The 42,907-nt window shown below is 68.8% G+C and carries 41 protein-coding genes and 1 pseudogene; 25 read left to right on the forward strand and 17 right to left on the reverse strand.

All coding sequences use genetic code 11. The features are described 5' to 3' along the window. Positions 1 to 308: 308 nt before the first annotated feature. The 4 genes from dnaK to AB0F44_RS27235 all read left to right on the forward strand — a co-directional run bounded on the left by dnaK (position 309) and on the right by AB0F44_RS27235 (position 4,566). Complete coding sequence (gene dnaK / locus AB0F44_RS27220; protein WP_357360059.1) at positions 309 to 2,168, forward strand: molecular chaperone DnaK; 1,860 nt, start codon at positions 309 to 311, stop codon at positions 2,166 to 2,168. Next, complete coding sequence (grpE, locus tag AB0F44_RS27225) at positions 2,165 to 2,854, forward strand: nucleotide exchange factor GrpE (protein WP_357360060.1); 690 nt, start codon at positions 2,165 to 2,167, stop codon at positions 2,852 to 2,854. Before dnaK ends, grpE begins: the two co-directional genes overlap by 4 nt. An 81-nt stretch (positions 2,855 to 2,935) precedes the next feature. Further along, complete coding sequence (locus AB0F44_RS27230) at positions 2,936 to 4,129, forward strand: DnaJ C-terminal domain-containing protein (RefSeq protein WP_357360062.1); 1,194 nt, start codon at positions 2,936 to 2,938, stop codon at positions 4,127 to 4,129. After that, positions 4,129 to 4,566: a MerR family transcriptional regulator gene (locus AB0F44_RS27235; RefSeq protein ID WP_357360063.1), complete on the forward strand. Its 438-nt coding sequence runs from the start codon at positions 4,129 to 4,131 to the stop codon at positions 4,564 to 4,566. Before AB0F44_RS27230 ends, AB0F44_RS27235 begins: the two co-directional genes overlap by 1 nt. A 215-nt stretch (positions 4,567 to 4,781) precedes the next feature. Here the strand turns inward: AB0F44_RS27235 and AB0F44_RS27240 are convergent, their stop codons facing one another. The 6 genes from AB0F44_RS27240 to AB0F44_RS27265 all read right to left on the reverse strand — a co-directional run bounded on the left by AB0F44_RS27240 (position 4,782) and on the right by AB0F44_RS27265 (position 9,113). Next, positions 4,782 to 5,540: a DUF6230 family protein gene (locus tag AB0F44_RS27240; protein ID WP_357360065.1), complete on the reverse strand. Its 759-nt coding sequence runs from the start codon at positions 5,538 to 5,540 to the stop codon at positions 4,782 to 4,784. After that, on the reverse strand, positions 5,537 to 6,529 hold the full coding sequence (locus AB0F44_RS27245; RefSeq protein WP_357360067.1) for a hypothetical protein: 993 nt from the start codon (positions 6,527 to 6,529) through the stop codon (positions 5,537 to 5,539). The genes AB0F44_RS27240 and AB0F44_RS27245 overlap by 4 nt, the downstream gene beginning before the upstream one ends. A gap of 5 nt (positions 6,530 to 6,534) precedes the next feature. After that, positions 6,535 to 7,014, reverse strand: coding sequence for a DUF6114 domain-containing protein (locus tag AB0F44_RS27250; RefSeq protein ID WP_357360069.1), 480 nt, complete (start codon positions 7,012 to 7,014; stop codon positions 6,535 to 6,537). Then, a complete protein-coding gene (locus AB0F44_RS27255) occupies positions 7,011 to 7,922 on the reverse strand; it encodes a DUF6230 family protein (protein WP_357360070.1) in 912 nt (303 codons plus the stop codon). The genes AB0F44_RS27250 and AB0F44_RS27255 overlap by 4 nt, the downstream gene beginning before the upstream one ends. Continuing rightward, on the reverse strand, positions 7,919 to 8,422 hold the full coding sequence (locus tag AB0F44_RS27260) for a DUF6114 domain-containing protein (protein ID WP_357360072.1): 504 nt from the start codon (positions 8,420 to 8,422) through the stop codon (positions 7,919 to 7,921). The genes AB0F44_RS27255 and AB0F44_RS27260 overlap by 4 nt, the downstream gene beginning before the upstream one ends. An 85-nt stretch (positions 8,423 to 8,507) precedes the next feature. After that, a complete protein-coding gene (locus AB0F44_RS27265) occupies positions 8,508 to 9,113 on the reverse strand; it encodes a DUF6230 family protein (protein WP_331913797.1) in 606 nt (201 codons plus the stop codon). A gap of 299 nt (positions 9,114 to 9,412) precedes the next feature. Between AB0F44_RS27265 and lepB (AB0F44_RS27270) the strand changes: the two genes are divergently transcribed. From lepB (AB0F44_RS27270) to AB0F44_RS27295, 6 genes are all read left to right on the forward strand, one after another. After that, complete coding sequence (gene lepB / locus AB0F44_RS27270) at positions 9,413 to 10,027, forward strand: signal peptidase I (protein WP_357360074.1); 615 nt, start codon at positions 9,413 to 9,415, stop codon at positions 10,025 to 10,027. After that, the gene (gene lepB, locus AB0F44_RS27275; protein WP_357360076.1) at positions 10,024 to 10,614 is read left to right on the forward strand and encodes a signal peptidase I; all 591 of its coding nucleotides are present in this window, start codon (positions 10,024 to 10,026) and stop codon (positions 10,612 to 10,614) included. The genes lepB (AB0F44_RS27270) and lepB (AB0F44_RS27275) overlap by 4 nt, the downstream gene beginning before the upstream one ends. Positions 10,615 to 10,731: 117 nt before the next feature. Continuing rightward, positions 10,732 to 12,051: a hypothetical protein gene (locus AB0F44_RS27280; RefSeq protein ID WP_357360078.1), complete on the forward strand. Its 1,320-nt coding sequence runs from the start codon at positions 10,732 to 10,734 to the stop codon at positions 12,049 to 12,051. Then, on the forward strand, positions 12,048 to 13,049 hold the full coding sequence (locus AB0F44_RS27285; protein ID WP_357360079.1) for an Abi-alpha family protein: 1,002 nt from the start codon (positions 12,048 to 12,050) through the stop codon (positions 13,047 to 13,049). Before AB0F44_RS27280 ends, AB0F44_RS27285 begins: the two co-directional genes overlap by 4 nt. 81 nt (positions 13,050 to 13,130) lie before the next feature. Beyond that, positions 13,131 to 14,453: a hypothetical protein gene (locus tag AB0F44_RS27290; RefSeq protein WP_357360081.1), complete on the forward strand. Its 1,323-nt coding sequence runs from the start codon at positions 13,131 to 13,133 to the stop codon at positions 14,451 to 14,453. Further along, positions 14,450 to 15,343, forward strand: a complete 894-nt coding sequence (locus tag AB0F44_RS27295; RefSeq protein ID WP_357360083.1) for an Abi-alpha family protein — start codon at positions 14,450 to 14,452, stop codon at positions 15,341 to 15,343. Before AB0F44_RS27290 ends, AB0F44_RS27295 begins: the two co-directional genes overlap by 4 nt. A 14-nt stretch (positions 15,344 to 15,357) precedes the next feature. Here AB0F44_RS27295 and AB0F44_RS27300 read toward each other — a convergent pair whose 3' ends face one another. Together AB0F44_RS27300 and AB0F44_RS27305 are read right to left on the reverse strand one after the other, a co-directional pair. Then, the gene (locus AB0F44_RS27300; RefSeq protein ID WP_357360085.1) at positions 15,358 to 15,657 is read right to left on the reverse strand and encodes a hypothetical protein; all 300 of its coding nucleotides are present in this window, start codon (positions 15,655 to 15,657) and stop codon (positions 15,358 to 15,360) included. A gap of 1 nt (position 15,658) precedes the next feature. Continuing rightward, complete coding sequence (locus AB0F44_RS27305) at positions 15,659 to 16,513, reverse strand: DUF692 domain-containing protein (protein WP_357360087.1); 855 nt, start codon at positions 16,511 to 16,513, stop codon at positions 15,659 to 15,661. Between the two features lie 134 nt (positions 16,514 to 16,647). Between AB0F44_RS27305 and AB0F44_RS27310 the strand changes: the two genes are divergently transcribed. Continuing rightward, positions 16,648 to 18,921 carry a transglycosylase domain-containing protein gene (locus AB0F44_RS27310; RefSeq protein ID WP_357360089.1) on the forward strand — a complete coding sequence of 758 codons (2,274 nt, stop codon included), beginning with the start codon at positions 16,648 to 16,650 and terminating at the stop codon, positions 18,919 to 18,921. Between the two features lie 97 nt (positions 18,922 to 19,018). On the opposite strand, the gene AB0F44_RS27315 is transcribed toward AB0F44_RS27310, so the two are convergent. The 6 genes from AB0F44_RS27315 to AB0F44_RS27340 all read right to left on the reverse strand — a co-directional run bounded on the left by AB0F44_RS27315 (position 19,019) and on the right by AB0F44_RS27340 (position 25,206). Continuing rightward, the gene (locus AB0F44_RS27315; RefSeq protein WP_357360090.1) at positions 19,019 to 19,870 is read right to left on the reverse strand and encodes a GTP-binding protein LepA; all 852 of its coding nucleotides are present in this window, start codon (positions 19,868 to 19,870) and stop codon (positions 19,019 to 19,021) included. A 200-nt stretch (positions 19,871 to 20,070) separates the two neighbouring features. Next, positions 20,071 to 21,306, reverse strand: coding sequence for a lytic transglycosylase domain-containing protein (locus AB0F44_RS27320; protein ID WP_357360092.1), 1,236 nt, complete (start codon positions 21,304 to 21,306; stop codon positions 20,071 to 20,073). Between the two features lie 114 nt (positions 21,307 to 21,420). Beyond that, positions 21,421 to 22,425 (reverse strand): HAD family hydrolase, encoded by a 1,005-nt coding sequence (locus tag AB0F44_RS27325; RefSeq protein ID WP_357360094.1) that lies wholly within the window; start codon positions 22,423 to 22,425, stop codon positions 21,421 to 21,423. Between the two features lie 25 nt (positions 22,426 to 22,450). Further along, positions 22,451 to 23,668 carry a helix-turn-helix domain-containing protein gene (locus AB0F44_RS27330; RefSeq protein WP_357360096.1) on the reverse strand — a complete coding sequence of 406 codons (1,218 nt, stop codon included), beginning with the start codon at positions 23,666 to 23,668 and terminating at the stop codon, positions 22,451 to 22,453. A gap of 180 nt (positions 23,669 to 23,848) precedes the next feature. Beyond that, entirely contained in the window at positions 23,849 to 24,490 is a 642-nt protein-coding gene (locus tag AB0F44_RS27335; protein ID WP_357360098.1) for a hypothetical protein, read from the reverse strand. A gap of 80 nt (positions 24,491 to 24,570) precedes the next feature. Next, complete coding sequence (locus AB0F44_RS27340; RefSeq protein WP_357360099.1) at positions 24,571 to 25,206, reverse strand: hypothetical protein; 636 nt, start codon at positions 25,204 to 25,206, stop codon at positions 24,571 to 24,573. A 285-nt stretch (positions 25,207 to 25,491) separates the two neighbouring features. Here AB0F44_RS27340 and AB0F44_RS27345 point away from each other — a divergent pair, with 285 nt between their 5' ends. Next, positions 25,492 to 26,454, forward strand: a complete 963-nt coding sequence (locus AB0F44_RS27345; RefSeq protein ID WP_160026630.1) for a hypothetical protein — start codon at positions 25,492 to 25,494, stop codon at positions 26,452 to 26,454. 42 nt (positions 26,455 to 26,496) lie between these two features. On the opposite strand, the gene AB0F44_RS27350 is transcribed toward AB0F44_RS27345, so the two are convergent. Next, the gene (locus tag AB0F44_RS27350; protein WP_357360101.1) at positions 26,497 to 27,162 is read right to left on the reverse strand and encodes a hypothetical protein; all 666 of its coding nucleotides are present in this window, start codon (positions 27,160 to 27,162) and stop codon (positions 26,497 to 26,499) included. A gap of 297 nt (positions 27,163 to 27,459) precedes the next feature. Between AB0F44_RS27350 and AB0F44_RS27355 the strand changes: the two genes are divergently transcribed. The 12 genes and pseudogenes from AB0F44_RS27355 to AB0F44_RS27410 all read left to right on the forward strand — a co-directional run bounded on the left by AB0F44_RS27355 (position 27,460) and on the right by AB0F44_RS27410 (position 39,442). Beyond that, positions 27,460 to 28,761, forward strand: a complete 1,302-nt coding sequence (locus tag AB0F44_RS27355; RefSeq protein ID WP_357360103.1) for a helix-turn-helix domain-containing protein — start codon at positions 27,460 to 27,462, stop codon at positions 28,759 to 28,761. A 146-nt stretch (positions 28,762 to 28,907) separates the two neighbouring features. Further along, positions 28,908 to 29,396, forward strand: a pseudogene (locus AB0F44_RS27360) (ATP-binding cassette domain-containing protein); the annotation flags it as partial. Positions 29,397 to 29,954: 558 nt separating this feature from the next. Continuing rightward, on the forward strand, positions 29,955 to 30,677 hold the full coding sequence (locus tag AB0F44_RS27365) for an ABC transporter permease (RefSeq protein WP_222118863.1): 723 nt from the start codon (positions 29,955 to 29,957) through the stop codon (positions 30,675 to 30,677). Position 30,678: 1 nt separating this feature from the next. Next, positions 30,679 to 31,521 carry an ABC transporter permease gene (locus tag AB0F44_RS27370; RefSeq protein WP_141801446.1) on the forward strand — a complete coding sequence of 281 codons (843 nt, stop codon included), beginning with the start codon at positions 30,679 to 30,681 and terminating at the stop codon, positions 31,519 to 31,521. After that, positions 31,518 to 32,798 carry an MCE family protein gene (locus tag AB0F44_RS27375; RefSeq protein ID WP_357360105.1) on the forward strand — a complete coding sequence of 427 codons (1,281 nt, stop codon included), beginning with the start codon at positions 31,518 to 31,520 and terminating at the stop codon, positions 32,796 to 32,798. The genes AB0F44_RS27370 and AB0F44_RS27375 overlap by 4 nt, the downstream gene beginning before the upstream one ends. Next, positions 32,795 to 33,826 carry an MlaD family protein gene (locus AB0F44_RS27380; protein ID WP_357360107.1) on the forward strand — a complete coding sequence of 344 codons (1,032 nt, stop codon included), beginning with the start codon at positions 32,795 to 32,797 and terminating at the stop codon, positions 33,824 to 33,826. Before AB0F44_RS27375 ends, AB0F44_RS27380 begins: the two co-directional genes overlap by 4 nt. Further along, on the forward strand, positions 33,826 to 34,839 hold the full coding sequence (locus AB0F44_RS27385; RefSeq protein ID WP_357360109.1) for an MCE family protein: 1,014 nt from the start codon (positions 33,826 to 33,828) through the stop codon (positions 34,837 to 34,839). Before AB0F44_RS27380 ends, AB0F44_RS27385 begins: the two co-directional genes overlap by 1 nt. Continuing rightward, complete coding sequence (locus tag AB0F44_RS27390; RefSeq protein ID WP_357360110.1) at positions 34,836 to 35,864, forward strand: MCE family protein; 1,029 nt, start codon at positions 34,836 to 34,838, stop codon at positions 35,862 to 35,864. The genes AB0F44_RS27385 and AB0F44_RS27390 overlap by 4 nt, the downstream gene beginning before the upstream one ends. Next, positions 35,864 to 37,219, forward strand: coding sequence for an MCE family protein (locus AB0F44_RS27395; protein WP_357360112.1), 1,356 nt, complete (start codon positions 35,864 to 35,866; stop codon positions 37,217 to 37,219). Before AB0F44_RS27390 ends, AB0F44_RS27395 begins: the two co-directional genes overlap by 1 nt. Then, positions 37,219 to 38,364 carry an MlaD family protein gene (locus tag AB0F44_RS27400; protein WP_357360114.1) on the forward strand — a complete coding sequence of 382 codons (1,146 nt, stop codon included), beginning with the start codon at positions 37,219 to 37,221 and terminating at the stop codon, positions 38,362 to 38,364. Before AB0F44_RS27395 ends, AB0F44_RS27400 begins: the two co-directional genes overlap by 1 nt. Next, positions 38,361 to 38,942, forward strand: coding sequence for a hypothetical protein (locus AB0F44_RS27405; protein WP_357360116.1), 582 nt, complete (start codon positions 38,361 to 38,363; stop codon positions 38,940 to 38,942). Before AB0F44_RS27400 ends, AB0F44_RS27405 begins: the two co-directional genes overlap by 4 nt. Then, the gene (locus AB0F44_RS27410) at positions 38,939 to 39,442 is read left to right on the forward strand and encodes a hypothetical protein (RefSeq protein WP_357360118.1); all 504 of its coding nucleotides are present in this window, start codon (positions 38,939 to 38,941) and stop codon (positions 39,440 to 39,442) included. Before AB0F44_RS27405 ends, AB0F44_RS27410 begins: the two co-directional genes overlap by 4 nt. An 18-nt stretch (positions 39,443 to 39,460) precedes the next feature. Here the strand turns inward: AB0F44_RS27410 and AB0F44_RS27415 are convergent, their stop codons facing one another. After that, positions 39,461 to 39,688, reverse strand: a complete 228-nt coding sequence (locus AB0F44_RS27415; protein WP_357360120.1) for a hypothetical protein — start codon at positions 39,686 to 39,688, stop codon at positions 39,461 to 39,463. Then, on the reverse strand, positions 39,676 to 40,110 hold the full coding sequence (locus AB0F44_RS27420; RefSeq protein WP_357360122.1) for a hypothetical protein: 435 nt from the start codon (positions 40,108 to 40,110) through the stop codon (positions 39,676 to 39,678). The genes AB0F44_RS27415 and AB0F44_RS27420 overlap by 13 nt, the downstream gene beginning before the upstream one ends. A 154-nt stretch (positions 40,111 to 40,264) precedes the next feature. Here AB0F44_RS27420 and clpB point away from each other — a divergent pair, with 154 nt between their 5' ends. Next, positions 40,265 to 42,862, forward strand: a complete 2,598-nt coding sequence (gene clpB / locus AB0F44_RS27425; RefSeq protein WP_357360123.1) for an ATP-dependent chaperone ClpB — start codon at positions 40,265 to 40,267, stop codon at positions 42,860 to 42,862. The last annotated feature ends 45 nt before the right edge of the window (positions 42,863 to 42,907 follow it).

Genomic DNA, 42,907 nt, shown 5'->3' on the forward strand with positions numbered 1-42,907 from the left:
GGCTGGACGATCTCGCCGTAGGAGTGCAGGCGGGACTTGGCGTAGAGCGAGAACATGTGGCCGCCGACGATGGTCGGACTCGGCGGAGTTTTCGGTCAGGATGAGCCGACTCGGCCTGCTTTTGGCTGGCGTTGGAATAGGGGGCGTAGGGTCTTCGTTGTGGACAGTGAACGAAGTTGAGTTGATTCGACTCAACTTGTTTGCAACACTCGGCGGCGGCAGCCGCTGGGGCGGCGCAGACCACCCAGTCTTCCGGGGCTCCCCGGATTTCCACATACACACAGCTTCAACAAGCGGAGGTAGCAAAGATGGCACGTGCCGTCGGTATCGACCTCGGGACCACCAACTCGGTCGTCTCGGTTCTGGAGGGTGGCGAGGCCACCGTCATCGCGAATGCCGAAGGCGCCCGTACGACGCCTTCCGTGGTCGCGTTCAGCAAGTCGGGTGAGGTGCTGGTCGGCGAGGTCGCCAAGCGCCAGGCCGTCACCAACGTCGACCGCACCATCCGGTCGGTCAAGCGTCACATGGGCACCGACTGGAAGGTGAACATCGACGACAAGGACTTCACGCCGCAGCAGATCAGCGCGTTCGTCCTGCAGAAGCTCAAGCGCGACGCCGAGGCCTACCTCGGTGAGCCGGTGACCGACGCGGTCATCACCGTCCCGGCCTACTTCTCCGACGCGCAGCGCCAGGCCACCAAGGAGGCCGGTGAGATCGCGGGCCTCAACGTCTCCCGCATCGTCAACGAGCCGACCGCCGCCGCGCTGGCCTACGGCCTCGACAAGGGCGACGACCAGACCATCCTCGTCTTCGACCTCGGTGGCGGCACGTTCGACGTGTCCCTGCTCGAGATCGGTGAGGGTGTCGTCGAGGTCAAGGCGACCTCCGGTGACAACCACCTCGGTGGTGACGACTGGGACAACGCGATCGTCAAGTGGATGGTCGAGAAGTTCAAGGCCGCCAACGGCGTCGACCTGGCCGCCGACAAGATCGCCGCGCAGCGCCTCCAGGAGGCCGCCGAGAAGGCGAAGATCGAGCTCTCCTCGTCGCAGAACACGAGCATCCACCTGCCCTACATCACCCACGGTGAGTCCGGCCCCCTCCACTTCGAGGAGACCCTGACCCGGGCGGAGTTCCAGAAGATCACCGCTGACCTGCTCGACCGCACCAAGAAGCCGTTCGAGTCCGTCCTCAAGGACGGCGGCGTCGCTCTCAAGGACATCGACCACGTCGTCCTGGTCGGCGGCTCGACCCGGATGCCGGCCGTGACCGACCTGGTCAAGAGCCTGCTCGGCGGCAAGGAGCCCAACAAGGGCGTCAACCCCGACGAGGTCGTCGCCGTCGGTGCCGCGCTGCAGGCCGGCGTGCTGAAGGGCGAGGTCAAGGACGTACTGCTCCTCGACGTCACCCCGCTGAGCCTCGGTATCGAGACCAAGGGCGGTGTCTTCACCACCCTGATCGAGCGCAACACCACCATCCCGACCAAGCGCTCCGAGATCTTCACCACGGCTGACGACAACCAGCCGAGCGTCGAGATCAAGGTCGCCCAGGGCGAGCGCCCGATGTGGTCGGAGAACCAGCCGCTGGGCAACTTCGAGCTCACCGGCCTCCCGCCGGCGCCGCGTGGCGTGCCGAAGATCGAGGTCACCTTCGACATCGACGCCAACGGCATCGTGCACGTCTCCGCCAAGGACCAGGCCTCGGGCCGCGAGCAGTCCATGACGATCTCCGGCGGCTCCGCGCTGTCGAAGGACGACATCGACCGCATGGTCAAGGAGGCTGAGCAGTACGCCGAGGAGGACGCCAAGCGTCGCGAGTCCATCGAGATCCGCAACCAGGGTGACAGCCTCGTCTACACCACCGAGAAGTTCATCACCGACTCCGGCGACAAGGTCCCGGACGACGTGAAGACCGAGGTGCAGGCCGACCTGGACGCCCTGAAGAAGGTCCTCGAGGACACCGAGGCCGACAAGGACGCCATCCAGGCCGCGATCACCAAGCTCGGTGAGTCGTCGCAGAAGATGGGTGCGGCCATGTACGCCGCGGCCGAGGCCGAGCAGTCCGCTGCCGGCGGTGCCACCGGTGCGACCGGTGAGGCCGACGACGACGTCGTCGACGCCGAGATCGTCGACGAGCCTGTCGAGGGCGAAGAGGGCGACAAGAAGTGACGAAGCGCCGCCCCGGCGGGGCGGACGAGGCCGTCGAGGAGACGACCTCCGAGGCCCCGCAGCCCGAGACCGACGACATCGAGGAGTCGACCGAGGACGCCGAGGTGGACGCTCCTGAGGGCGACGCCTCGGACTCGGACGACGCCGCCGAGGAGGAGGCCTCTGTCGAGGAGGCCGAGGACGAGGCGGACGAGGAGGCCGTCGAGGAGGACGTGGTGATCGAGGACGACAGCGAGCTGGACTTCATGGGCGATGCCGCCGATGAGGTCGACAAGCGGGTCGCCGAGCTGACCACCGACCTGCAGCGTCTCCAGGCCGAGTACGTCAACTACAAGAAGCGGGTCGACCGTGACCGCGAGCTGGTCTCGCAGAACGCGACCTACAAGGTGCTCACTCCGATCGTGGACGTGCTCGACACCATCGACCGTGCCCGCGAGCACGGCGAGGTCGAAGGCGGCTTCAAAGCCGTCGCCGACCAGCTCGAGAAGATCGTGACCAACCTGGGCCTGAAGAAGTTCGGTGAACCGGGCGACGTCTTCGATCCCAACCGTCACGAGGCGCTCAGCCACATGGGCACCGACCCGGAGGTCGAGGAGACCTCGGTCAAGCTGGTCGCCAAGGCCGGCTACATGATCGGCGACCGGGTGGTCAGGGCCGCTCAGGTCCTGGTCGTAGACCCGGAGTGACCCGGAGTGACAACGATGGGTGGTCGAGGCTGTCGAGACATCGACAGCCTCGGCCACCGAGAAGAAGGGAGGAGGGGCTAGGTGGCTGAGAACGACGGGATCCGGCCGGACTGGATCAACAAGGACTACTACGCCGAGCTGGGTGTCACGAAGGACGCCTCGGGCGACGACATCAAGAAGGCCTATCGCAAGCTCGCGCGGGCCAACCACCCCGACTCCAACCCGGGCGACGAAGCCAAGCACGAGAAGTTCAAGAAGGTCGCCGAGGCCTACGACGTCATCGGCGACACCGAGAAGCGCAAGAAGTACGATGAGGTACGCACCCTCGGTGCCTCCGGCGGCTTCCCGGGCGGCTTCGGCGGCACGGGTGCCGGCCGGGGCTACAACTTCGACGACCTCTTCGGCGCCGGTGGCGCCCAGGGTGGTGGCCTCGGTGACATGTTCGGCGACCTCTTCGGCGGTGCCGGTGGCGCCGGCGGAGGCTTCGGCGGGCGGCGTACGACCCCGAAGGCTCGGCCGATCAAGGGCGCCGACGTCGAGACGAGCGCCACGATCGGGTTCACGGACGCACTCGAGGGTGTGACCATCTCGCTGCGACTGACCTCGGACGCCGCCTGTCCAGACTGCAACGGCACCGGCGGCAAGCCCGGCACCAGGCCGCGGGTCTGCCCGGAGTGCGAGGGCGCCGGCTACGTGGTCAACTCCGTCGGCGGCGCGTTCTCGATGAACGAGACCTGCCCGCGCTGCGGTGGCCGCCAGCTGATCTACGACGAGGCCTGCCCGACCTGCCACGGCTCCGGCCGCGGCACCTCCGCGCGCACCATCCAGGCGCGCATCCCGGCAGGCGTCAAGGACCGTCAGCGGATCCGGCTCAAGGGCAAGGGCGCCGCCGGTGAGAACGGCGGCCCGGCAGGTGACCTCTACGTCACCGTGCACGTCACGCCCCACCGCGTCTTCGGCCGCAAGGACGACAACCTCACCATCGACGTACCGGTCGGGTTCGACGAGCTCGCTCTCGGTGCCGAGGCCAAGCTGCCGACGCTGTCCGGCTCGCCGGTGACGCTGCGAATCCCCGCGGGGACCCCCAACGGACGTACGTTCCGGGTCCGCGGCAAGGGGTTCCGGCGCTCGGACGGCACCGTGGGTGACCTGCTCGCGACAGTCGAGGTGCAGATCCCGGCCGTGCTCGACGCTGACGCCAAGGCCGCCGTCGAGGCCTATCGGGCCGCGATGGCCGGCAAGCCCCTGCGTACGTCTCTTCTCGAGGAGTCATGATGAACGAGGGATTCGGCAGCCCGGCTCCGGATGCCGCGGTCTACGTGATCAGCGTCGCCGCGGAGCTGACCGGGTTACACCCGCAGACGCTGCGTACCTATGAGCGGATGGGCCTGATCACCCCCGGTCGCACCGGGGGTGGCGGGCGCCGCTACTCCTTCCACGACATCGAGCTGCTGCGTTCGATCGCGGACCTGACCGCGTCCGGCATCGGCATCGAGGGAGTGCGTCGCATCCTGGCTCTCGAGCAGCACGTCGACGCCCTGCGCCGGCGCAACGAGGAGCTGCTGCACGAGCTGGCCGCGACCCGCGAGGCGCTCGCCCAGGCGAGGGCCGCAGCCCCCGAACCGAAGGGCCCGGCCAGCAGGCTTCCCGCGGTTCGCGAGGCGCCGCCCGGACAGGCGATCGTGGTCTGGCGGAGGCAGCAGCGCGGCTAACACGTCCCCTACTGATCGCTTGACAGATTTGTTGGCGAGTTGTGGATTTCGGGTAAAACCGATGTTGGTTCGAAACCCGCATACTGATGAGTAAGCCGCGGGTGTCGGACCAACCCCCATATGGTCGGGGCACACGCGGCGGACCCGGTGGAGCCGACCCGAGACGGACCCGCCGGGTCCTTCCAATTTTCAAGCGAGCTCCGCGGCCGGGGCCTTCAGTTCGGGAATCTCCCGGCCTGCGCCGCCGCCTTGCAGGACTGGTTGCCGGGAAGCACCTCGATCTCCAGGTTCGGCAGGGTGACCTCGCCCTCGATCTGGGCCTGCCAGACGTCGCCGTAGACGGAGTTGAGGTCGGCGACGGTCGCGTCGATGCCGGTGAAGCCCTGGCCGTTGTTGTGGCCGCCGTTGCCGCTGGCCTGGTACCAGCTCGAGTCGAACGCCTGGGGCAGGCCCATCGGGTTGGCGGCGTACGGCGCGCTTCCCGGGTTGGTGGTGAGGTCGGTGGAGGCGAGCCCGATCTGGGCGACTCCCTGGAGGTTGATCCCCGGGGCGGCCGCGGCACGGAGCTGGGTGATGTCGAAGACGGCCATCTGGGCGTTGATCTCGTTGGTCGCCGGGTCGTCGTCCCCGGAGGTGAGCCGGATCGTGTAGCTGCCGAGCATCCCGACCTCCTCCACACGGGAGAGGCAGAAGCCGTTCATCGTCGCGCTCGCGAAGCCGGCACGCAGCACCGGCGTCCAGTCGCCACCGCTGCTGGCGGCCGCCTGGGTCTGCACGAGCGAGGTGCCGAAGGCCGCGTCGGCGGCGTGGATGTTGGTCGAGGAGAAGGTCGAGCTGCCGTTGTTGGTCGTCAGCGTGGGACTGAAGACCGCGGACGCCGAGGAGCCCATCGTCGCGACCATCCCCGCGAGCAGGCCGAAGCCGACCGTCGTCGCCGCGGCCATGCGGCGCCATCGTGTCCCGTACGTGCTCATCCCGCCGTCACCGTGATCGTCGTGTTGGGCAGCTGGATCGAGTTGAGCGGGTTCGTGGTGCCGCCCGGGGGATAGACGTACGGGTCGTTGCCCGCATTGTTGTCGTGGGTGAACAGGTAGTAGAACTCCAGGTTCGCAGCCAGGATGTTGTAGTCACCGCCGGCCGCCAGGCCACTGAGGATCGCGGTGACCAGGTCGTTCCAGCCACCGGTGCCGTCGCCGGCGAGCGTACGGATCTTCAGTCGGCACGAGTCGCCGTTCCAGCCGGCGGTGCAGATGGTGTTCTTCTGCGAGGTCGTGGTCAGACCGGCCGCGATGATCAGGAGGCCGGCCAGGTTGGTGACCGTTCTCCACGGGATCGCCACCCAGGAGTCGCCGGTGGTGAGCAGGTTCGTCTTCACGCCCGGCCCGCCGACGGTGAACGGACCGTCCGGGGCGATGCGGAGGGTGTGTGCCACCTTCGCGCTGGGCGCGGGTGCCGTCGTCGATCTCGCGGAGAGCACCGGAGCGCCGAACGAGGCGACGTTGTTGCGGAAGACGAGGTCGCTGAAGGCGATCTGGAACAGGCACATGCTGCCGGTGGCGGCGTAGTAGTAGGTGAACCCCTTGTTGCTGTCGCAGTTGCCGTCGCTGCTGTTGGTGTAGATGCCGCGCACGTCGGCGGCCACGTTGGTGGTGCCGCTTCCGTTCGGCTCGCCCGCGGTCAGGACCCACCGCGTCCCGGACAGGCAGGGGAACATCCGGGTCCCGAAGAGGCGGCTCTGGAAGGTGCCGTTGTCGCCACTGTTCTTGAGCGGTACGACCTGCCGTCGTTGCTGCGGGTTGCTGCTGCCCGGCTGGTCGCACTGGAACGGCTGATAGCTGTTGTTCTGGCTGTTCGCCTCGGCCCGGTCATCGGGTGAGGGCCACAGGGCCGAGGACATGATGAGGAGCGCGATCGCGGTGACGACGACGAGGCGTTGCTTGCCGACGGTGAGCTGGTGGGACACGGCGGTCAGCCGCCGGAGGTGGCACGCTTGGGCGGCCGCGGCTTCTTCTCGCCCCAGGACCAGACCATCGCGCCGCCGATGATGCCGAGGACGGAGCCGAGGACGAAGCCGCCCAGGTTGGCCGTGGGAAAGGCGCCGAGCGCGATCAGGAACGCGACGATCCCCGAGAGCGACTTGTAGTGCGGTGCCAGCCAGGTGACCAGGCCGAACATGATCAGCGCGCCGCCCATGACGTAGCCGGCGGAGTACGACCAGCCGCCGGTCAGCGCGATGCCGATGTCGAACGACATCCAGTAGATGATCCAGGCGCCGGCCACGATCAGCCACAACGCACCCCAGAAGGGTCGCGTACGCCGCCACGCGCGGAACCACGCGCGGACCGCTGCCAGGAACGCGCCGAGCCGGTTGCGGCGTACGTTCTCCGGTCCGGAGTCGGTGTAGAAGCCGAGGTCGTCTGTCAGCGACCGGGTGTTGGAATCGGTCATGAGCAGTCGGCCTGCGTCCTGGCTCCGGGGACGACCTTGATGTTCAGCTCGGGCAGGGTGATGTTGCCCTTGAGGTTGAGTCCGTAGCTGTTCCCGTTGAGGCCGGCGACGTTGAGCTGGCGGGCGTAGAGACCGAAGGCGCCAGCCTTGGGGAGCTGGTTGGAGTTGCCCTCGAAGGTGAGGCCGGCGGAGTCGCCGACGGTCTCGGCCGACTGGCCGAGGTTCATGCCGGAGATCTTGTTCCCGTAGCCGCTGAGCGCGTCGGCGTTGATGAACAGGTTGGTCGCCGAGATCGCGTTGCCGAGGCTGCCGTCGGTCAGCTTGCCCGTGCTCGGGTCGGTGGTGGTGCCGGTCGGGATCGTGCTGCCGCTGTAGCTGTCCGGGATGTCGTCGCCGGCGGTGATCATCAGCGAGTAGCTCCCGACCAGCGGGATGTTCTCGGTGGCGATCCCGCACAGTCCGGCGAGCTTGGCCTGGTGGATGCCGAGCTCGGTGACGCCGCACTGGGTCTGTACGTCAGCGACACCGGGGTCGCAGTCGGTGGCACCCTGGCGGCTGGTCGGGGCGAGATAGCCCGCGGCGTGCTCTGCGTCGAGGTAGTTGGAGTAGAGCTTGAACTTGGCGTTCCCAGTGGTGAAGTTGACCGCCAGGGCGTTCTGCGAGACCGCGCCGAACATGGCGACGAGCGCGGCGCTCCCGACGATCATCAGCGGCAGCGAGCGCTTGCGGCTGCCGCGGCGTACGGACTCCGCGTCGGTCTTCATCTGCGCCGACTGCTCCGCGGCACGGTCGACGGCGGCGTACGCGGCTCGGTAGATGCGGCCGGTGAGCCGGCCCCACAGGCCGAGCACGCCGGACTCTTCGCCCCAGGGTTCAGGCCGCTCGAAGCGGCGGGCGCGTGGGCTCATGCGGTCGCTCCGCTCCGGGCCGGCTTGCCGGCCGCCTTGCGGGCGCGCTTGCGGGCGTCCTTCTCGGCCATCTTGGTCAGCTGCTCCTCGGAGTAGGGGGTCCAGGCGACGATCAGGGCGCCACCGGTGATGCCGGCGACGGTGCCGATGATCAGCCCGCCGAGGTTGGCCAGCGGGAGCGCCGCGATCGCGAGCGCGACCGAGACGATCCCCGGAAAGGTCCGCTGCGCCGGCATGAACATCGCGATCAGCGCCGCGGCGGCCATGGTGAAGGAGATCAGCACCGGGGGCAGGGTCCTGTCGCCGAAGGCGGCGAAGATCGTGAAGTCGAGCTGCTTGGAGAGCATCGAGGATCCGATCATCCACGACGACCACAGCAGGATCAGGCTTCCCCAGAAGGGGCGGGTGCGGCGGAAGCCCTTGAAGCCACGCGGAGTGGGGGCGGCGGCTGGGGTGCTCACGGTGGGTGCTTCGGGATCGATGGGCGTCTTGTCAGGCATGAGGTTCTCCGGCGGGGCTGGGGCAGAGGTGTTGGCGGGCGCTCCGGAACGCCCGCCAACTACTGCGGGCTGATGAGTTGGGGTGCTACGGGTTGAGCGTGATCGACAGGTTGTCGAGGCTCAGCGAGCTGAGCTGCACTGCGTACGCCTTCGCCGAAAGGTTGTTCAGCACCTGCTGCCCGCTCTGGCCGGCGGTCTGCGCCGCCTGGAGCGCGAAGCCGTCCGCCACATAGCCGGGGCCGCCCGGGTCGAACCCGGCGTCGGCCTGCGACTGACCCAGGGTCACGTTGGCCATGGTGGCGCCGCTCGGCGTGTTGAGCGAGGCAGCGTTGAGTGCCACGTCGCCCAGGTTGATCGCCGAGTCGGTCGAGGTGATCCCCAGGTTGAGGCTCAGGCCCGGGAGCACCTCGACCTCGGGTGTCACGACGTTGAGCCCGTTGGCGACGGAGCCCTCGGTCTGGGCGTAGATCGTGCCCTGGTTGTTGCCGGCAGAGCCGATCTCAGTGGCGCCGGTGCGCATCTTCAGCGCGTCGGCGGTGAGGCTCGTGCTCATGTCGAAACCGCCGGTGGACGAGATGACCGCTCCGACCATGCCGGACAGCATCGCGTACCCCATACCGGCGGAGACGACCGCCGCCGGCAACGTCACGGCCGCGAAGCGGCCGAGACTGGTATGCCCCATCTTGTTCATATGTCTCCCTCGTTGAACCCGTCCCTCACGGGCTGATGAACCCGAGAAACTGCGCCGCCCACGGTCCCTAATACCCTGGGTGGCATCACAGACTGTGACGGTCGCCACGTGCTACGGTCAAGCAAATCTGGACATTTGATCCATAAATGTCTACCTAGTGAGGCGATCCTTGCGTGGGTTTGTCCTTGCTGTTGTCGACCTGCCCGAAAGAGAGTCTGGTTGTGTTCGGAAGACCTCGGAGCGCTCGTTTCGCTGACGAACGCGGCGTCGCCGCATTGGTCGTCGGGTGGGTCGCGCTGGTGGCGTTTCTCGTGGTCATGACCGTGGTCGTCGCCGCGCTCTTCGGCTCGTTCGCGGTCAAGGGGAGCAGCATGGAGCCGACGATGGTCTCCGGCGAGCGGATCCTGCTCGACCCGCTGCACAACGACGACATCGAACGGTTCGACCTGGTCCAAGGCATCGAGCCGGGACCGGAGCGCTTCGGCGGCGGCGCGCAGGTGGTCAAGCGGGTGATCGGGTTGCCCGGTGACCGGGTCGCGATCGTCGGCGGCGAGAAGCCGGTCGTCTATGTGAGCCCCGCCGGATCCGGAGATGTCTACCGGGTCGACAACCCTGCCTGGCCGGCCAGGATCGGGACCGCGGTGGACATGTGCTGCGAGGAGGACGGGACGTACGACGGCGATGCTGCGTCGGGGTCCTGGGTGACGGTCCCGCGCGATTCGCTGTGGGTTCTCGGGGACAACTGGGGCGGCTCGACCGACTCCCGCGGCTTCGGCTTCCTGCCGGTGGCGGACGTCTCAGGCAAGGCGTGGCTGCGGCTGCTCCCGGCCGGCTCGTTCGGTGGGTTCGGTGACGGTGGTGTCGAGCTGGTCGAGGTGGCCGTGCCCGTCGCCGGGCTGGACGTACGGCCGTGAGGAAGATCCTCGCCGCGAGCGGTGTCGGTGCCGGGATCGCGGCCTTCGTCGCGCTGGTCCTGGTGGTCGCCGCGCTCGCCTTCTCCGTCACCGTCGACGGCACGAGCATGGAGCCGACGCTGAAGAACGGCGACCGGATGTTCCTCGAGTTCTGGACCCACGACGAGGTCGAACGCTTCGATGTCGTCGAGGCGGATGCCCCGAGTGCTGTGTTCGGTGGCGGCACGCAGATCCTCAAGCGGGTGATCGGGATGCCCGGTGACCGGGTTTCGGTCTCCCCTGATGCGCGGGTGCTGGTCCGGCCTGCGGGGGAGGACGAGACCTTCGTGGTCGAGAATCCGGCCTGGTCTGCCGAGGCTGGTGCCGAGGTGGAGTGGCTGACGGTCCCCGAGGGTGCCTACTGGCTTCTCGGCGACAACTGGGGCGCCTCCACCGACTCGCGCAGCTTCGGTTTCGTCGATGCCGACGCCGTCCATGGCAGGGTGGTCTTCCGAATGCTCCCCCTCCGTCGGAACGGGATGATCACCCGGGACGTACGACTCGCTCCCGTCGAACCAGGCGCGATCTTTGGATCGTTATCTGAGTGATCGGTGGACATTTTGCCCCAAGTTGTCAAACGGTGGACTAGCCTTCGCGCCAGGGAGACCACGACACCGCTTGAACCTGGGGCGGTCTCGTGGATGAGGAAATGAAGGTCAGGTCTTGTGTCTAACACCATTTCGGCGGGGTTGACCCTGCTAGGCGAGTTCAACTGGTTCGAGTTCTGGTCGGTTCCGATCTTCACCGCCGTGATCGGCTGGCTCATCAACTGGTCGGGGCTGTGGATGCTCTTCTCCCCGATCCATTTCCACGGGATCACCGTGCCGGGGCTCAAGCAGATCGCCGGCTCGCTGCCGCGCAAGGTCCAGGAGATCCCGGGCATCCTGCGCGGCGGGCTCGGCTGGCAGGGGATCGTGCCGGCGCGGGCCGCGAAGATGGGCTCGATCGCCGTCGACCGGGCGCTGTCGCAGATGGCGACCGCCCGCGACTTCTACGAGCAGCTCGAGCCGGACAAGATCGCTGCCCACATCGTCGACGTGTTCCGTCCCGAGATCCCGCTGCTCGTCGACGAGATCATGTGGCGTGAGCATCCCCGGTTCTGGCGTGATCTGCCGCGGCCGCTGCGTACGGTCGTGATCCAGCGGGTCCAGGATCGGCTCCCCGAGGTCGTCGGTGATGTGACCGTCGAGATCGGAAACCACATCGACCAGATCTTCGACCCGAAGATCATGGTGATCGAGAACTTCGAGAAGGATCCCTCGATCATCGTGCGGATCTTCAAGGACTTCGGGGCCCGCGAGCTGCGGATGATGGTCGTCTTCGGTGCCATCTTCGGCTTCCTGCTCGGCATCCCGGTCGCCGTCGTCGACCAGGCCTTCCACATCTGGTGGCTGCTGCCGATCCTCGGTGTGCTGGTCGGCTGGACGACCAACCTGCTCGGCATGCTGCTCATCTTCGAGCCTGCCGAACCCAGGCGGATCGGACCGTTCAAGATCCAGGCGCTCTTCGCCCGGCGGCAGTGGCAGGCCTCCGACGTCTACGGCAAGCACATCGCCAAGGACGTGATCACGCTCGAGCACATCGGCGAGCACCTCCTCAACGGGCCGTCCGGCGACCGCACCCGGCAGATGCTGGCCGCGGCCCTCGAGCCGGCGGTCAACGCCGCGGTCGGACCGGCCTACGGGGCGGTCCGGGTGGCCGTCGGGACCAGGAGGTTCGACGCGATCCGGTCCTCGGTCGCCGAGCAGGCCGTCGAATACACCCTCACCCCGCTGCGCGACGCCGCCTTCAGCCAGCAGCAGTCGTGCAACATTCGCCGGCTGATCGCCGACCGATGCAGGGCTCTGCCTCCGAAGACCTTCGTTGAGATGATGAGAGCCGCGATCAAGGAGGACGAGTGGCTGCTCTACGCCCACGGGGCGATCATGGGGCTGGCGGGCGGGTTTCTGCACGTCGCAGTCTTCGAATGGTGGAACGTGTTGTGAGCGCCCTCCACATCAACACCGAACCGGAGGCCCGCCGACCACGCTCGATCGAGCCGCCCGAAGAGCTCGTCGAGGGCCGCGAGGGGATGCACCGCATGCCCACGCCGGCCCCGAGCGGCGGTCTCGTCGACGATGCGATGGAGGTCCTCCCGGGCCTGCTCAGGATCTCCGCGGTCACGGTCGCCCACACCGCGGGCTGGGGTCTGAGGACGTACGCACGAGGGGTGGGGCGGGTCGCGAAGGCGGTCGTCGACCCCGACGAGGCGGTCCGGCTCACCGAGGACGTGGCGACCAACGCCCGCCAGGTGACCGCCCTCGCGAAGCGGGTCGCCACGGGCAACCCGGTCACCGGTCTGCTGGAACGATTCGCGCTGCCGGCCGCCGAGAGTGCCAAGGCGGCGATGGAGGGACGTGCCGCGCGGGTCAACGGAGTCGCCCCGGGCGCGGAGCCCGACCGACTGCGGCGGACCGGCGAGGAGCTGCTGCGCCGCTCGCGCGACGTATGGGACGAGAACGAGCGCCACCCGGCCTTCGTGAGCATCCTCAACGAGCTGGCTCCCGACGAGGCTCGGATCCTGGTGCTGATGCTCAAGGACGGCCCGCAGCCGGCGGTCGACGTGGTCGAGGGTGGCCTGATCGGCCATCTGCGCGGGGCGCGGATGATCGCCCGGGGCCTGACCATGATCGGGGCGCAGGCCAGCGTGCGCTACCCGTCGCTGGTGCCGCAGTACCTCAACAACCTGACCCGGCTCGGCCTGGTCTGGCAGTCCGATGACCCGGTCAGCGAGCTGATCCGCTACCAGGTGGTCGAGGCGCAACCCGACGTACTCGCGGCTCTCCACGCCAAGGGTGGTGCCCGGATCAAGCGGCGCTCGATCCACCTGACTCCGTTCGGGCAGGACTTCGCCCGAGCCTGCTTCGCCGACGTCGAGGATCTCGACCGGCTGCCGAGCCATGAGATCCCGCCCGGCGCGGCGACGGAAGCCTCAACCGAATAGCAGACGCTTCGGGGTGATTGCGTTCGCCTGTGGGTAGGGTACGCATACTGACGGTCTGGAACTCTGGCGGAAGGAGCTCGGATGTCGCCGGAGTGGCAGGACTCGCTGGTCAGCTGGTTCGAGGACTGGGCTGCCCACGTCCACTGGCTCTCGCTGATCACCATCCCGATCTTCACCGGTGTGATCGGCTGGCTGATCAACTGGTCGGGCCTCTACATGCTCTTCTCCCCGCTCGCCTTCAAGGGGTTCCAGGTCCCTGGGCTGCGCGAGCTGACCAGGGTGCTGCCGCACAAGCTGCAGGAGGTCCCGGGCTTCGCCCAGGGTGGGATCGGCTGGCAGGGCATCATCCCCGCACGGGCCGCGAAGATGGGCTCGATCGCCGTCGACAAGGCGATCGCCAAGCTCGGCACGCCCAGCGATTTCTACCAGCAGCTCGGCCCCTCGGAGATCGCCACGCACATCGTGGAGACCTTCCGCCCGGAGGTTCCCGAGCTGGTCGAGCAGATCATGATGCGCGAGCACCCCCGGCTCTGGCGCGACCTGCCGCGGCCGGTCAAGGATGCGATCGCCGTCAGGGTTCAGGCACAGCTCCCCTCGATCGTGCACAAGGTCACCGACGACATCGGCGTACACATCGATCAGCTGCTCGACCCGAAGCTGATGGTCATCGACCACTTCCGCAAGAACCCCGCCCTGGTGGTCAGGATCTTCCGCGACTTCGGTCAGCGCGAGCTCAACCTGATGGTCGCCTTCGGCTTCATCTTCGGCTTCCTGCTCGGCATCCCGGTGGCGCTGGTCGACCAGACCTTCCACGTGTGGTGGCTGCTGCCGGTGCTCGGCGTGGTCGTCGGCTGGGTGACCAACCTGCTCGGCATGTGGCTGATCTTCGAGCCCGCCGAGCCGCGGCGCATCCTCGGCATCAAGGTGCAGGGCCTCTTCCCGCGCCGCCAGGAGCAGGCCGCGGAGGTCTACGCCGACATCATCGCCACCGACGTGATCACGCTCGAGCGCATCGGCGACTTCCTGCTCGACGGCCCCCGCGGCGACGCAACGCGCAAGCTTCTGATCAACGCGCTGATGCCCGCGGTGGACAGGGCGGCCGGGCCCTACCGAGGTGCGGTGCGGATAGCGCTCGGCTCGGAGCGGTTCGATCGGATCAGCACCTCGGTCGCCAACGAGGCCGCGGATCGTACGCTGGTGCCGTTCCGCGATCCCGGCTTCAGCCGTCACCAGGCGGACAAGATCCGTGACCTGGTCGCGCGGCGCACCAAGGAGCTTCCACCGGGCGACTTCGTGGACATGATGAGGTCAGCGATCAAGGAGGACGAATGGATGCTCTACGCCCACGGCGCGATCATGGGACTCGCGGGCGGCTTCCTTCACCTTCTAATCTTTCCGACATGAGTCTCCTGGGCAAGGTCATCCCGACCGCCTCCGCCGTGGCCGGCACCGCTCCCGGCCTGGCGAGGGTGGCGGCGGGTGCTGCCTGGCACACGGCCGGGTGGGGTCTGCGCACCTCCAGCCGCGCCGGCATCCGGGTCGCTCGGGCGATGGTCGACCAGGACGTACGCGCGGGGTTGGCGCGGGAGACGGCCGAGGCCGTGGGCATCGTCGCCGGCACCGCGGCCCGGATCATCCTGCCCAGCTCGAACCAGGTGATGGAGCTCTCCGACGCCGACTACGAGGCAGCCGGCCGCGATGTCGTGCTCGCCCGTACGCGAGAGGCCGAAGCGTCCGAGGACTCTCTGCCGGTGCTGCGCCGGCGAGGGGCCGAGCTGCTCGACCGGTCCCGCGACGTCTGGGCCGATGAGCAGGGGCACCCGGCGTACGCCCGGATCCTCGACGAGCTCGCGCCCGACGAGGCGCGGATGCTGCTCTACCTGCTCCAGGCCGGGCCGCAGCCCTCGGTGGACATTCGCACCGGTGGGCCGGCGGGCCTCGTCGGCAGCACCATGATCGCGCCCGGTCTCAACATGATCGCGGGGCGCAGCGGTGTGCGCTATCCGGACCGGGTGCCGGCCTATCTCAACAACCTGTTCCGGCTCGGGCTGGTGTGGTTCTCCAAGGAGCCGCTGCCCGACCCGCTGGAATACCAGGTCCTCGAGGCCCAGCCCGACGTGCTCGAGGCGCTGCACTCGGTGAAGTTCGCCAAGATCGTGCGGCGCTCGGTGCACCTGACGCCGTTCGGCGAGGCCTTCGGCCGCACCACGCTGGTCGACGAGGTCTCGGCCGAGTCCACCTTCCCGGAGCATCAGGCTCCGGTGACCGGCGGGGCCGATCTACCGAAGGCCTGACCGGGTCATCGGCGTCAGTTGCCGCCGCCTCCGCCGCCACATGACGCGCTGCTGCAGGAGGACGAGCTGTGGCCGTCGCCCGAGTGGCCGTCTCCGCCCTGGGCGCCGGACCACGAGCAGTCGAAGCTGGTGTCTGCGCCCCAGGTGACCCCGTCGTGCCCGCGGTGGATCGGGGCACCGTGCCGTCGCCTGCGCTGTTGGCGCCGCCGACTGTTGCGGTGCAGGCTGCTGTGGCCGAAGGCCATCGTCAGGACCACCGCGACGACGACCACCGCGATGATCCCCAGGAACACGAGTCCGATGAGCAGTTCCATGTCAGCTCCTCGACGCAGCCAGACCGACTGCTCTTGTCAGAGTCTCGAACTCCGGAGCGACCGTCTCCGGTGAGACGTCGCTGTCGCGCTCGAGCATGATGCCCGGCAGGTCTCGCCCGGCGTAGGCGTCGACCAGGGTCTCGAGGAGCGAGAGCACCGGCGGCGGCATGGGGTGGGCGTGGGTGTCGAGGTAGAGACCGTCGCGTTCGATGCCGCCGGCCACATGGACGTACGCAATTGCGTCGAGCGGGAAGCGTCGGAGCTCGGCCGCCGGGTCCGTGCCGCGGGCGGTCGCGGAGGCGTAGAGGTTGGCGACGTCGAGGACGATCCCTACGCCGGTGCGCTCGACGAGCTCGGTGAGGAATTCCGGCTCCGTATAGGTGTCCTCGGGCCAGGTGAAGAGGGCCGCTATGTTCTCCACGGCGAGCGGGACGGGGAGGGCCGACTGGGCGAGTCGGACGTTCTCGCACAGCACGTCCAGGGACTCCCGCGTGCGCGGTGGCGGCAGCAGATGCCCGGCTTCCAAGACGTCGCCGTGGAGGTCGGAAGGGGAGTCGGCGGCGCGTACGAAGGCGACGTGCTCGGACACGAACGGGCTGTCGAGCGCCTCGGCGAGCCCGGCCAGATGAGCCAGGCGCTCGGCAGACGGCTCGGACGCCCCGCCGAGGCCGAGCGTGACCCCGTGCATGACCACGGGCACGCCGAGCGAGGTCAGTGCCGGAGGAAGCCGTTCGACTGAGAGGTTCTCGGCGACGACCTCGGTGAACCCGAGACGGCCGGACGCGGCGTACGACATCAGGAGGTCGGCGATCGACGGACGCCAGGCCACCGCCGTCCCCTGGACCTGTCGCGTCATGGATCGAGTGTGGACTGGACGGTGATCGTCCGTCTCCCGAATTCCTTCCCCGGTCCGGTATTCTTGGCAACGTTTTCCCGTTGCTCAGTTTCCACCGCCGGTCCTGGCTCGAGGCCCGGGTAGGAGCCCCCATCTTGGCGCGCAAAGTCGTACGTTCCATGCCGTTTCACCGCGCCGCTATGCGGTTCGCGGCCTTCATCGGCGTCGCCGCGGTGACGGGGCTGGTCGTCTCCGGCATGGCGATCCCATTCATCCACCTGACCGGGGTCGCGGCCAAGTCGGGCGCCCAGGCGATCGACGATCTGCCCCTCGACATCGACATGGGCGAGCTGTCGCAGACGACCCGCATCCTGGATGTGCACGGCAAGGTCATCACGACCCTCTACGACCAGAACCGGTCCTACAAGGCGCTCGACCAGATCTCGCCCAACATGCCGAAGGCGCTGCTCGCGATCGAGGACAGCCGCTTCTACGAGCACGGCGCGATGGACCTCAAGGGCACGCTGCGAGCGCTGCTGCGCAACTCGGCCTCCGAGTCGGGTTCGGTGCAGGGCGGTTCGTCGATCACCCAGCAGCTGGTCAAGACGACTCTCGTCTACGGGGCCGACTCCGACGAGGAGCGCGCAGCCGCGACCGAGAAGTCCACGGCCCGCAAGATCCGCGAGCTCCGCTATGCGATCTGGCTCGAGGAGAACCACGACAAGGACTGGATCCTCGAGCGCTACCTCAACGCGGCCTACTTCGGTGACTCCGCCTACGGGGTGCAGGCGGCCGCGAAGCACTACTTCGGCGTCGACGCCGCCGACCTCACCTGGGGGCAGGCCTCGATGCTGGCCGGGATGGTGAAGAACCCGACCGGCTACGACCCGACCGACTACCCCGACGCCACGGTGGCGCGGCGCAACCTGGTGCTCGAGCGGCTGGCCCAGGTCGGCGACCTGCCGCGCGCCGACGCCGAGAAGCTCAAGGAGAGCGAGCTCGGACTCAACGTGCAGGACAGCCGCAACGGCTGCTTCGGCTCCTCGGCGGAGTTCTTCTGCGACTACGCGCTGCAGTGGCTGCTCGCCGACAAGTCGCTGGGGGAGACCGAGGCCGAGCGCTGGCGGCTGCTCCAGACCGGCGGCCTGACCATCCGGACGACCCTGGACGCGAGCTTCCAGAAGGCGGCACAGCGGTCGGTGAGCGGCCGCGTCTCGCCCACCGACAACGCCGTCGGCGCCCTGGCGATGGTCGAGCCCGGCACCGGCAACGTCAAGGCGCTCGCGCAGTCGCGGCCGATGGGGGAGAATCGGAGGAAGGGCGAGTCCTATCTCAACTACCTGGTGCCAAAGGAGTACGGCGACGCCAACGGCTTCCAGGCCGGCTCGACCTTCAAGGTCTTCGTCGGCGCCGCGGCGATCGAGAAGGGCTTCCCGCTCAGGCAGGAGATCCCGTCGCCGGCCAAGAGGACGTTCAACCAGGCGTCCTTCGCCAACTGCCCCGGCGAGGGCAACTTCAACCCGAATCCCTACCCGGTCGGCAACTCGACCACCTCGGGCAACAAGAACCTCTACACCGGCACCCGCGAGTCGGTGAACACCTTCTACGTCCGGCTCGAGCAGTTCACCGGCGTCTGCGCCCCCTACACGCTCGCCAAGAAGATGGGCATCAGCCTGACCAATCCCGCCCACGAGCGGGTGCCGTCCTTCACCCTCGGCCCGGTCGATGTCAGCCCGCTGGAGATGGCCGAGGCATACGCGACCTTCGGCGCCCGCGGCAAGCACTGCGACTCGCGGCCGGTGACCGAGATCGTCGGTCCTGACGGGAAGACGATGAAGGAGTACGCCTCCTCGTGCGAGCAGGTGATGCGTACCGGGACTGCGGATGCCATGAACGACATCCTCCGCGGCGTGCTGCAGCCGGGCGGGTTCGGGCAGCGGCTCGCGCTGAGCGTGCCGTCCGCTGGCAAGACCGGGACCACCAACAGCAACCGCGCGGTGTGGTTCAACGGCTACACGCCCAAGCTGGCGACCGCGTCGATGATCGCCGGAGCCAACTACGAGGGCAAGTGGGTCTCCCTCAACGGACAGCGCCTCCGCGGCGGGTACGTCGCCTCGGCGTCGGGCTCCACCGTCGCCGGCCCAATGTGGGCCGACGCGATGCGGGCGATCGACGGCAAGCTGGGCTCCGCTAACTTCGTACGTCCCGGAGCAAGTGTCATCAACGGCAAGGGCGTCAAGATCCCGAAGGTCGAGGGGCTCTCCGTCGCCCGGGCCACCGCCCGGCTCAAGGCGGCCGGGTTCAAGCCGGTCGTCGGCAAGCGGGTCACGTCGCGTTGGAAGGCGGGCACGGTCGTCGGGACGGTTCCCGGCAGCCGGGCGATCAAGGGCGCGACGGTCGAGATGCTCGTGTCGAAGTGGCGCGGGTGACGGGTGGATGTTCACCGAGGTAACTCGGTGGATGCCCGCTTCCTTCGTGGAGTTCCACGAAGGAGGTGACCGCTGACCGAGTTACCTCGGTGAGCATTCACGCGGCCGCGCGCGCTCGAGCCGCTTCGACGGCCTCGCGGAAGGCGCGGGTGACGTAGTCGGGGACGGGGAGGCCGCGGTCGCGGGCCCAGAGGAGCTCCTGCTCGACCCGGGCCACGTCGGCGGCGAGGTCGCGGCCCTCGTGGTCGACGCCGAGGGTCTCCATGACGTCGCCGAAGTCGGCGAGCTGGGTCACGTTGTTGACCCCGACCGGAGCGAAGGAGATCCGGCGCATGCGTCTGACCAGCCACTTCTGCCAGGCGGCCAGCGTGGCCCAGTGGGCGCGGGCGGAGAGCTGGTAGAAGGCGTAGTGGCCCGGCTCCTGGCGCTTGATCGGCGCGATGACGGTGTCGGCGACGGCGTGCTCGCCGGCCTCGATGACCCCGTCGTGGAGGAGGTTGTAGGCGATCACCGCGGAGCGCTCGGTGGCCATTCCGGTCAGGTAGTAGAGCATCCGGCAGACGTCCTGGAACGGCTCCAGGTGAGCCAGCAGGCCGAGCACCTTCAGCTTCAGGCCGACATGGTCCAGGTCGGTGGTCGCCGGCGGGCGCCCGAGGATCTGCTGGAGCCGGTCGAGGATCAGCCCGTGCTGGATCTCCTGCGGCTGCCACACCTCGGCATAGAACTGCTTGTCGACCTCGGGTGGGTTGGGGAGCATGGTCGAGATCTCGAGTACGTTGCGGTCGACCTCGAGTTCGACCCGCGCCATGTAGTCGAGCACATGGCCGAAGCGGGTGCCGAAGCCGACCGGGTCGTTCACGGTGAAGTCGACGGAGTCCATCGGGATCGGTGGGTGCTCTTCGCCGAGGCGCTCGACATGAGCAACGAGGCGGTCGGTATCGGTCGGCATCGAGGCGGCTCCCGGTGGGGTGTCTGCAGCGCCTCCAGTGTGCCCGCACTACGTGGGGTTGTAATGCGATTTAACGTAACCGAGGGGTGTTGGCCTCGACACGTTCGCGCTGCGGGCCGGCGGCTCGACCAGCGGGGGAGGGCGGTGGTCGAGACGGGCGCGGGCGGGCGTGCCGAGGCCAACACGTTCGGGTCCGAGTCTCAGGACGTGCTCGCGGACGCCTCGGTGCCGGCTGACTCGCCGGTCGATTCGCTGGCCGACTCGGTTGCGGTCGGGGTTTCGGTGGGGGTTTCGGTGGGGGTCTCGGTCGGTGTTTCCGTGGGTGTTTCCGTGGGTGTTTCGGTCGGCGTTTCGGTCGGAGTTTCCGTGGGAGTTTCCGTGGGCGTCTCGGTTGGTGTCTCCGTCGGGGACCCCGTGGGAGAGCCGGTCGGATCCGGGTTCGAGGTGGGCGACGGGACGACGGACCCGCCATCGCCGGGGGAGTCGGACGGCGACGGGGAGGAAGGCGTGGTCGAGCCACCGCTGGGCGTGGTGTCCTTCCCGCCCGAGGATGGACCACCCCGGGGCGGCTGGCCGCTGGGCGAAGCACCGGAGAGCGGCTCGAGATCAGAGGCGGAGGTGACCGGGATCTGCGCGGCAGGCAGGACGACGTCGGTCGGTGCCTCGAAGGTACCGAGCCGATAGCCGTTGGCGATCTGCAGGACCGCCGAGACGTACGCCTCGCTGTGGTTGTACCGCAGCACCGCCGAGCGCTGCCCGGCCTCGGTGGACAGGTCGGCGGAGCCGGAGCAGAGGTAGACCGCGGCGGCGAGCGCGGCGTCGTCGACGTCCTGCGGGTCGCGGTGCCCGTCGCCGTCGGCGTCGACCCCGACGTCGGACCAGGTCGACGGGATGAACTGCATCGGCCCGACCGCGCGGTCGTAGACGAGGTCGCGGTCGTAGGTGCCGCCATCGGTGTCGAGGATGCGGGCGGTGCCGGCGGCCCCGGTGAGAGGTACGCCGAAGATCCCCGGCGTCGCGACCCCGGAAGCAGACAGCGTGTTGCCCCCGGCCCGGCCGTGGTCGGACTCGACCCGCCCGATGGCGGCGATCAGCGACCAGTCGAGACGGCAGCCCGGGTCGGCGTCGGCCAGCACGGTCGCGGCCCGCTGGTAGGCGGAGAGCGCGGTCTCGGGGATGACTCCGGCGGCTGCCTTGGCGGCGAACCCGGCGGGCTTGGCCGCGAGGGTGGGACTGACCTTGGGGATGGGCTTGACCGCGGAGACGCTCACCGGCGGCAGCAGCTCCTGGGCCGGCACCTCGACCGGCGCCTGACGCACGCTGGCCGTCGCGTCGACGGGCCGGCCCTCCTGGATCGCGTGGATCGTCCAGGCGGCGGTGACGGCGGCGACGGGCAGCGCAGCCGCCTTGAACAGCAGACCGGGTCGTGGGGTCATCCTCGGTCACATCCTCGGGTCGGGCGGGGTGGGTCGATGTCACCGATCCAGCCATCATGTGAGCCCCGCCACAACGAGCTGAGCGCGATCCGGGCCGAGAATCCCTGAAACTACTCACGCACGTGACAAGTTTCCCGACCTCGCCACCGGGATCGCCCCGGCCACGGCCGCCGTCACCAGGCAGAGCAGCGCGAACCCGGCCGCCAGCCCGACCGACCCGGCGCCCAGGACCCCCAGCACCGCCCCGACCGCCGCCGGCACCAGCGCTACGGGCCCGGCCCAGCGACGACCCACGACCGCCCCACGCGCGAGCGAGATCAGCTCGGCGACGCGCCGGACGTCGAGATCCGTCAGCCGTACGCCGGAGCTCCCGCCCACGGCCAGGTCTGCCACCGCCTGCGCCTCGGCGTCCTCCGGACGAGAGCTCACGAAGGCGACCACCCGCCCCTGCTCATGCAGCTCGGCGACGAGCCGCTCGCGCTTCTCGGGGGCGATCTCGGAGTGCCACCGCTCGATCCCGCATGTCTCGGCCAAGTGCTCGGTCTCGCGGTCGGTGTCGTCGGAGACCAGCACCGGGGTCACTCCCGCCTCCGTCAGCCGTGACACCGACGCGCCCGCGTCCTCGCGCGGCTGGTCGCCGACCACGAGATAGCCCAGCGGCCGCCCGTCGAGCTCGACGCCGAGGACGGTGCCGCGGTCGGTGCGGTCGGCCATACCGACCCAGGACGGCCGCCCGACGCGTACGGGGTGCCGGTCCACCGACCCCCGCACCCCCGATCCGGGAACGACACCGAAGTCGGTCACCTTGCCCCGCGGCGAGAGCCGGGCGACCGCACGGGCGACCGGCCCTTCGGCCTCGTGCTCCAACGCCCCCGCGAACCAGCGCAGGTTGCGCAGATGGTCGGGGTCGAGCGGGTCGACCGTGGTCACCACGAGCCGCCCGGTGGTCACCGTCCCCCACCGGTCGAGCACCACCGTGTCGACCCGGGCAGCGACCGCCCACGAGGGCCGGGGCACCGACTCGATCCCGCGCCGGCGCCCGGCCCAGCCCGCGACGACCTGCGGGAACACCAACCCGAGGACGTACGCGGCGACAGCACCAGCCACGAGAACGATCACCTGCGACAGCATGAGCGGCTCCGGATCAGCCGGTCTGCTGCTGATAGCGGTCGAAGTCGCTCTGGTCTCCGGCGACCCACAGCGGCACGCTCGCCTTGAGCAGCAGCAGGAGCTGGGTGACGAACTCGGGGTCGCGCAGGGACTCCCCGAAGAGTTCGTTGATCCGCTTCCAGCGGTAGCGGATCGTCTGCGGGTGCACGCCGAGGACCGCCGCGATCGCCGGGGCGCTCTCCCGGGTCTCGAGCCAGACCAGCAGGGTCTCGGTGAGGATCTCGCGGGAGTTGGCCGACTCGGCCAGCAGCGGCTCGAGCAGCTCCTGGGCGAGCTGGCGGCGCATCACCGGCTCGGCGTGGAGCCAGATCTCGGTGCGGTAGGCGAGGCAGTTGATCACCGGTTTGGCCGGGATCACCCGCGCATTGACCAGCGCCAGCGCGCGGTTGGCCCAGCGCCAAGCGGCCGGGACGTCGGCCGGCGGCACCGGCCAGCAGATCGAGACCCGTGCCTTCGGTGCCGCCGCGCGGACCTCCTTGGTGACGGTGGTGGTTGCGCTGGGCGGGCAGATCACGACCTGTGTCGGCCGTCGGCGCCGGGTGAGGGCGACGTCCGACAGCGCGTCCGCGGAGATGTGCTCAGCGTCGCGCAGCTCGACCGCCATCACGGTCACCTTCTCGGGCAGCGCCCAGTCGCCCAGCGCCGCCTGCACCTCGATCTCGTCGGCGGAGGCCCCCGACAGCATCCGGTCGATCAGCCGCGCCCGAGCGACAGCGTTGTCCTGGTCCCGAGCCTCGGTGCCGGCCTCGAAGCCCTTGCTGACCTGCGAGGTCAGGTGCTCGACGTACGACGTCATCATCTCGTTGAGCGCGTTCAGGGCCGCGGCGGAGAGCTCGTTCTCGACCGCCCGGCGGCGCAGCTCGTCCCAGAGCTCGGTGGTCGCCATGTGGATGCCCTGGTCGACGATGGCCCGCTCCTGGCCCAGCGCGGCGACCTTGAAGCCGACCTTGCGGAAGTGGTCGTCGATCGCGAGGTAGGGCGCCGAACGGCCGAGCCCCAGGTCGATGAAGTGCGACATCGCGCCGTGCACGGCGGTGAAGATGAGCTCCTCGAAGCCCTCGGTCTCGGCCGGCAGTCCCTCGCGCAGGTGGCCGGTGATCTTGCGCGCGATCGGCCGCACCTCGCTCTCGAGGCTCTTCAGCATCCACACGGCGGAACCAGGAAGTCCGGGGGACTGATGGGTCTGCGTCATCTCGTGCTCCGTCGCACGTCAAACTCCTTCGTCCAACATGCCCGAGAAGGTATCGACCACCATGGCACGTCTTTGCCTGGCGTGCCCCCGAAATTCGGTACGTCTGTGCCGTTGGGTGGCCGGATGGGCAAAGCCCGCCGGGGGCCGTGCGGCCACCCGGCGGACTGGGGGAGGGAGAGCTCAGCCCTGGCGCGGATTGGTGAGGTTGAGCTCGATGGTGTTCCCGTCGCCGGGGACGAGGGCGTTGACCAGCCAGGTGTTGAGGCCGCAGTTCTGGAAGTCGCCGATCGAGTACGTCCCGGTGAGCCGCCCACCGGTGAAGACCCCGAACCGCTCACCCTCGGGAGTCGCCACGGGGATGGCCACCGGCTCGACGGTGCGGCAGAACGGGCCGGAGAAGGTCGGGAAGCCCACGACCTTGATGTTGGTGAGACGTACGTTGTAGTAGGAGGTGGCCTCGACATAGCTGCCGCCGCCCTCGGGATGGGGCTTGAGCGTGCCGGTGGTGGGGGCGGCCTCCTCGAAGCTGACGTCGGCGCTCATCGGGATGAACCCGGCCGCCTTGAACTCGGTGCTGGCGCCGGGAAGTGCGAGCGAGCCGGTGAACGCGCCGGTCGTGGTCTCCAGCGTGGTGTCCAGGACGGCCGGGCCGACCGGGATCTGCGACCCGGTCGAGGCGACGACCGTGGTGCCGTTGGCGTCGTAGAGGATGTCGAGCGGCGCGGCCTGGGCGGGTGCGGCCGTGGCGACGGCTAGAAGCGCGGTTGCTGCCGGGACGGCGAGCAGACCGAGCCGGCGCTTCATGAGTGTCGAGAGAGACATGACGGGGCTCCTTCGGGATGGTGAACATGTGCCACATGACGACGGTGCGCCCATCGGACGCACCGTCATCGATCGTTGATTCAGCTGAGGTTGATCGCGCCGTCAGGGGAGGTAATGGCGTAGGTTCCGGAGAAGCTGGCGGCCTCGCCGACGGTGATGGTGCCCAGGCAGTCTCCGGCGACGCTCGTGACCGTGAGGCTGCTATCAGCGCCGGTTTCAGCGATGACGAGCCTCTGGGTGCCCTCGTTGAAGCTCCCGTCCACGTTTCCGCCGACCGTGAAGTCGCACAGCCCGGTGCCGGACGAGTCGGCGACGTGGGCGCTGACACCGGTGATCTTGCCGGCGATCACGTCGGTCGAGCCCGCGGTGGCCGAGCCGGTCGGGTTGAGGGACCAGGAACCACTGTGAGTGACCGTGAGCGGGGTGCCGAACTGCTCGGTGCATCCGCTCCACCCTGTGGACGCGATGGTGGCGACCGTGGTCAGCCCGGTTCCGCTCTGCACGGTCCCGGATGCGCTGGCCGACGTGCAGCTCATCGTGTTCAGTGCGGTCGCGAAGTTGATCCCGCCCACCGAGGCTGCGGTGAACGGCCGGCTCCCGGCGGTCGAGCTCCCGCCGACGGAGACGGTGTACGGGGGCGCGGCGCTTGCCATCGCCGGGGTCGCAAGGGTGAGAGCGGCTGCCGCCGCGCCCACGAGAAGGATCTTCTTAGCCATCGAACGATGTCCCTTCGGATCAGAGGAGACCAGGTGTCCCCGCTTCGGCCATTCATCCCCGTGGCGGGGCCGGCTGTCGACGGCCAACGGCGTGAATGGGCGAAAACGGGCCCCAGGATGTCGCGTACACGACATCGCACCGGCCGCTCGACGCCGGAGTTGTCATGGCGATGACAAAATGTGCGGGCGCCTGAAGCGAACCCTCTGATCCTGGTTGCGGCGCGAACCCGGCGGGATCATGGTCGTTGCATGCGGCGAACGAGGAGACACGTCACGGCGGCGGCGATGCTGGCTGTGGTCGCCTTCATCATGATTGGCACTGGCAGCAGCCGTGCCGACGAGGGGCCCTATCCTGGTTTGCCCGCGCCAGAAGTTCACCCGGCACCGGTCGTGCACCGTTCTTGGGGTGGAGCGGCGATGGGATCGGCGGCCAAGGCAGAGACTGCCCAGCAGTGGATCCGTACGCCCTTGATGACCTCTGCTTTCGACTTCTACAGCGGGGTCGTGGACAACCCGGACCCGTCGCGCTATATCCGCTGCACGGTCGCCGGCGCGAACGTATATCTCGTCGCGGAGGCCGGGGCGCCGCACAACTACGGGATCAGCCGTGAGGTGACGATTCGTACCGTCGCGTTCGGCGCTATCCCAGTAGAGGCGAGAGTGCGGCTGGAGCAAGCTCGTGATGGTGGTCTGCCACGGCCCATCGAGATCGAGAACTTGACCTGCACAGTCGACGGCGGGGCGGAGGTGCCCGACAGCGAGGTCGACGCCGAGCTTCACACGCGAATCACCTCACTCGTAGTCGACGGTGTCGCGATGCGGCTCTCAGGCACCTGTCGCACCACAGTGCCTGGCAAGATTCAGCTGCACGGAAATGGATACCGGTATGGCGTGGTCGACGGCGTGATCGTCCCTCAGCCGCCGCAGCCGTTCTGGGAGAACGGCCACTTCAACCTCAGCGTTGGTGGCGAGCTGACCGGCACGATCGACGTGCCGCCATTTGACGGATGTGTCACGGCTGGTGGTGACGACCTGTCCGCGCTGCTCACCGCGACGGTCTCAGGATCGGGCTACGCCATCCGCACCCATCAGGGAGGTGCCTTCGGTTGCACGAAGAAGAACCCTGCAGGAGGCAATCTGCCGCCTGGTCCAGGCGAGGCGACGGTTGAGTCGGTGCCGTGCAACCCCGGGACCGCGGCGGTCCCCTTGATCCCGCCGGCACTGGAGATACCTGAGGGCGACCGGTGACGACGCCCGATCGTCACCACCGGTCACCTCGTCGGTGTGGAGTCAGCTGATGTTCAGTGGGCCGTCCGGGATGCTGAGGGACAAGGAGACCTGAAGGTCAACCGGGTCACCTAGCGCGAACATGCCGAGGCAGTCGCCAGAGACGTTCTCTACGGAGAGACTGCCGTCGAAGCCTGCCTCGACGATCGCGAGGCGTTGCGTGGTCTCATCGAAGGTCGCATCCGCGCTGCCGGTGAACCAGAAGTCGCACAGGCCGGTGCCAGGGCTGTCGACGATGTGGAGACTGACGTTGGAGACTGTGCCGGAGAGTGTGTCGGTCCGGGCGGCAGTCGCTGTCGGGTCTTGGCTGGTGAATCTCCACTCTCCGACCTGGGTGAAGTCCAGTGGAGTGCCGAGCTGCTCGGTGCATCCGGTCCAAGCGCCACCCTCGATGGTGAAGGGGTGGTCCGCGGGGGTATTGCCGGTGTAGTTTCCGCTCATCGCGGTTCCGCTGTGTGCCTGTCCCGTCCCACTGATGGAGAAGCAATTCCCCGCGACGAGAGGCGTGAAGAAGTTGATGCCGCCGACGTCCGCGGCGCTGAAGGCGTGGTCGCCCAGCACCGTGCTACCGCCGACGGCGACGTCGTACGGCGGAGTGGCCTGGGCTGCGGCGGGGGTGACGAGGATGAGGCTGGCTGCTGCTGCGCCGATCACCGGAAGCTTCTTCATGGGTGGTGCCCTTTCGGGTGGATGAGATCGAGCTCCCTTCCTCTCGCAGGTCGACGCTCATTTCCATGGGGTGACGGCCGAGACCGACAGATCGGCCGCGCGGATGTCGCGCACGCGACATCCGCGGCTCGAATTTGTCATGCACGTGATAATTCAGGGCCCTCTGTATGCCGATTGGGTCCTCCAGCACTGGCTGATCGGCTCGGTTTCCTCTGTGATGAGCGTCACTGAGTGCGCCGGCTTTACGAAGCACAGTGCTCCCGCGGGCCGGGGATCGAGGGGAGAAGTCGTAGATCCATGAGTCCGACGCAGAGCCAGACGACGACCACCGGAACGCCTGTCCCGCACCCACGACTGCCACGCCGAAGCGCCTCGCGGCAGCTCGCCGAGAAGATCCATGCCCCGCAGGTCTCGCCCGCGGAGTGCGCGGTCATCCGCAGGGTCGGCCGCAGGCTGGTCCCGCAGATCACCGACGAGATCCTGCGCCAGGTCGCCGCCTACTCCCGCCATCCCACCCAGAGGCGTCGCGACCTGATCACCAAGGCCGTCGCCAGCGCCGTGGAGCTCTATGCCGACGTGGTCGAGAACATCCCGTCCGAGCCGGAGACGGTGTCGGCGATGTACTTCGCGATGGGCAGGGGAGAGGCGCTGGCCGAGCGGAGCCTCGACGGGTTCAGGGCAGCCGTCGACGTGGCCACCCACCGAGCGGCCGAGGCGATCCGTCACGAGGCCGAGGGGTTGGTTCCCGACGACGTACGCGGGACGCTGTGCGGCTCGCTCCTCGCCTACATGGGCATCCTGCTCGACGACGTCGCCCGCGGGCACGCCGCCGGGGTCCGTGACCGCGAGGCGGATCCGAGCTGGATCCGGCGCCGGCTCGTCCGCGGTCTCGCTGGAGCGGCGGACGCCGAGGTGATCGATGGTCTCGCCGCGCGCGTCGGCTGGCAGCTGCCGTCGGCGGTGGTGGTCTGCTCGGTCGACACCATCATGCCGCTGGACGCCGTCGAGCGCTCCGGCGATCACTCCGTCGAGCTGCCCCACGGGTGCGCGTGGGACACCGCCCGGCGACGTGCCCTGGTGGTCACCGACCCGGCGGACGTCGAGGTCGTCGGCGCGGTGATGCGGGGGTGGCCGCGTACCGGCCCGGTCTTCGTGACCGTGCCGGTGCCGTTGGCCGATGTGGCGGCCGCGATCCGCTGGACCGAGCGCGCCCGGGAACTCGTCGAGTCCGGGGTGATCCCCGCGGACCCGGTGGTGCGCTGCGCCGACCACCACGTCGCTCTGCTGCTCAATGCCGACCCCGCCCTCACGCGCTGGGAGGCGAGCGAAGCCCTCGCGCCGCTGGAGGCGTTCAAGGACGAGCACCGGCGGGCGATGCTGCGTACGCTGCGGCTCTGGTTGCTCACCGGAGCGAACGCTCCGGCGCTGGCCGCGGAGCTCGGCATCCACGAGCACACGGTCCGCAACCACAAGCTCCGGCTGCGAGCCGCCTTCGGCAGCCGCCTCCAGGACCCCGAGTTCGTCACCCTGCTCCTCTTCGCCCTCGGCGCAGGCGAGAACCCCGCGCTGGACTGGGTCGAGCTCGAGCGCTGCGGCTGAGAGCCTCGAGGGCTGTTTTGTCATGCGCGTGACAAAACCCGGCCCGCATTTGTCGGGCAGCTCGATTTCCTCTCCCGTGTGACGGGGGCCACACGTACTGTCCCGGTCGAAGCACACCCCACAACGGCAGATCAGGAGGTCCCGCGATGGGCGGAACCGTGGAGGTCACCGGGCTCACCAAGAGCTTCGGGTCCCAGAACATCTGGAGCGACGTGACCCTCACGCTGCCCCAGGGCGAGATCACCGCGCTGCTGGGGCCCTCGGGCACCGGGAAGTCGGTGTTCCTGAAGTCGCTGATGGGGTTGCTGCGGCCCGAGGCCGGCATCTGCCTGGTCGACGGGGTCGACATGGTGAAGGCGCGCGAGTCGCAGCGACAGGAGCTGCGCAAGCGGTTCGGGGTGCTCTTCCAGGACGGTGCGCTCTTCGGCTCGATGAGCGTCTTCGACAACGTCGCCTTCCCGCTGCGGGCGCACACTCGGAAGCGCGAGTCGGAGATCAAGCAGATCGCATGCGACAAGCTCGACCTGGTCGGGCTGATGGGGCAGGAGCACAAGCTGCCCGGCGAGATCTCCGGCGGCATGCGCAAGCGCGCCGGCCTCGCCCGGTCGCTGGTCACCGAGCCCTCGATCATCCTGTGCGACGAGCCCGACTCGGGGCTCGACCCGGTGCGTACGGCCAACCTCGCCCAGCTGCTGGTCGACGTCAACGCGGCCACCGACGCCACGATGCTGGTGGTCACCCACAACATCGAGCTGGCACGTACGCTCCCGGACAACCTCGGGATGCTCTACCGCCGGCGCCTGGTGATGTACGGCCCGCGCGAGGAGTTCCTGCTCACCGACCACCCGGTCGTCTCCCAGTTCATGAGCGGCGACCCGATCGGGCCGATCGGGATGAGCGAGGAGACCGACCACGGCGTCAACGACGACTACGTCGAGGGCGAGGCCTACTACCCGTCCGGGGGAGTGGCGACCGTACGCGCCGGCGCCCGCGCCATCGAGGTGCTGCCGCGCCAGCTCGCCCCGGCCAGCGGCACACCTCGCGAAGGTGCCTCGCGGCATGCGGATCGGGTCGCGAGCGGAGCCGCGACGCTCTACACCGCCGATGACGACGAGGTCGACCGAGCCCCTGCCACGGTCCGCTCCAAGGACCCGGTCAGCCGGGGGCTCGACCAGGTCGGGGCGCTCTTCGCGCTGGGCCTGGACACCTTCCGGGCGGCGTTCCGCAGGCCCTTCGCGGCCCGCGAGCTGCTCGACCAGTTCTGGTTCGTCACCTCGGTCTCCTGGATCCCGGCGATGCTGGTCGCGATCCCGTTCGGGGCGGTGATCGCGCTGCAGCTCGGCACGCTCACGGTGCAGATCGGGGCGCAGTCGTTCACCGGCGCCGCCTCGGTGCTCGCCGTTGTGCAGCAGGCGGCGCCGATCGTGACCTCGCTGGTGATCGCCGGGGCGGGCGGAGCGGCGATCTGCGCCGACCTGGGGTCGCGGACGATCCGCGACGAGATCGACGCGATGCGGGTGATCGCGGTCGATCCGATCCAGGCGCTCGTGGTGCCACGCGTGCTCGCCTGCGTGCTCGCGGCGGTGCTGCTCAACGGCCTGGTCAGCGTCGTCGGCGTCCTCGGCGGCTACTTCTTCAACGTCATCATCCAGGGCGGAACGCCCGGGGCGTACCTCTCCTCCTTCACCGCCCTCGCCCAGCTCTCCGACCTGTGGGTGGGTGAGCTCAAGGCGGTGCTCTTCGGGCTCATCGCCGGCCTGGTCGCCGCCTACCAGGGGCTCAACACCAAGCCCGGGCCGAAGGGGGTGGGGGAGGCGGTCAACCAGTCGGTCGTGGTCACCTTCCTGCTCCTCTTCTTCGTCAACTTCGTGATCACGACGCTCTATCTCGAGCTGGTTCCCGGGAAGGGGGCCTGAGATGGCGACGGTGGACGTGGTCAAGAAGCGGTCGCGGCTGGACCGCTCGCTCGACGGCCTGGTGCAGACCGGCCGCGACATCCGGTTCTACGGAAAGGTGCTGGTCGGGATCCCGACGGCGATCCGGCACTACCCCCGCGAGATCCTCCGGATCCTCTCCGAGGTCTCCTTCGGCACCGGCGCGCTCGCGGTCATCGGCGGCACCATCGGGGTGATGACGGGGATGAGCATCTTCGTCGGCACCGTCGTCGGCATGCAGGGGTACGCAGCACTCGACCAGATCGGCACCTCGACGCTCAACGGGTTCATCTCCGCCTACTTCAACACCCGCGAGATCGCGCCGCTGGTGGCGGCCCTGGCGATGTCGGCGACCGTTGGCGCCGGGTTCACCGCCCAGCTCGGCGCGATGCGGATCAACGAGGAGATCGACGCGGTCAAGGTGATGGGGCTGGGCACGATCCCCTACCTGGTCTCGACCCGCGTGGTCGCCGGCTTCGTGGCGATCATCCCGCTCTACGTCGTCGGGCTGCTGACCTCCTACGCGGGATCGCGGGCGGTGACGGTCTACTTCCACGGGCAGTCGGCCGGGACGTACGACCACTACTTCCAGCTCTTCCTGCCGCCCATCGACATCCTGCTGAGCTTCGGGAAGGTGCTGATCTTCTCGATCCTGATCATCCTCATCCACTGCCGGCTGGGCTTCTACGCCACCGGCGGGCCGTCGGGGGTCGGGATCGCGGTCGGGCGCTCGGTGCGGCGGGCCATCGTGGTCGTCGCGCTGCTCGACCTCGCCCTCTCGATGGCGATGTGGGGCGCCACCACGACGGTGAGGATCGCGGGATGAGCCTCTCGAGAGTTCGTGATGCCTTCCTCGGCCTGTGCTACCTGGCCGTGGTCGCGGCGGTGGCGCTCGGCGCCTGGCTCGCCTACGACCAGACCTTCGTGGACCGCTCCGAGGTCACGCTGACCACCGGCACCTTGGGCAATGCGCTCCAGGTGGGCTCGGACGTCAAGCTGCGCGGCGTGCCGGTCGGCACCGTCCGCACCGTCTCGGCCCGCGAGGGCGGCGCCGAGCTGACCCTGGCGCTGGAGCCGGACGTACTCTCCGATCTCTCGGTCGATACCACCGCGCGGCTGCTGCCCAAGACCCTTTTCGGGGAGCGCTATGTGGCGCTGCAGCCGACGCCGGGCGGGCCGGAGCTGTCGGCCGGCGGCACCATCGAGCAGGACCGCTCCGACGAGGCGGTCGAGCTGGAGCAGGTGCTCGACGAGCTGCTCCCGGTGCTCAAGGCGATCCAGCCCCACAAGCTCAACGCGACGCTGAGCGAGCTGGCCACGATGCTGCGCGACAACGGAGACGACATCGGCCAGGTCTTCTCGGCCTGGGCGGACTACCTGAGGAAGCTCAACCCGCTGGTCCCGCAGATGGCCGACGACCTGGCCGCGCTCGGCCGGGTCGCGGGCCACTACGAGGAGGCTGCGCCGGATCTGCTGGACGCACTGGACACCATGACGGTGACCGCCGAGACCCTCGTCGACCAGCAGAAACAGCTCGCTGACACGTTCCGTTCGGTGACCACGACAGCGGCCGACACCGACCGCTGGCTCGAGCGCAACCGGGAGACCATCGTCGTGCTCTCCGACACCTCGCGCGACGCGCTCCGCGCCGTCAGCCCGTACGCCTCGTCCTTCCCGTGCCTCTTCAGCGCCCTGCGCGACTACGCGCCGGCGATGGCCAAGAACCTCGGCAAGGGCACCGACGAGCCCGGCTTCCATGCGCTGGTCAGCGTCTCGGAGATCCGGCAGCCCTACCCCTCCGGCTACGTCCCGAAGCTGCGCACCGGCGGCCCCCGATGCCCGTACGTCACCGGTCAGACCGGCAGCCAGCCGGCCGTCACCGGGACGGCCGACACCGCCGAGCGGATCGAGGCACCACCGACGGACCGGGTGCGCACCTTCGGGGCGACCACGGGCCTCGGTGAGCAGAACTCCAAGGGCGAGAACCAGCTGATCGCCGAGGTGATGGCACCAGCGGAAGGCCTGGCACCTGATGAGTATCCGACCTGGTCGAGCCTGCTGCTCGGCCCGACCCTGCGAGGCACGGAGGTGATCGTGCGATGAGGGTCAACTCAGGCGGCTCGGTCGTGGTGACGCTCACCAAGTCGGTGGTCTTCGCGCTGGTGACCGTGCTCGCGATGGCAGCGCTGGCGACGACGATCTCCAACGGCTCGACCTCGTCGGGGCGTACGTTCACAGCGCTCTTCACCGACGTGACCAGCCTCAACAAGGGCGACGACGTGCGGATGGCGGGGGTGAAGGTCGGCACCGTCCAGTCGATCGGGCTGCGCCACAACGACACCGCCGAGGTCGTCTTCACTGCGGCCGAGTCGGCGCCGATGGTCGAGGGGACCCGGGCGGAGCTGCGGTTCCGCAACCTGATCGGTCAGCGGTACATCGCCCTGGAGCCGGGCGCCCCCGGCGGCGACGCGTTGAAGGCCGGCTACACGTTCTCGCTCGACCAGACCCAGCCCGCGCTGGACCTGACGATGCTTTTCAACGGCTTCCAGCCGCTGTTCAAGTTCCTCGACCCGGAGGACGTCAACAACCTCAGCGCCCAGATCATCGCGGTCTTCCAGGGCGAGGGGGCGACGGTGGAGTCGCTGCTCTCCTCGACGGCCTCGCTGACCTCGACCCTCGCCGACCGCGACCAGGTGATCGGCGACCTGATCACCAACCTCAACTCGGTCCTCGAGGTGGTCAGCCAGCGCACCGGGATGCTCGACACCACCTTGGTGACGCTGCAGCGGCTGGTCTCCGGGCTGGCCGCCGACCGGAAGACGCTCGGCTCGACCATCGAAGGGATGGGCGAGCTCTCCCAGAGCGTCACCGGTCTGCTGGAGGAGGGCCGCGAGCCGCTGCGCGACTCGATCGACTCGCTCGGCGACGTCTCGGAGAACCTCGCCGAGAACGACGAGGCGCTCACCAAGTTCCTGACCACCATGCCGCAGAAGACCGACCAGATCGGCCGGATGGCCACCTACGGAGGCTGGCTCAACTTCTACATCTGCTCCATCGACGGGCGGATCCCGAAACCCGAGGGCTACTACGGCGACCTCGGTGTGGACTCGCCGGCAGGAAGGTGCCAATGATGGCCCGCTATCCGAAGTCGTTCGCCGAACGCAACAAGATCGTCATCGCCGTGGTCGGGATCCTGGCCATGACCGGCGTCTTCTTCGTCACCTTCTACGCCGAGGACCTCCCCGTCATCGGCGGTGGCGACACCTACGAGGCCTACTTCGCCGAGGCCGCCGGGATCCGTCCCGGCGACGAGGCGCGGGTCGCCGGGGTGAAGGTCGGCGAGGTCTCCGAGCTCGAGCTCGACGGCGACAAGGTGCTGATCCGGTTCCGCGCCAAGGACGTCTCGCTCGGCTCGCAGACCACCGCGTCGATCAAGGTGAAGACACTGCTCGGGCGCAAGTTTCTCGCCCTGGACCCGGGCGGCTCGGGTCGTCTCCGTGAGCCGATCCCGGTCTCCCGGACCACGACCCCCTACGACGTCAACGCCGCCTTCTCCGATCTCTCCACCACCGTCGGGGAGATCGACATGGCCCAGGTCGAGCAGTCGATGGACGCCCTCTCGGAGGTCTTCGAGGACACCCCCGAGGACGTACGCGGCATGGTCTCCGGCCTCACCCGGCTCTCCCGCACCATCTCCTTGCGGGACCAGGAGCTGGCCGAGCTGATGCGGACGACGACCGAGGTCACCGGCACCCTCGCCGAGCGCAACCAGGAGATCGGGCTCCTGATCGAGGACGGCGACAAGCTGCTCGAGGAGCTCGCCGCCCGCCGCCAGGCGATCCACCAGATGCTCACCTACACCGATGACCTCGCCAAGCAGGTCACCGGCCTGGTCGAGGACAACCAGAAGCGCCTCCAGCCGGCCCTGAAGAAGCTCGACCAGGTCTCCGAGATCCTGCAGCGCAACCAGGACCACCTCGACAAGGCGCTCTCCCAGATCGGCGCCTACTACCGGGTGATCGGCGCCTCGATGAGCAACGGGCCCTGGATCGACGTCTACGGCTGCGGCCTCTTCGACGAGAACAACGCGCCGGTGCTCGACAACGACGTCCAGCGCGACTGCAAGCCGGGAGGTACGAGATGAGACGGCTCATCGCTGGGCTCCTCGTGATCGCCGCCGTCGTCGCGATCGGGTGGGGCGCTGCGTACGGGATCCGGGAGGGGCGCAAGGGCACCACGTTCTCCGCGCTCTTCGAGGCCTCCGTCGGCCTCTATCCCGGCTCTGACGTGCAGATTCTCGGCGTGCCGGTCGGCGAGGTGACCTCGGTGACCCCGGCCGGCGAGCACGTGAAGGTCTCGATGATGCTCGACCCCGGCCAGACCGCCGCGGCCGACACCGAGGCCGTGATCGTCGCTCCGACGCTGGTCTCGGACCGCTTCGTCCAGCTCACCGAGCCGTACGTCGACGGGCCCGAGCTCCGCGACGGCACCGTCATCGAGGAGACCGCGGTGCCGGTCGAGATCGACGACCTCTACGCCTCGCTGACCGAGGCCGGCGATCAGCTCGGTCCCAACGGCGCGAACAAGAACGGCGCGCTCTCGCGGTTCCTGGAGGTGATGGCGGCCAACCTCGACGGGCAGGGCGCCGACATCAACCAGGTGATCCGCGAAGGCGCCGATGCATCGGCGACCCTGGCCGACATCGACCAGGACTTCTTCGCCACCGTCGAGAACCTCGACACCTTCAACAAGACTCTGCTCGAGCACGACGACGGGGTCGAGGACGCCAACCGCCGGTTCGCGCAGGTCACCGAGTACCTCGCCGACGACCGCGACGACCTGGCCTCCGCGGTCAGCAACCTCGGCGAGGCGCTCGCGCTGCTGGAGTCGTTCATCAAGGACAACCGCGGCGAGATGCGCACGAGCGTCGAGAACCTGCAGGGGCCGACCCAGGTCCTCGTCGACCAGAACGAGTCGCTCGAGGAGGCGGTCGCCACGATCCCGTTTGTGCTGCAGAAGTACGTCAACGCCTACGACCCGGCGACCAACAGCCTCGTAGGTCGCACCAACCTGAACGAGCTGAGTGTCTGGTCCGGCGACGGCCTCACCGGCCAGACCTCCGAGGACGCGCCGCCGGTCCTGCTTCCCGGTGTCGGAGAGGAGCAGTGATGTCGCGCTCGTCGAGACCGCTCGTCGCCGTGTTGGCCACGGCCGCCCTGGCTCTCTCGGGCTGCGGCCTGGGTGCCGTCAGCGGAGGCGTCTACGAGGCCCCGCTGCCCGGCGGCGCCGACGTGGGGGAGGATCCGATCACGCTGAGCGCCGAGTTCAGCGACGTACTCGATCTGGTTCCTCAGTCCAGCGTCAAAATCGACAACGTCGCGGTGGGCCGGGTCTCCAAGATCCGGCTGACCGAGGACGGCCGCAGCGCGCGGGTGTCGCTGGTGGTCAACGACGACGTCGAGCTCCCCGCCGGCACCACGGCGCGACTGCAGCAGACCTCCCTGCTCGGAGAGAAGTACGTCGCGCTGATCCGCCCCGCCACGCCGGTCGTCGGCGAGCCCCTGGGTGATGGTGCGGCCCTCGGGAGGGGTGACACCGAGGCGGCCGCGCAGGTCGAGGAGGTGCTCGGAGCCCTGTCGATGGTGCTCAACAGCGGCGGGATCGCGCAGTTCCAGGAGATCTCCCGCGAGATGCAGAAGATCTCCGACGGACGCCCGGAGGAGATCAAGGCCTTCTTGTCGGAGATGGACCGGTTCGTCTCGGTCCTCGACTCGCGGTCGGCCTCGATCACCTCCGCGATCGAGTCGCTCAACGAGCTCGCGGTCACGCTGGAGAAGGACAAGACCAAGATCGCAGAAGCGCTGGAGGGGCTCTCGCCGGGCATGCAGGTGCTCGTCGACCAGCGACCGCAGCTGGTCGCGATGCTGGAGGCGCTCGACAAGCTCTCCAAGGTCACCATCAGCACCCTGGACGAGGCCCAGGACGACATCGTCGCCGACCTGAAGCTGCTCGATCCGATCCTCGACCAGCTCGCCAAGGCCGGCTCCGACCTGCCCTACGCGCTCGAGATCCTCTTCACCTACCCGTTCCCCGACGAGGTGCTCAACGCGCTCCGCGGCGACTACATGAACCTGTTCATGATCACGAACTTCCGTACTCCCGCCGGCTGCCAGTCCAAGGGGTGTGAGTGGCTGCAGCCGGCGGTCGAAGGCGGGTCCGGCGGCTCGGTCAGCTCCCAGTCCGGGTCGTCGGACGCACCGCCCGGACTGCTGCCGTCGACCACGTCGCCGGTGCCGGGCTCGTCCTCGCCGTCGATCCCGGGGGAGTCGATCCTGCCCTCCGATCCCGGCTCGTCCTCGTCCTCCTCGAATCCGTCGGAGTCCGGGTCGTCCTCACCCTCGTCGTCCCCGTCTGATCCCTCGGAGTCGCCCGTGGAGTCACCGACCGAGTCGGGCTCGGCGACCTCCGAGACCTCACCGGAAGGCGCGGCGAGCGACGCCGGGTCCGTGGAAGGGAGCGAATGATGCAACGGCTCACCGGAGGCGTACGCGTCAAGCTCGGGCTCTTCGTCGCCCTCGCGCTCGTGGGCACGAGCTATGTCGGCGCCCGCTACGTCGGGCTCGACCTGCTCGACGAGCCCTACCGTGTCGACGTCTCGCTGCCCGAGGGCGGCGGCCTCTTCGTCAACTCGGAGGTGACCTACCGCGGGGTGCCCGTGGGGGAGGTGACCTCGCTGGAAGCAGGCTCCGAGGGCGTACGCGCGGTGCTGGAGATCGAGGGCGACGCCCCCGCCATCCCGGAGGACGTGACCGTGAAGGTCGCCAACCGGTCGGCCATCGGCGAGCAGTATCTGGACCTCCGTGGCGGCGCCGTGGGCTCCGCCCGGCTCTCCGCCGGCGACCGGCTGGCTGCTGGGGAGGAGGCGTTGCCGTACGACGCCTCCCAGGTCATCGAGACCGGCCGCGACTTCGTCGCCTCGGTGCCCGAGGAGGCGCTGGTGACGACGATCGACGAGTCCTACCTCCTCTCCCAAGGAGCCGGGTCCGACCTGCGGAAGCTGGTCGACACCTCGCTCTCGTTCCAGCAGGAGGCCGACCGCAACTTCCTCGTCTCGGCGAGCCTGATCCGCAACTCCGACCAGGTGCTCGCGACCCAGGAGGACTCGGCGACCAGCATCAAGGCGTGGAGCAACGACCTCGCGCTCTTCTCCTCGACCCTTGCTGATTCCGACAAAGACCTGCGCGACCTGATCGGGGCCGCGCCCGGCACGGCCACCGAGCTCTCGCTGCTGGTCAAGGAGGTCGGACAGCCGCTCGGGATCCTGATGAGCAACCTGGTCACGCCTGCGACGCTCTTCGGGACGAACGCGGCCGCGCTCGAGTCGACCTTCGTGACCGTGCCGGAGGCGGTCAGCATCGGCTGGGCGATCAACACCTCCAACGGGCCACGGCTGAGCCTGATGCCGTCGTTCTTCAACCCGCCCGCCTGCGTATCCGGCTATGAGGGCACCGACCTGCGCGCCGGCACCGATGTGAGCAAGGGCAAGCCGTTCAACACCGCGGCCGGCTGCGATGCCGTGCCCAAGCCGAAAACCACGAAGACCGAGACAGTCGAGCCGGGGACGGTTAGCGTCCCCACCACGCTCGCCGGACTGATGGGGGAGCGATGAGCACGACAACGGAGAGACGAACGGAGGCCTCGGTGGTCGAGCCGGTCCTCGAACAGCCGTCGAGGCGCGACCGGGTGCTCACCTGGGCCCTCCCGCTGGTGGCGCTGTGCGTACTGGTCGCAGGCGCGCTGACCTGGTGGCGTGCGACCGGCCACGACCAGGAGATGGTCGACGAGGCCGCCCTGCGTGACCGGGTGCTGATCGTCGCGACCAGCCACATCGAGACCCTCAACTCGCTCGACTACCGGAAGGTGGACGAGGGGCTGAAGGGGTGGGCCGCGGTCACCACCGGGACCCTGCACGACCAGCTGACCAGCGTCTCCGAGGAGGACCGCAAGGTCCTCGCCGAGCAGGAGAAGATCTCGACCGGCTCGGTGATGGACGCCGCCGTGACCGAGCTCGACGACGACAGCGCGACCGTGATCGCGGCGGTCGAGATCACGGTCCGCGACGGCTCTGCCTCTGGTGAGGACGCCGAGCCGACGGTCAAGCGCAACAGGTTCGCGGCCGACCTGGTCAAGGTCGACGACGACTGGCTCCTGGAGAGCCTCGAGCAGGTAGCGGTGAACATGCCATGAGTCTTCTTGTACGCCGCTGGGCACCGTTCCTCGCCGCGCTCGCCCTGATCCTGGGGCTCGGCGCGTTCTGGCAGGCCGACCGGGAACGCAGGACCGACCACGTCGGCAACCGCGCCGTCGTCGATGCCGAGGCCACCACCGAGGTGCAGTCGGCCGTCACCACCGGCCTGCTCCAGGTCTTCTCCTACGACTTCTCCGACCCTTCGCCGACCGCTGCCGCCGCTGACGAGTTCCTCGCCGGCGACGCCCGCAAGGAGTACGACCTCCTCTTCAAGCAGCTCCAGGAGAAGGCCCCCGGTCAGAAGCTCGTGCTCAGCGCCGAGGTCCAGGTCGCCGCGGTCAAGTCACTCGACGCCGACTCCGCCGAGCTCCTGGTCTTCCTGGACCAGGCCTCCCAGCGCTCCACCGACAAGGAGTCGTCGATCTCCGCCGCCCAGATCGCCGTCGAGGCCGCGAAGGTCGACGGCCAGTGGAAGGTCACCGCCCTCGACCTCTTCTGATCGCCGGGTGAGGACCGGCTAGTCGCCGCCGCCTCCGCCGCCGCAGCTCGACCCGCAGGAGGAGCTGCTGCACGAATGGTGGTCGTTGCCGGAGTCGTACGTGGAGCCACACGAGCTCGACCCGGAGCTGCCGCCGCCGCGCCTGCGGAGACCTCGGCGGCGGTTGCGACGCCCTCTCTTGAGCGCGGGCTCGATCAGCAGATAGATGACCAGGCCAAGGACCCCGAGGATGATCAGGATTTCCACGTGGAGCTCCGTTTCCAGGTGCGGCGGGTGAGGTGCCAGATCTGTGAGCCGAGACCGACGGTGAGCACCCGGCGCCCGCCGATCCGGGTGAGCGCCAACCGCCGCCGGCCGTCATAGACCTCGTGCAGGCGGAGCCAGTCGGCGCCGATGGTGGTCAGGAATGCGCGTACGTCATCGTGGGCGCAGCCCTGCTGCGGATGCTGCGCTGCCCAGGCGTGGAAGCGGGCGCGCCAGTCCGGGAGCAGGTCGAGCTCGGGGGCGGCGTGCTCGGCGGCCGAGGAGCGCTTGTGGTGCAGCACCCGTGTCGTCGCGGTCGTCCCGGCGGTGTCGAACCCCGGCGGCGTACGTCCCGCCAGCAGGTCGTCGAGGACCTCGCGCTGCCGCGCGGCGAGCTGGTCGCGTACCGCACCTCGGGAGTCCACGTGAGGAGTGTGCCCGATCGTTTGGTCCGCCGCCGCAATATATAAATGTCAAAGTTGAGTGGAACAGACTCAACTTTGGTTGTGTTGAGATAGATGCGGGTGACAGGCGCTCGCGGCAGACTCAGGTGCGTCCCCAGGAGGAGAGCAGACACAGATGAGCCAGTTTTCGGCAGACAAGTTCACCACCAAGGCTCGCGAGGCGATCGAGGCCGCGCAGCTCGCCGCCACGACGGCGGGCAACACCACGACTGAGCCGATCCACCTGCTGGCCGCGCTGCTGCAGCAGGACGAGGGCACCGCGACGTCGATGGTCACCAAGTCCGGTGTGGACGCCGAGGAGCTGTCGCGAGCGGCGGCCGCCGATCTCGCCGGGCTCCCGCGGGCCAGCGGGTCCACGGTTCAGCAGCCCGCCGCCTCTGGTGGGCTGACCCGTGTCCTGGCCGGGGCGATCACGCTGGCCACGTCCCTGAAGGACGACTACGCCGCCACCGAGCACCTGCTGATCTCGCTGGCCACGGTCGAGTCGTCGGCGCAGAAGGTGCTCAAGAAGGCCGGGCTCACCGAGAAGGGGCTGCGCGAGACGCTGAAGGCGGTCCGCGGCAACCGCCGGGTGACGAGCCAGGACGCCGAGGACTCCTACGAGGCGCTGGAGAAGTACTCCCAGGACCTCACCGAGGCCGCCGAGCGCGGCAAGCTCGACCCGGTCATCGGCCGTGACTCCGAGATCCGTCGCGTCATCCAGGTGCTCTCGCGGCGTACGAAGAACAACCCGGTCCTCATCGGCGAGCCCGGCGTCGGCAAGACGGCCGTCGTCGAGGGGCTCGCCCAGCGGATCATCGCCGGTGACGTACCCGACTCGCTGAAGGGCCGCCGCCTCCTGTCGCTCGACCTGGCGGCGATGGTCGCCGGCGCGCAGTACCGCGGCCAGTTCGAGGAGCGGCTCAAGGCCGTCCTGGAGGAGATCAAGGCCGCCGAGGGGCAGGTCATCACCTTCATCGACGAGCTGCACACCGTCGTCGGCGCGGGCGCCGGGGGCGACTCCGCGATGGACGCCGGCAACATGCTCAAGCCGATGCTCGCGCGCGGTGAGCTGCACATGATCGGTGCGACCACGCTCGACGAATACCGCGAGCGCATCGAGAAGGACCCGGCCCTGGAGCGCCGCTTCCAGCAGGTCTTCGTCGGCGAGCCGTCGGTCGAGGACACCGTGCAGATCCTGCGCGGCATCCAGGAGAAGTACGAGGCGCACCACGGTGTCCGCATCACCGATGCCGCGCTGGTGGCCGCCGCGACCCTGTCCGACCGCTACATCACCGGCCGGCAGCTGCCCGACAAGGCGATCGACCTCATCGACGAGGCCGCCTCCCGGCTGCGGATGGAGATCGAGTCGTCTCCCGAGGAGATCGACCAGCTCCGGCGGGCCGTCGACCGGCTGAAGATGGAGGAGTTCGCGCTCTCCAAGGAGTCCGACGACGCCTCGCTCGAACGCCACGCGGCGCTGCGCAAGGAGCTCGCCGACAAGGAGGAGGAGCTTCGCGGGCTGGAGGCGCGCTGGGAGCAGGAGAAGGCGTCGCTCGAGGGCGAAGGTGCGCTGCGCAAGCAGCTCGACGCGCTGCGCAGCGAGGCCGAGCGGCTCCAGCGCGAGGGTTCGCTGGGGGAGGCCTCGGAGATCCTCTACGGTCGCATCCCGGAGCTGGAGCGGCAGATCGCCGAGGCTGCCGAGGACGAGGACGAGGACGAGGACAACGTCACCGACCGGCTGGTCGGTGAGGAGGTCGCTGCCCAGCAGATCGCCGAGGTCGTCGAGGCCTGGACCGGCATCCCGACCGGCAAGATGCTCCAGGGCGAGCAGGCCAAGCTGCTCGAGATGGAGACCGAGATCGGTCGCCGGCTGATCGGGCAGAAGTCCGCCGTGACCGCTGTCGCCGACGCTGTGCGCCGCTCGCGTGCCGGGATCGCCGACCCCAACCGACCCACCGGCTCGTTTCTCTTCCTGGGTCCGACCGGCACCGGTAAGACCGAGCTCGCCAAGTCACTGGCCGACTTCCTCTTCGACGACGAGCGCGCGATCGTACGCATCGACATGTCCGAGTACGCCGAGAAGCACTCCGTCGCCCGGCTGGTCGGAGCGCCTCCGGGCTACGTCGGCTACGACGAGGGTGGTCAGCTGACCGAGGCGGTGCGGCGCCGCCCCTACTCGGTGGTGCTGCTCGACGAGGTCGAGAAGGCTCACCCCGAGGTCTTCGACATCCTGCTGCAGGTGCTCGACGATGGTCGCCTGACCGACGGTCAGGGCCGCACAGTCGACTTCCGCAACACGCTCCTCATCCTCACCTCCAACCTGGGCTCGAACTTCCTGGTCGACCCGGTCATGGACGAGCACGAGAAGCACGAGTCGGTCATGGCGGTGGTCCGGGCGTCGTTCAAGCCCGAGTTCCTCAACCGCCTCGATGAGGTCGTCATGTTCGACGCCCTCTCGCTCGCCGACCTCACCAAGATCGTCGACATCCAGCTCGGCCTGCTCGAGAAGCGCCTGGCCGCCCGCCGGATCTCGATCTCCGTCACCCCCGCCGCTCGGGAGTGGCTCGCCGAGACCGGCTACGACCCGGCGTACGGCGCCCGCCCCCTCCGCCGCCTCATCCAGTCCGCCATCGGCGACCCGCTCGCCCGGAAGCTCATCGGCGGCGAGGTGACCGACGGTGGCCAGGTCACCGTCGACCGCAACGGCGACGGCCTCACCCTGACCCCCTAGCCCAGGCGTCACCCCGGTCGGCCGAGTGGGCACTTAGGTGCCCAC

The sequence above is a fragment of the Nocardioides sp. NPDC023903 genome, assembly GCF_040639295.1.
Classification (GTDB): Bacteria; Actinomycetota; Actinomycetes; order Propionibacteriales; family Nocardioidaceae; genus Nocardioides.

Excerpts from the sequence above, each read along its gene's own strand:
- AB0F44_RS27390 (WP_357360110.1), top strand. The coding sequence starts at position 34,836 with ATGAGACGGCTCATCGCTGGGCTCCTCGTGATCGCCGCCGTCGTCGCG.
- AB0F44_RS27260 (WP_357360072.1), bottom strand. The coding sequence starts at position 8,422 with ATGCCTGACAAGACGCCCATCGATCCCGAAGCACCCACCGTGAGCACC.
- AB0F44_RS27410 (WP_357360118.1), top strand. The coding sequence starts at position 38,939 with ATGAGTCTTCTTGTACGCCGCTGGGCACCGTTCCTCGCCGCGCTCGCC.
- AB0F44_RS27300 (WP_357360085.1), bottom strand. The coding sequence starts at position 15,657 with ATGGAACTGCTCATCGGACTCGTGTTCCTGGGGATCATCGCGGTGGTC.
- AB0F44_RS27385 (WP_357360109.1), top strand. The coding sequence starts at position 33,826 with ATGGCCCGCTATCCGAAGTCGTTCGCCGAACGCAACAAGATCGTCATC.
- AB0F44_RS27235 (WP_357360063.1), top strand. The coding sequence starts at position 4,129 with ATGAACGAGGGATTCGGCAGCCCGGCTCCGGATGCCGCGGTCTACGTG.
- AB0F44_RS27370 (WP_141801446.1), top strand. The coding sequence starts at position 30,679 with ATGGCGACGGTGGACGTGGTCAAGAAGCGGTCGCGGCTGGACCGCTCG.
- AB0F44_RS27295 (WP_357360083.1), top strand. The coding sequence starts at position 14,450 with ATGAGTCTCCTGGGCAAGGTCATCCCGACCGCCTCCGCCGTGGCCGGC.
- AB0F44_RS27380 (WP_357360107.1), top strand. The coding sequence starts at position 32,795 with ATGAGGGTCAACTCAGGCGGCTCGGTCGTGGTGACGCTCACCAAGTCG.
- AB0F44_RS27255 (WP_357360070.1), bottom strand. The coding sequence starts at position 7,922 with ATGAGCCCACGCGCCCGCCGCTTCGAGCGGCCTGAACCCTGGGGCGAA.
- AB0F44_RS27315 (WP_357360090.1), bottom strand. The coding sequence starts at position 19,870 with ATGCCGACCGATACCGACCGCCTCGTTGCTCATGTCGAGCGCCTCGGC.
- dnaK (WP_357360059.1), top strand. The coding sequence starts at position 309 with ATGGCACGTGCCGTCGGTATCGACCTCGGGACCACCAACTCGGTCGTC.
- AB0F44_RS27335 (WP_357360098.1), bottom strand. The coding sequence starts at position 24,490 with ATGTCTCTCTCGACACTCATGAAGCGCCGGCTCGGTCTGCTCGCCGTC.
- AB0F44_RS27350 (WP_357360101.1), bottom strand. The coding sequence starts at position 27,162 with ATGAAGAAGCTTCCGGTGATCGGCGCAGCAGCAGCCAGCCTCATCCTC.
- AB0F44_RS27405 (WP_357360116.1), top strand. The coding sequence starts at position 38,361 with ATGAGCACGACAACGGAGAGACGAACGGAGGCCTCGGTGGTCGAGCCG.
- AB0F44_RS27320 (WP_357360092.1), bottom strand. The coding sequence starts at position 21,306 with ATGACCCCACGACCCGGTCTGCTGTTCAAGGCGGCTGCGCTGCCCGTC.
- AB0F44_RS27345 (WP_160026630.1), top strand. The coding sequence starts at position 25,492 with ATGCTGGCTGTGGTCGCCTTCATCATGATTGGCACTGGCAGCAGCCGT.
- AB0F44_RS27395 (WP_357360112.1), top strand. The coding sequence starts at position 35,864 with ATGTCGCGCTCGTCGAGACCGCTCGTCGCCGTGTTGGCCACGGCCGCC.
- AB0F44_RS27290 (WP_357360081.1), top strand. The coding sequence starts at position 13,131 with ATGTCGCCGGAGTGGCAGGACTCGCTGGTCAGCTGGTTCGAGGACTGG.
- AB0F44_RS27375 (WP_357360105.1), top strand. The coding sequence starts at position 31,518 with ATGAGCCTCTCGAGAGTTCGTGATGCCTTCCTCGGCCTGTGCTACCTG.
- AB0F44_RS27330 (WP_357360096.1), bottom strand. The coding sequence starts at position 23,668 with ATGACGCAGACCCATCAGTCCCCCGGACTTCCTGGTTCCGCCGTGTGG.
- AB0F44_RS27400 (WP_357360114.1), top strand. The coding sequence starts at position 37,219 with ATGCAACGGCTCACCGGAGGCGTACGCGTCAAGCTCGGGCTCTTCGTC.
- AB0F44_RS27340 (WP_357360099.1), bottom strand. The coding sequence starts at position 25,206 with ATGGCTAAGAAGATCCTTCTCGTGGGCGCGGCGGCAGCCGCTCTCACC.
- AB0F44_RS27265 (WP_331913797.1), bottom strand. The coding sequence starts at position 9,113 with ATGAACAAGATGGGGCATACCAGTCTCGGCCGCTTCGCGGCCGTGACG.
- AB0F44_RS27355 (WP_357360103.1), top strand. The coding sequence starts at position 27,460 with ATGAGTCCGACGCAGAGCCAGACGACGACCACCGGAACGCCTGTCCCG.
- AB0F44_RS27250 (WP_357360069.1), bottom strand. The coding sequence starts at position 7,014 with ATGACCGATTCCAACACCCGGTCGCTGACAGACGACCTCGGCTTCTAC.
- AB0F44_RS27240 (WP_357360065.1), bottom strand. The coding sequence starts at position 5,540 with ATGAGCACGTACGGGACACGATGGCGCCGCATGGCCGCGGCGACGACG.
- clpB (WP_357360123.1), top strand. The coding sequence starts at position 40,265 with ATGAGCCAGTTTTCGGCAGACAAGTTCACCACCAAGGCTCGCGAGGCG.
- AB0F44_RS27305 (WP_357360087.1), bottom strand. The coding sequence starts at position 16,513 with ATGACGCGACAGGTCCAGGGGACGGCGGTGGCCTGGCGTCCGTCGATC.